Consider the following 57671-nt stretch of genomic DNA (forward strand, 5'->3'; position numbering starts at 1 on the left):
TCGCCGGCAGCGGTGAGTTGCATGCCCCGCGGACGCCGCTCGAACAGCGCCACGCCAACGCTCTCTTCCAGCAGGGCGATCTGCCGGCTCACCGCGCTGGGGGCGATGTGCAAACGCTCCCCTGCGGCGGCCAGGGAGCCGGCATCGATCACCGCCAGAAAATACCGATAGTCCATCTGCGTCTCCTTGCAGGCATCCAATTTTTAGAATCATGCCTTCAAAAAACAGCAATATACAGATGCCTTGGCCAACTCCACCATGGGCCCGTTCCCCTTGCCCGACCGGAGTTGCAATGACCAAGCAAGCTGCCCTGACTGGCGTGCGCCAGTACCTGGACGACGGCCACTTTGAACAGGACCTGCGGCGCCGGGTGGCGTTTCGCAGTGACAGCCAGGACCCGGCCCACGCCAGCGAGCTGCCGCGCTATTTGCTGGAAGAAATCCAGCCACTGCTGCAGCGCCTGGGCTTCGACTGCCAACTGCTGGCCAACCCCGAGGCCGGTGGGCCGTTCCTGATTGCCACGCGCCTGGAAGACCCGGCGCTGCACACGGTGCTCAGCTACGGCCACGGCGACGTGGTGCCGGGTTACGCCGAACAGTGGCGCGCCGGCCTGAATCCCTGGCAACTGACCCTGGAGGGCGAGCGCTGGTACGGCCGTGGCACCGCCGACAACAAGGGCCAGCACAGCATCAACCTGGCGGCCCTGGAGCAGGTGCTCAAGGCCCGCAACGGGCGCCTGGGTTTCAACCTCAAGCTGCTGTTCGAAATGGGCGAGGAAGCCGGTTCCCCGGGGCTGCGCCAACTGTGCCAGGAGCAGCGCGAACTGCTGCGGGCCGATGTGTTCATCGCCTCCGACGGCCCACGGCTGAATCAGGCGCGGCCGACGCTGTTCCTCGGCTCCCGGGGCTCGGCGCAGTTCCGCCTGGAGCTCAACACCCGGGACAAAGGCCTGCACTCGGGCAACTGGGGCGGGGTCATGAGCAACCCCGGCGTGGTGCTGGCCAACGCCCTGGCCAGCCTGGTGGACCAGCACGGCCGCATCCGCTGCCGCGAACTGCTGCCGGCGCACATTCCCGACAATGTGCGCGCCGCCATCGCCGACCTGGAGATTGATCGCGACTCCCTGGGCCGGCCCCTGGACGAAAACTGGGGCGAACCGGGGCTGACCCTGGGCGAGCGCCTGTTCGCCTGGAACACCCTGGAGATTCTCGCCTTCAGCACCGGCAACCCGCAAAAACCGGTGAACGCGATCCCACCCCGGGCCGTGGCCTTCTGCCAACTGCGCTTTGTTCTCGGCACCCCCTGGCAGCAGCTGGAAAGCCTGCTGCGGGCGCACCTGGACCGCGAAGGTTTCCACCAGGTCGAGATCATCATGGAGCGCTGCTCCCCGGCCACCCGCCTGGACCCGGACAACCCCTGGGTCCGGTTCGCCAAAACCTCGATTGCAGGCAGCAGTGCGCAGCGCCTGGCGCTGTTGCCGAACCTGGCGGGCACCCTGCCCAACGACATCTTTGCCGAAGTGCTGGGGCTGCCGACCCTGTGGATTCCCCACTCCTACCCCGGCTGCTCGCAGCACGCCCCGGACGAACACCTGCTGCTGCCGGTGATTCGTGAAGGCCTGGAGATCATGACGGCCCTGTTCTGGGACCTGGGGGACCTGCCCCGGGCCTGAGGCCATCGCTTACCCCGCTCGACTCTGGTCGAGCACCTGTCGCTCAAAATCCAACAATAAGCAGGAGCGTCTCGTATGACAGAGTTAGCCGCCACCTCGACCGCGATCCGGGTCGAACCCAAGGCCCTGTGGAAACCCATAGGCGCCGCCCTGATCGGCAACACCCTGGAGTGGTTCGACCTGTCGATCTACGCCTACTTCGCCCTGACCATCAGCCAGGTGTTCTTTCCCACGGCCGACCCGACCTTTTCCCTGCTGCTGGCCTTTGCCACCTTCGGCATCTCGTTCCTGATCCGCCCCCTGGGCGCGGCAGTGCTGGGCTCCTACGCCGACCGCCGGGGCCGCAAGAAGGCCCTGACCCTGTCGATCCTGATCATGCTGGCGGGCACCCTGCTGATCGCCATCATGCCCAGCTACGCCACCCTGGGCATCGCCGCGCCGATCGGCATTCTTGTGGCCCGGCTGCTGCAGGGCTTCTCCGCCGGTGGCGAGTTCGGCACCTCCACCGCCTTCATGCTCGAACACGCGCCGCCGCGCACCCGGCACTTTGTCGCCAGCCTGCAGTTCGCCAGCCAGGGTTTTGGCGTGGTCATCGCCTCGACCTTCGGCTACTTCCTGACCAAGCACCTCGATCCCCAGCAGATGCTCGACTGGGGCTGGCGCGTACCGTTCTTCTTCGGCCTGCTGCTGGGCCCGGTGGGCCTGTACATCCGCCGCACGGTGGACGAGTCGCCGGACTTCAAGGCCAGCGAACCAGGGGAGCGCCCATTGCGCGAAGTGCTGGTGACCCAGAAGACCCTGCTGTTGATCGCCATGGGCACCCTGGTGGTGTCCACCGCCTCGAACTACATGATCCAGTACATGCCGTCCTACGCTGCCACCAGCCTGAACATCGCCCAGTCCTCGGGCTTTCTGGCGACCCTCACCGGCGGCCTGATCCTGACCCTAGTCACGCCCATCGTCGGCTACCTGTCCGGCCATATCGGGCGCCTGAAAATCATGCTGGCAGCCGCGGTGGTCTACGCCGTGGCGATCCTGCCGGCGTTCTTCTGGCTCAACAGCCGCCCCAGCGCCAGCTCCCTGCTGTTGGTGGTGGCGATGATGGCCCTGATCAAGGCGGTGTACTTCGCCCCGTTGCCGTCGCTGATGGCGGACATCTTCCCGGTGCGCACCCGGGTCACCGGCATGTCCCTGAGCTACAACCTCGGCGTCACGATCTTCGGTGGTTTTGCCCCGGTGATCGCCACCGGACTGATTGCTCTGAGCGGCTCGCAACTGGCGCCGAGTTTCTACCTGATGCTGGCGGCAGCGTTGAGCGTCGCAGCCCTGTTGATGGCGCGCAAAAAACTTGGAATGACCTGAGAGAGGGCCAAGCCAAACTCCGTGTAGGAGCCGGCTTGCCGGCGAACAGGCCCTTGGGCTTTGCAGCGTCTGGGCGGACGCCTTCGCTGGCAAGCCAGCTCCTACAGCAGGCAGATAGTCCGCGCCGTTCCCCGTAGGAGCCGGCTTGCCGGCGAACAGGCCCTTGGGCCTTGCATCGTCTGGGCGGACGCCTTCGCTGGCAAGCCAGCTCCTACAGCAGGCAGATGGTCCGTGCAGATCCCTGTAGGAGCCGGCTTGCCGGCGAACAGGCCCTTGGGCCTTGCAGCGTCTGGGTGGGCGCCTTCGCTGGCAAGCCAGCTCCTACTGGACCGGCAAGAAATTCATCAGCAACAAGCTCTGCGCATAATTGAGCCCCACCCGACGGTAGCGCTCGTCGAGCATATGCGTCAGTAGATCCAGGCGCGCGACGATCTTGCCGAACTCCACGGCAAAACTCAGGTTGCTGCCCTCTTCGGAAATCTCGTTGGAGAACAGCAACAGTACGCCGTTGGCATCCTGGCGTTGGCTCAGCAGCCAGGTGGCCTTTTCGATGTTGCGCGCGGCGTTGCTGACAAATTGCGGGTCGATGCTGTCGGTCATGTAGAACTCGGTCCGCCCGCCATGGGCCGTCACCAGCATGCTGCCAATGGCATAGATAAAGGCCCCGACCCGATCGCCCTGGAACTCCGGGCTCAGGGAATAACTCAGGGCCGCCAGGTCGCGGCGATCCCCCAGGGCCGGTAGCGGCTGGCGCTGTTCAATGGCATTGCGGATCTGCCGCTGGGCCGTGGTGCCATCGGGATAGCCCGACTTGCGCCACTGGCTGGGGTTGCGCAGGTAGAGCTTGCTCATCAGCAGGTACAGGCTCTGCAGGTTGTCGCGCATGCCGATGGTGGCCATGCGGTCGACGCTGGTCTGGAAGAATTCGTCAGGCTTGCCTTCACGAAACTGTTTGGCGATGTCGCGCCCTTGCTGCTGGGTGCAGGCGCTGGCGCTGAGTATCAGCAGCCCTGCCAGCAGCAGGCGCTGAAAGCGGGTTTGCATCATGCAAGAAGAGGGAGCGTAGGCCATCGGCACCGGGTCAGGATTCACGGGCTGCGGCGGGGATCGGCGCGGCCAGGCCTGGTGATAGAACGCAAAACTGTAAAAAAGTGCGATGACCGCTGGCGGCCATCGCCAAATCGCTCGTTTACGAGCGTCGCAACTGACCGGGGGAAACAATGATCTTGACGTTGTGCTCCTTGTTGTTGACCAGCTCTTCGAAGCCCTGGCCAACGATCTCTTCCAGCTGAATGCGCCCAGTCACCAGGGGTGAGATATCCAGGCGGCCATCGGCGATAAAGGCGATCACATCGGCGAACTCACCGTTGTAGGCCAGGGCCCCCAGCACCTGTTTCTCGGTGGCCACCAGCTCGAAGAAGTTGAACTCGCTGGGCTCTTCGAAGATCCCCACCAGCACGCACTTGCCGGCCTTGCGGATCAGGTCGATGGCCAGCTTGGCGGTGTGCTTGTTGCCGATGCATTCAAAGCTGACATCGGCCCCCAGCCCGCCGGTCAGGCGCTTGACCTCGGCCAGGGCGTCGCACTCCTTGGGATCGAGCACGTGGGTCGCGCCGACTTCCAGGGCCTTGGCCTTGCGTGCGCCGGACATTTCCAGGGCGATCACCTGGGCCGCACCGGCGGCCTTGGCGCACATGATGGTGCACAGGCCGATGGTGCCGGCACCGACCACCACCACGTTCTGCCCCAGCAGGCTGCCGGCCTTTTTCACCGCGTGCATGCCCACCGCCAGCGGCTCGATCAGCGCTCCGGCCTCGGCGGGAAAGTTGGCCGGCAAGGCGTACAGCAGGTTGGCCGGGACGTTGACCAATTCGGCGAAGGCGCCGTTGTTCATCAGCCCGGTAAAGGCCAGGTTTTCACAGATGTTGTACAGGCCGTGGGTGCAGTAGTAGCAGGTGCCGCAGTGCTGGCAGGCGTCGGCGGCCACTGGCTGGCCGACGCTGAAACCCTGGACCCCTTCGCCCAGGGCGACTATCTCGCCGCAGAACTCGTGGCCGAGGATGCACTGGCCCTTGATCCCGGTCAGCGGGTGCGGTGCGTCCACCGGAATGAACACCGGCCCGGCCACGTACTCGTGCAGGTCAGAGCCGCAGATGCCGCACCAGTCGACGCGGATCTGCACCCAGCCGGCAGGCGGCGCGTCGGGCAGCGGTACGTCTTCGACGCGGATATCGTGGCGGCCGTGCCAGACCGCGGCACGCATGCTGGGAACCGGCTTGAGGGAAACACTCATCTTGGCTTCTCCTTATTCTTGTAGAGATGCGACGGCCCCCTGGCCGCCGCAGAACACCTCAGTGCTGCTGGATAAAGTCGAGGATCAGGCGGTTGACCTGCTCCGCCGCTTCCATCTGCAGCATGTGCCCCTGCCCCGGTAGCACCTCGATCTGCGCCTTGAGATCGGCGCTGTGGCTCACCGGGATGATCCGGTCATCGCTGCCCCAGATCACCAGCACCGGCTGCGGCCCGTCCTGCACCACCGGGCGCAGGTCGGCCTGCTGGCGGCCGTCGGCGAAGAGGTTGCTAGCAAGCTGCCCGAGGGCCGCCTGCACCCCTTCCAGGCGCTTGTACTTGAGCATGTCGTCGAGCATCTGCCGGTTCACCAGCTCGGCATTGCAGAACAGCTGCACCAGCTGCGGCTTGAGGGCATTGCGGTTGCTGGCCTCGACAAAGCCTTGCAGGTAGTCGCCGTTGATCTCGCGGCCCAGCCCGGCGCTGCCGATCAGGGTCAGGGAACGCACGCGGTCTGGCGCCAGCCGCGCGGTGTTGAGGGACACCGCGCCGCCCATGGAGTGGCCCACCAGATGGGCCACGGGAATCTCCAGGTGATCCAGCAGCGCCAGCAGCACTTCGCTCAACTCGTCCAGGTCACCCCGTTGCAGGGCCTTGGTCGACTCGCCGTGGCCCGGCAGGTCCAGGGCGATCACCCGGCGCCCGACGGCCAGGGCTTCGTGGTTGAACAGCCAGTTGTTGAGGTCACCGCCAAAGCCGTGCACCAGCAGCACTGGCGTGGCGCCTTCACCGCGCTCGAAATAACGGATCAGCCGGCCGCCGATTTCCACCTTCTGCGGCGCCGGGCCGCTGTCTTCGTCGGCGCTGTCGCCGGGCACGAAGCTGGCCTGGAACTGCTCGATCACCGCGTCGATCTCGGCGTCGCTGGCCTCGCCATCGACCACGATGCCCAGCAGCGCGCCCACCGCCAGGGTCTCGTCCTGACGGGCGATCTGCCGGCGCAGGATGCCGGAGAACGGCGCCTCGACGCTGCTGGAGATCTTGTCGGTCTCCACGTCCAGCACTTCATCGCCCTTGCTGATGCTCTGGCCTTCTTCCTTGAGCCAGGCATCGACCCGGCCCTCGGTCATCGACAGGCCCCACTTGGGCATGGTCAGGGTATGGATCTGGCTCATCAGCGGCTCCACTCGATCACGTTGAGCACGGCTTTCTCGATCTTCGCCGCGTCAGGGATGTACAGGTCTTCCAGGGCGTCGGAGAACGGCACTGGCGTATGGGGCGCGGTGACCATTTCGATCGGCGCCTTGAGGGCGGCGAAGGCTTTCTGCGCCACCAGCGCCGAGATGTCGGTGGCCATGGAGCAGCGCGGGTTGGCTTCGTCGATCACCACCAGGCGCCCGGTCTTCTCCACGCTTTCCAGGATGCTGTCTTCGTCCAGGGGGCTGGTGGTGCGCAGGTCGATCACCTCGCAGTCGATGCCGCGCGCGGACAGCGCGCGGGCCGCCTCCAGGGCGGTGTTCACCGTGCGCCCGTAGGACACCAGGGTCACGTCCTTGCCGTCGCGCAGGAAGTTGGCCTCGCCGAAGGGAATCACGTAGGACTCTTCCGGCACTTCGCCCTGCAGGCTGTAGAGCAGCTTGTGCTCGCAGAAGATCACCGGGTCGTTGTCGCGGATCGCCTGGATCAGCAGGCCCTTGGCGTCGTAGGGCGACGACGGGCAAACCACTTTCAGCCCGGGGATGTGGGTCCACAGCGAGGTGAGCATCTGCGAGTGCTGGGCCGCGGCGCGCAGGCCGGCGCCGACCATGGTGCGGATCACCAGCGGGGTCTGGGCCTTGCCGCCGAACATGTAGCGAAACTTCGCCGCCTGGTTGAGGATCTGGTCCAGGCAGCAGCCGGCGAAGTCGACGAACATCAGCTCGCACACCGGGCGCACGCCACGGGTGGCGGCGCCGACTGCGGCGCCGACGTAGCCGATCTCCGACAACGGGGTGTCCAGCACCCGCCCGGGGAATTGATGGTAGAGGCCCTTGGTCACCCCGAGCACGCCGCCCCAGGCGTCGTTGTCGCCGGGGGCGCCGGCACCGCCGGCCACGTCTTCCCCCATGATGAACACGCTGGGGTCGCGCCGCATTTCCTGGGCCAGGGCTTCGTTGATGGCCTGCTGGTAACTGATTTTTCTCGCCATGATGGTGGTCTCTTGTTGTTCTGTGGGGCGTTATGGGTAAGCGACGTACACATCGCTCAGCAGATCGGCCGGGCTCGGCTTGGGGTCCGACTTGGCCTTGCGCACCGCGTCCTCGATCAGCGCTTCCACCTCTGCATCGATCTGCTCCAGCTGGCTGGCCTGCAGCAGTCCGGAACGAGTGGTGCTCTGGCGAAACTGCATCAGGCAGTCGTTGTGCTCGCGGTAATGCTTGACCTCGTCGGGGGCGCGGTAGGTCTGGGCGTCGCCCTCGAAGTGGCCGTAGTAGCGGGTCAGCTTGACCTCGATCAGCGACGGCCCTTCCCCGGCCCGAGCCCGCTCCACGGCAGCGCAGGCGGCTTCGTGCACGGCGAAGAAATCAAATCCGTCCACCGTCACCCCGGGCATGCCGAAGCCGGCGGCGCGGTCGGCGATGTGATCGCAGGCCACCGACCAGTTGGACGCCGTGGCCTCGGCGTAGCCGTTGTTCTCGGCGATGAACAGGCACGGCAGGTTCCATACCGAGGCCATGTTCATGGCCTCGAACACCGCACCCTCGTTGGAGCCGCCGTCGCCGAAGAACACCACGGACACACCGTCAGTGCCTTGCAGCCGGGCGGCCAGGGCCGCGCCCACCACCAGCGGCGCACCGGCACCGACGATGCCATTGGCGCCGAGCATGCCCTTCTCGAAATCGGCGATGTGCATGGAGCCGCCCTTGCCCTGGCAGACCCCGGTCTTCTTGCCGTAGATCTCCGCCATCATCCCGTAGACGTCCACGCCCTTGGCGATGCAATGGCCGTGGCCACGGTGGTTGGAGGCGATGCAGTCATCGTCCCGCAGGTGGGCCATGACCCCGGCCGCCGAGGCTTCTTCGCCGGCGTAGAGGTGGACGAAACCGGGGATCTCGCCGGTGGCGAATTCCACGTGCAGGCGTTCTTCGAATGCGCGGATGGTACGCATCACCCGGTAGGCGTGGAGCAATTGGTCAGTGGTCAAGGGTGTCGACATTTTTATTCTCCAGGGTGTCTTGGGACTGAAGGTTCAAGGGGTGTTGCCGGTGCTCGCGATCGATGGCCAGCAGGCGCTGGCGCGCCGCGTGTGCCAGGACCGCGTTGACGTCGATGCTCAGCGGGCCGCCGGCATCCAGGGTGACCGTGGGCCGGTCGTGGGGGTTGAATTCGATCTCGCGCTCGCCATCCAGGGCCAGGGTGCCGGCGTTCAGGCACAGCGGTTGGGGCACCTCGGGTTGCAGGTAGCCGGCGTCCAGCACCCCGCAGCCCTGCAACAGGCCCGGGGCCAGGGGCACCAGCAGCGCTTCGGGGGACTGCGGGTCCAGGCGCATCCAGGCGCCGTGGGGCTCCTGGCGGGTCACCGGCAGCCACAGCCCGCAGAGCGCGGAAATGCCGATGGACTGGGGTTCGGCAAAGGTCACGAAGACCTGCGCCAGGTCGCTGGCGCGGCTGATGGCCCGGGCGCCGACGAAGGCCAGGGGCGACACCGCCACATCCACCAGGGCCACTTCGCACAGGCCCCGGGCCGGCTCGCGCACCAGCAGCCGCTTGTTGCGCCGCAGGGCGATCTCGGCGGGCACCCGGCCACTGGCGTAGAGCCCACCGGCGAGGCCGGCGCTGGTGGCTTCGCGCAGCTCCGGGAAAGCATTGTTGGTGCCGGTGGACAGGGTCAGCAGCGGTATATCACCGACCTCGGCGGCCACCGCCTTGTGGGTGCCGTCGCCGCCGAGCACGGCGATCAGCGCCACTCCGCGCTCGGCCATCCAACGTGCGGCCTGGCGGGTGTCCTCGACGCTCTGGCGCAGGGTCAGGTCGAGGAACTCCAGGGCCGGCCAGTGCTGCTCCCGGGCCTGGCGGCTGCGGCTGTTCTTGTGCACCGCGGCGGCGATCCCGGTCATGTCGGTGGGCATCAGCACCTGGGTGATGCCGGTGGCACCGAAGGCCGCCAGCAGGCGCTGGATCACCGAGACCTTGTCGGTGCTGGAGAACAGCCCGGCATTGGCGGTCAGGCGGCGCACATCACGACCCGACGCCGGGTTGGCAATGATGCCGACGGTGAGGGGGCGGCGGCTCATGGGCTCACCGCGGGCGGAGCACAGGCAGGAGAAAACATCGGGCACCTCGTTCTTATTCTTCGATGGGCCAGTCGGCGCGGGTTGCCAAGGGCTGGTTGCCAAGGGCTAGAGCAAGGCCGGTGCCAGTTGTCGAAAAACCTCTGAAGATGGCCGTTCCAGAGCGGCTGCTGCATCTTTTGCAGAGCGTTGAAGAAAGCGTTCCGTGAGACGTTGCATGTCAGGCTGCACAGGGCTCTGGCGAGACCTTGAGACGTTGCGTCTCACTGTCGTCCCGGCGGCGTTCGGTGCTTGTCGAGGGGCGCGGATCGGCGCTTAATGCGCCCACAACGATAAGAAGCTGCAACCGGAGGCCCCCATGCTTTCCGCACATTCAAGAGCCCACGTGGACTGTGTCAGCCGGGTGCTGAAGAACGCCGCGCACCTGCCCCAGGCCCCCGTCCCAAGCCTGATCCTCGACTCCTGGCGCCGCTCCATGGAGCAGCACCACCTGGACCCCGGCTCCCTGCAAGGGCCGCGCATCCTGTCCCAGGACCTGCTCAAGGAATGCCGCGAGCGCTCCGAGCTGTTCCTGCACATCGCCAGCGAAGAAGTGGCGCGCCTGCATGGCCGGGTGCGCGACGCCGACTACTGCGTGCTGCTCACCGATGCCCAGGGCCGGACCATCGACTACCGTGTGGAGTCGACCCTGCGTAACGACTGCCGCAAGGCCGGGCTGTACCTGGGCACCTGCTGGTCCGAGGGCGAGGAAGGCACCTGCGGCGTGGCCGCAGTGCTGACCGCGCGGGCCCCGGTGACGGTGCACAAGCGCGACCACTTCCGAGCGGCCTTCATCGGCCTGACCTGCTCCGCCGCCCCGGTGTTCGACCCCCAGGGTGAGTTGCTCGGGGTGCTCGATGTGTCGGCGGTGCGCTCCCCGGACGACCGCCGCTCCCAGCACCTGATCCGGCAGATGGTGGTGCAGAGCGCCCGGGAGATCGAACAGGCGTTCTTCATGAGCAGCGCCCAGGGCTGCTGGGTGCTGCGGGCCCACGGCAGCCCGGGGTATGTCGACAGCCAGCCCGACTACCTGCTGGCCTGGGACGACGACGGCGTGCTGCAAGCGCTGAACCCGGCGGCCCGGGACTACCTGCTGCGGCGCCATGGAACATTGCCCCAGCACATCGCCCAGGTGTTCGACCCGCAGCTGCTGCACCGCGCCAGCGACGAAAGCCTGTGCTCCTTGCACAGCCCCGCCGCGCCCCATGCCCTGCACGGTCGCCTGCGGGCACCGCGGCGGGCGCCCAGCCGAGCGCGCCTGACGCTGGCTGCCGCCCCCCTGGACCCGCGCGTGGAGCAAAGCCTGCGCCTGGCGGTGCGGGTCAAGGACCGCCACCTGCCGGTGCTGGTGCAAGGCGAGACCGGTTCCGGCAAGGAAGTCTTCGCCCGTCAGCTGCACCAGGCCAGCCAGCGCCGCGACCGGCCCTTCGTCGCACTGAACTGCGCGGCAATCCCGGAGAGCCTGATCGAGAGCGAGCTGTTCGGCTACGCCGCCGGCGCCTTTACCGGGGCCTCCAGCAAGGGCATGCAGGGCCTGCTGCAACAGGCCGACGGCGGCACCCTGTTCCTCGATGAAATCGGCGACATGCCCCTGGCCTTGCAGACCCGTCTGCTACGGGTGCTGGCCGAGGGCGAAGTGGCGCCGCTGGGGGCTGCGCAACGCAAGACCGTGGATATCCAGGTGATCTGCGCCACCCACCGCGACCTGCAAGCCCTGGTGGCTGAGGGCAGCTTTCGCGAGGACCTGTATTTTCGCCTCGGCGGCGCGTGCTTCCAGTTGCCGCCCCTGCGTGAACGCAGCGATCGCCTGGGGCTGATCCGGCAGATCGTCGAGGAAGAATCCAAGCGCTGTGGGGCCCCGGTGCAACTGGGCGATCGGGCGCTGGAGTGCCTGCTGGGTTATCGCTGGCCGGGCAACGTGCGCCAGCTGCGGCATGTCCTGCGCTATGCCTGCGCGGTGTGCGAAGGGCCGCTGATCCAGCTGCAGGATCTGCCCGAGCAGTTGCGCGGCAGCGATGGGCCTGAGGCCCAGCCGGTGCTCCAGGGCAGCACCAGCCCGGAACGCCAGGTGCTGCTGGATGCCTTGGTGCGCCATCGCTGGAAACCGCTGGCGGCGGCCAAGGCCCTGGGCATTTCCCGGGCGACCCTGTATCGGCGGGTGCAGCAGCACGGCATCCAGATGCCCGGCCGCAGCCCGGCCTGAGCCACACCCAGCGACCGTAGGAGCCGGCTTGCCGGCGAAGAGGCCCCTGGATTGTGCGGCGATCTTGCGGGCGCCTTCGCTGGCAAGCCAGCTCCTACAGCAGGCAGATAGACCGTGCAGCTCCCTGTAGGAGCCGGCTTGCCGGCGAAGGGGCCCCTGGATTGTGCGGTGATCTTGCGGGCGCCTTCGCTGGCAAGCCAGCTCCTACACAAGGCTGCGCGCCGTGGCGAGATCCGTAGGAACCGTGAGGTCGTGGGGTCAGGCTGGGCCGGGCTGGAAACGCGCGCGGTAGCGCCCGGGGCTTTCGCCGGTCCATTTCTTGAACGCGCGGTGGAAGGCGCTGGGCTCCTGGAAGCCGGTCAGTTCGGCAATCTCGCTGATGCTGGCCGCCGAGCGCCGCAGCAGCTCGACCGCCACGCCACGGCGCACTTCGTCCTTGATCTCCTGGTAGGAGCCGCCCTCGCGCTCCAGGCGCCGGCGCAAGGTGCTGGGGCTCATCTGCAACTCATTGGCGAAGGCTTCCAGGGTCGGCCACTGGCTGTAGTGGCTGGCCCGCAGGCGCTGGTGCACCTGGGTGATCAGGCCGTGCTGGTTGCGAAAACGGATCACCAGCCATTGCGGCGCGCTGCGCAGGAACACCTTGAGCGAGGCCAGGTCCTGGACCACCGGCAGGCGCAGCCAGCGGCTGGCAAATTCGATCTCGGTGCGCCCAGCGTTCCAGCTCAGGTTGCTGCCCCACAGCAGCGGGTCGTCGCTGAGGCTCAGGCGTGCATGGCGAAAGTCCGCGCGGTCGATGGGAATGCGTCGCCCGCCGAGCCAACACAGCAGGCTGATCACCAGCACCAGCAAGGTCTCTTCGCCATAACGGCGGCGCTCCGGGTCGGCGCTGTGGTTGTCCAGGCTGATCACCGCACGCTTGCCCCGCAGGCTGAGGCTGCCGCGAAAGTCCCGCAGGAACAGGTTGAAGTTGCCCAGGCACTGGCGCAGGGCCTTTTCCAGGTTGGGCTCCTGGATCAGCCCGCGGCAGATCAGGGCAAAGGCTCCCGGTGGCATGCCGTGGGCGTCGAGCTGGAAGAACTCGTCCTGCAGTTCGCGGATCTGTATCAGCCACAGCGCGGCGAAGGCACTGCCGGGCACTCGCGCCCGGGGCTGGTCGAGCAGCGCCGGGTCAATCCCCGCCTCCTCCAGCACCGCCGCCAGGCGCGCCGGCTGCTCGCGCAGGGCATGGGTCATCACCCGGACAAAGTAGACCGCGACCGAATCCGTTTCACGCATGTAGAGGCTGTGCTCCCGTAGCTGGACCTATGGCAAAAAACGCCAGCCCCCTTGACCGCTTTCGGCATAGGCCGGCCGCGGTGCGGGGCTCTAGACTCTCGCTGGATAATGCGCGGAGCAAGGCGTGCGCGCCATGCTCCGCGAAGGCCACGAACAAAGGAAGAGCTGAAGATGAATCTTGCAAACATCGGTGTGATCGGCGCCGGCACCATGGGCAACGGTATCGCCCAGGTCTGCGCCCAGGCGGGCTTGGAGGTGACCCTGCTGGACATCGCCCAGCTGGCCCTGGAAAAGGCCCTGGCCACCATCGGCAAGAACCTCGACCGCCTGATCGCCAAGGGCAGCCTGAACGAGGAGCAGAAGCTCGCCGCCCTGGGGCGGATCCGCATCAGCACCGACTACAGCGCACTCAAGGACGCCCAGTTGGTGATCGAAGCGGCCACCGAGAACCTCGACCTCAAGCTGCGGGTGCTGCAGCAGATTGCCGACCAGGTTGGCCCCGGGTGCGTGATTGCCTCCAACACCTCGTCGCTGTCGATCACTCAGTTGGCCGCCAGCGTCAGCGTTCCGCAGCGCTTCATCGGCCTGCATTTTTTCAACCCGGTGCCGGTGATGGGCCTGATCGAGGTGATCCGCGGCCTGCAGACCAGCGACGCGACCCACGCCCTGGCCATGGAGATGGCCCAGCGCCTGGGCAAGACCGCGATCACCGCCGGCAACCGCCCGGGTTTTGTGGTCAACCGCATCCTGGTGCCGATGATCAACGAGGCGATCCTGGTGTTCCAGGAGGGCCTGGCCAGCGCCGAGGACATCGACGCCGGCATGCGCCTGGGCTGCAACCAGCCGATCGGCCCCCTGGCCCTGGCCGACCTGATCGGCCTGGACACCCTGCTGGCGATCCTCGAGGCGTTCTACGACGGCTTCAACGACAGCAAGTACCGGCCAGCGCCGCTGCTCAAGGAAATGGTCGCCGCCGGCTACCTGGGGCGCAAGAGCCGACGGGGTTTCCATCTCTATGGCTGAGCGTTGCTCGCGCTTTGCCGAAAGCCGCGACAAGGCCCTGGAGCTGTTCGCCAGCAAGGGCTTCGGCCAGGTCGGCATGCGCGAGCTGGCGAGCCATCTGGGCTTGACCCCGGGCTCGCTGTACCACCACTACCCGAGCAAGCAGCACCTGCTGCTGGACCTGATCGAGGAGTTCTTCGACGAGCTGCACGGCACCCTCAAGCGCCTGCAGCGACGCAAGGCCCAGGGCAGTTGCCTGCCGGCGCTGATCCGGGCCCACCTCAAGCTGCACCGGGAGCTACCGCGGCACTTTCGCCTGGTGGAGCGCGACAGCGGCTGCCTGAATGCCGACCAGCAACAGCGCGTGCACCAGCTGCGCCAAGGCTACGAACAGCAGTTGCTGCAACTGCTGGGCACCCCGCCCGGCCTCAGTGCCAGCCTGCAGCAGGCCACCGCCCACGCCGTGGCCAACCTGCTGAACAATGCCCCCAGTTGGCTCAGTGAACAGGCCTTGAGTGATGGCGAACGCGAGACGTTGCTGGAGAACCTGTTGAGCGGCGCCATCGAACGCCTGATCGGCACCGCGCCGCCCCAGAGCGCGGTGGCCTGAGGCTCAACGCAGCTGCAGAGGGTCGACCAGGCCCGCGGCGATGGCCATGCCCACCAGTTGCGGCAGGTGCTCGGCCTGCATGCGCTTCATCACCCGGGAACGGTAGAGGTCGATGGTCTTGATGCTGACCCCGAGCTGCTGGGCAATCTCACGGTTGGCATAACCCTGCACCAGGGGCAATAGCACGTCCCTTTCCCGTGGGGTCAGGCTGGCCAGCCGCGCCGTCACCTGGGCCTGTCCGGCGCTCTGGCTCTGCTGCCGGCCGGCGCGACTCAGGGCCTGCTGCACGCTGTCCAGCAGCAGTTGCTCGTTGTAGGGCTTCTCGATGAAATCCTGGGCCCCGGCCTTGAACGCCCGCACCACGATGGGCACATCGGCGTGGCCGCTGACGAAGATCACCGGCAGTTGGATATCCCGCTGGCGCAACTCTTCCTGGACATTCAGCCCGCCCATGCCGGGCATCCGCACATCCAGCAGCACGCAGGCATCCAGGCGCGGATCGACCTGTTCAAGGAACTCGCGGCCACTGGTGAAAGGCATGGCCTTGAGGCCCACCGACTCCAGCAGCCAGACCGTGGAATCGAGCATGCCCGGGTCGTCGTCGACCACGTACACCAACTGCTGCGCCACACTCGTCATGCTCGGGTTCCTGTCTGTGAATGGGAGACTGAATCGGGATCAACCGGGGCGCTGGCCGGCAGTCGGCAGCACATCCTCAAGCCTTGCGCCTGAGGCTCGGCCTGCAGGTCGCCGCCGAAGCCCTCGACGATGCTGCGGCTCATGGACAGCCCCAGGCCCAGGCCGTTGGCCTTGCTGGTGTAGAACGGGGTGAACAACTGCGGCAACTGCTCCGCCGACACCCCGGGGCCCTGGTCGCTGACACTGATCCGCACCCCGCCTTCGCTGGCCGCCGCAGCGTCGAGGACGATCTGCGAAGGCTGCTGCGGGTGCACTTCGCGGTTGGCTTCGATGGCGTTGCGCAGCAGGTTCAGCAGCACCTGTTCCAGCAGTACCCGGTCGGCGTACACCGGCGACAGATTATCCGCGAGATGCAGCTGGATCGCCACCTGGCTGGCCTGGGCTTCCCAGGCACACAGGCGCACGGTCTCCCGGGCCACTTCGGCGATATCCAAGGCCTGGACCCGGCGCCCGCCCTTGCGCAGGAAGGCCCGCAGGCGCTTGATCACCTCGGCGGCGTGGGTCGCCTGCTCGGCGATCCGCTCCAGGCCCTGGGCGACCTTGCGGGCGGCCTCCGGCTGAGTGTCCAGGGCCTGCAAGTAGCGCAGGCTGGCGTTGGCGTAATTGACCACCGCCGCCAACGGCTGGTTGATCTCGTGGGCGATCCCGGAGGCCAGTTCCCCCAGGGTCACCAGCCGGGCGCTGTGGGCCAGTTCGTCCTGGTGATGGCGCTGCTGGGCCTCGCGCAATTCACGCTCGCTCTGGTCGTGGGCCACCAGGGAATAGAAGCGCTCGCCGCTGGCCGCACGATGGGCCAGGAGCATCAGCGACACCGGCACCGAGGCCGCGCCGTCCAGGGGTTGCAGGCGCGCCTCCAGGCTCCAGCGGCCGCTGCTTTCGGCGCGGTTCCAGCCCTCGTCCTGCAGGCTGTGCAGCACCTCTTCGGTGAGAAACGCCGCCAGTGGCGGCATCCCCTGCCCCACCTGCAGGCCCAGGGTGCGCCGGGCCGCCGGGTTGAGGTAGGTCACCGCCCCGCCGGGCTGGACGAACAGCACCGGGTCGGGGTTGGCTTCCACCACGTCCGCCAGCCGCCGCTTGTTTTCTTCGGCCTCGATCCGCGCGGTGATGTCCCGGGACACCGCCACCACCTCCACCACCATGCCGGTGTAGGTGTCGCGAATCGCCCGGCAGGCGGTCTCGAACCACAGGTAGTGGCCGTCGCGGTGGCGGATGCGGTAGGTCATGGTGTGGTAGCCGTCCTGCTCCAGGGCGTCCTGGGTGCGCTGCATCAGCCCGGCCAGGTTCCGCCGGTGGAACAGGCTGCGGGCCAGGCGCCCGCGCAGTTGTTCGGGCCAGTAGCCGAGCAGGGTCCAGGAAGCCGGCGAGGCATCGAGAAAGCTGCCGTCCGGGGTGTGCCGGGAAATCAGGTCGGTGGTGTTTTCGGTGATCAGCCGGTACAGGCGCCGGGCCTTGGCCGACTCGCGTTCGGCGAGGATTTGCCCGGTGGCCTCCTGGCAGCGGGCCAATACCCGTTGCCGCAGCGGGTCGGGGATGAAGGTCCAGAGCAGGATGCGTTCGCCCCATTGGGCCTCCACGTGCTCGATGGCCCGCTGCTGCTCCAGGCAAGCCCGCACCAGGGCCGGGTGATTGACCGGCAGCAGCGCCGCCGCCTCGCCTTCGGGCTGGCCTTCCAGCCATTGCCGCAGCGCCGGGTTCAGGTCCAGGGGCCGGGCCTCGGCGTCCAGCAGCAGGCTGGGCTGGGGGTCATGGCCGAGCCAGGGCGAGTCCGGCAAGCGGCCTTGGCGCTGCAGGCGCAGCCAGTGGCTCAAGTGGGTGGAGTCGGGCATGGTCGATCAATCTCGGGGCCGGAGTGGCGAATTCTTCTTATAGTACAACTACTATACAACTCAGGCAGTACTTCCATATCAATCGACAAACAGTATATAAAAGACCCCGGATAAGTCACCGAGCTTTCGCTGGGTGTGCTGCGTACCTGAGCGTAGGAGCTGGCTTGCCAGCGAAGGGGCCCGTGAGAGCGCCTTCGCCGGCAAGCCGGCTCCTACAGGCGCAGGTGTTCTTGAGAACACCTTCGCCGGCAAGCCGGCTCCTACAGGCGCAGGTGTTCTTGAGAGCGCCTTCGCCGGCAAGTCGGCTCCTACAGGCGCAGGTGTTCTTGAGAGCGCCTTCGCCGGCAAGCCGGCTCCTACCAGGCGCAGGTGTTCTTGAGAGTGCCTTCGCCGGCAAGCCGGCTCCTACAGGCGCAGGTGTTCTTGAGAGCGCCTGCGCCGGTAGGCCGGCTCCTGCAGTGGGGGCCCCAGGTACACAGCACACGCCACCCAAGCCTCGGCCAATAGAGCTAATAATCAGCCACCGGGTACCCGAACCATGTCCATCTACGAGCAAGGCCTGGCGCCGACTGCCGTCAACCATATCGCCCTCTCCCCCTTGAGCTTCATCGAGCGCACCGCCGCCGTTTACCCCGATTACCCAGCGGTGATCCACGGTTCGATCCGTCGCACCTGGGCCCAGACCTACAGCCGCTGCCGGCGCCTGGCTTCGGCCCTGGCCGGGCGCGGCATCGGCAAGAACGACACGGTGGCGGTGATGCTGCCGAACATCCCGGCGATGCTCGAAGCACACTTCGGCGTGCCGATGATCGGCGCCGTGCTCAATGCCCTCAACGTGCGCCTGGACGCCGAGGCCATCGCCTTCATGCTGGCCCACGGCGAAGCCAAGGTGCTGATCGCCGACCGCGAATTCCATGAGGTGATCCACGCCGCCGTGGCCATGCTCGACCACCCGCCGCTGGTGATCGATCTGGACGACCCCGAGTACGGCGAAGGCCAGCCGGTCAGCGACCTGGACTACGAGGCGTTCCTCGCCGAGGGCGACCCCGAGTTCGCCTGGCAGTGGCCCGCTGACGAGTGGCAGGCCATCGCCCTGAACTACACCTCGGGCACCACCGGCAACTCCAAGGGCGTGGTCTACCACCACCGCGGCGCCTACCTCAATGCCCTGGGCAACCAGATGACCTGGGCCATGGGCAACCACCCGGTGTACCTGTGGACCCTGCCGATGTTTCACTGCAACGGCTGGTGCTACCCCTGGACCGTGACCGCCCTGGCCGGGGTCCATGTGTTCCTGCGCCGGGTCGACCCGCAGAAGATCCTCACCCTGATCCGCGAGCACCAGGTCAGCCACCTGTGCGGCGCGCCGATCGTGCTCAATGCCCTGGTGAACATGCCGGAGTCGGCCAAGGCGGCCATCGACCACCCGGTCAACGCCATGGTGGCCGGGGCCGCGCCGCCGGCCAAGGTGATCGGCGCGGTGGAGCAAATGGGCATCCAGGTAACCCACGTCTACGGTCTGACCGAGGTCTACGGCCCGGTAACCCTGTGCGCCTGGCACGCCGCCTGGGATGAGTTGCCCCTGGAGCAGCGGGCGCAGATCAAGTCGCGCCAGGGGGTGCGCTACCCGACTCTGGAAGGGGTGATGGTGGCCGACCCGAAAACCCTCGAACCCACGCCCCGGGACGGCCAGACCATCGGCGAGATCTTCATGCGCGGCAACACCGTGATGAAGGGCTACCTGAAGAACCCCACGGCCACCGCCGAAGCCTTCGAGGGTGGCTGGTTCCACACCGGCGACCTGGGGGTGACTCACCCGGACGGCTACGTGGAGATCCGCGACCGGCTCAAGGACATCATCATTTCCGGCGGCGAGAACATCTCCACCATCGAACTCGAAGGCGTGCTCTATCGCCACCCGGCGGTGCTGGAAGCGGCGGTGGTGGCCCGGCCCGACGAAAAATGGGGCGAGACGCCCTGCGCCTTCATCACCCTCAAGGCCGACCATCAGGAGGTGCGCGAAGCCGAGATCATCGCCTTCTGTCGCGAACACCTGGCGGGCTTCAAGGTGCCGCGTACCGTGGTCTTCAGCCTGTTGCCCAAGACCTCCACCGGCAAGATCCAGAAGTTCGTCCTGCGCGACATGGCGAAAAACCTCTAGCCTGACTACACCTACCCAGCCCTTGTAGGAGCTGGCCGGGCGGCGCTCCGCTTGCCAGCGAAGGCGCCCTCACCAGCCCATCCCCCGTAGGAGCTGGCTTGCCAGCGAAAGCGCCCTCACCAGCGCCATCGCCCGTAGGGGCTGGCCTGCCATGCGGCGCCAGGCTCTCGGGCCCCTTCGCCGGCAAGCCGGCTCCTACAGGGGGGTGGGGTTTTCGTTATTGATTCATGCGGCCACGGCCGTTCAACCTCCCCTTTTGCCCGAGGTTCCTGCAATGCCCGAATTCAACGCTCCGCTGCGCGACATGCGCTTTGTCCTGCATGAAGTGTTCAACGCGCCCAAGCTCTGGGCCCGTCTGCCGGCCCTGGCCGACACCGTGGACGGCGACACCGCCGACGCCATTCTCGAAGAGGCGGCCAAGGTCACCGGCAACCTGATCGCCCCGCTCAACCGCAGCGGCGACGAGGAAGGCGCCACCTGGCACAACGGCCAGGTGACCACCCCGGCCGGTTTCAAGGAGGCCTACAGCACCTACATCCAGGGTGGCTGGGTCGGCCTGAGCGGCAACCCGGCCTACGGCGGCATGGGCATGCCGAAGATGCTCGCGGTGCAGTTCGAGGAAATGCTCTACGCCGCCAACTCCAGTTTCGCCCTGTATTCGGCCCTGAGTTCCGGGGCCTGCCTGGCCATCGACGCCCACGCCAGCGAAACGCTGAAGCAGCTGTACCTGCCGCCGATGTACGAAGGCCGCTGGGCCGGTTCCATGTGCCTCACCGAAGCCCATGCCGGCACCGACCTGGGGATCATCCGCACCCGCGCCGAGCCCCAGGCCGACGGCAGCTACCGCATCAGCGGCAGCAAGATCTTCATCACCGGCGGCGAGCAGGACCTGACCGAGAACATCATCCACCTGGTGCTGGCCAAGCTGCCGGACGCCCCCGCCGGCCCCAAGGGCATCTCGCTGTTCCTGGTGCCGAAGATCCATGTCGACGCCAACGGCGTGCTCGGCGCGGCCAATGCGGTGAGCTGCGGTTCCATCGAGCACAAGATGGGCATCAAGGCCTCGGCCACCTGCGTGCTGAACTTCGACGGCGCCAGCGGCTGGCTGATCGGCGAGGCCAACAAGGGCCTGGCGGCGATGTTCACCATGATGAACTACGAGCGCCTGTCCATCGGCATCCAGGGCATCGGCTGCGCCGAAAACTCCTACCAGAACGCCCGCACCTATGCCCGGGAACGGATCCAGAGCCGCTCCCCGGCAGGCCCGGTGGCCAAGGACCAGGTCGCCGACCCGATCATCGTCCACCCCGATGTGCGGCGCATGCTGCTGAGCATGAAGGCCATGACCGAAGGTGGCCGGGCGTTTGCCAGCTACGTCGGCCAGCAGCTGGACCTGGCCAAGTTCGCCGATCAGCCCCACGAGCGGCACAACGCCGAGGCCCTGGTGGCGCTGCTGACCCCGGTGGCCAAGGCCTTCTTCACCGACACCGGCCTGGACAGCTGCGTGCTCGGCCAGCAGGTCTTCGGCGGCCACGGCTACATCCGCGAATGGGGCCAGGAGCAGCTGGTGCGCGACGTGCGCATCGCCCAGATCTACGAAGGCACCAACGGCATCCAGGCCCTGGACTTGCTGGGGCGCAAGGTGGTGGGCAACGGCGGCGTGGCCCTGCGCCTGTTCACCGGCGAGATCCGCGACTACGCCTACCTGCCCGGCGCCGCCTACGCCGCCGAGCTGCTGGATGCGGTGCAGCGCCTGGAAGACCTCAGCGACTGGCTGCGCGAGCAGGCGGTGCACAACCCCTATGCGGTGGGCAGTGCCTGCGTCGAATACCTGCAGCTGTTCGGCTACGTGGCCTACGCCTACCTGTGGGCGCGCATGGCCCAGGTGGCCGAGCACAAGCGTTCCGAGGACCACGGCTTCTACGGCGCCAAGCTGGCCACCGCACGCTTCTACTTCAGCCGCCTGCTGCCGCGCATCCTCAGCCTGGAGCAGAGCATCCGCGCTGGCAGTTCGTCGTTGTTCGGCCTTGAGGCCGAGCAGTTCTGAGCCCCTGGGCCGGGCCGCCGGCGCCCTGCCCCAGGGCGCTAAAAAACCACCGCCCGCAGGTGCAAAACCCCGGGCGGCGCGGCATACTCCGCGCACCCGGACACCGCCCAAGGAAGAAACGTGTTGGCCCCCGCCCTGATCATCGCCAGCTCAGCCATCGTGCTGCTGCTCGGCAGCCTGCACCTGCTCTACACCTTCGCCAGCGACAAGTTCCAGCCCCGTGATCCGGCCCTGGCCGAACGCATGCGCCAGGTGTCGCCGGTGATCAGCCGCCAGACCAGCCTGTGGCGGGCCTGGGTCGGCTTCAATGCCAGCCACAGCCTGGGGGCCATGCTGTTTGGCCTGATCTACGGCTACCTGGCCTGGCTGCACCCGGCGCTGCTGCTGGAGGCCCGTGGCTTGCTGCTGATCGGCCTGGGGTTTCTCGCCAGCCTGTGGGTGCTGGCCATTCGTTACTGGTTTCGCATTCCCCTGGCGGGCATCAGCCTCGCGCTGGTGCTGTTCAGTGCCGGCACCCTGCTGCTTTTCAGCTGACTGACACCCATTGCGCAGCAGCCCTGGCCCTGCCCGACATCCATGAGTCCCACAGCCCCCGGCCATGGCCCGGGGCAAATCACCCACTTCGAGTTTGCCCATGTCCCGCCTGTACACCCTCTGGTCCCGGCTTTACTACCCGCTGTGCTGGATCGCCGTCGCCGCGCCCACGGCCACCATGATCCATTGCAACCTGAACCTGATCGTCCCCCGGGAAGTCGGCGGCACCCTGTTCGGCGGTTCCATGGGTTTTCTGATGTACCTGGGCGCCTGGGCTCTCAGCGTCCTGGGCCTGGTGCTGGCGCTGCTGACCCGGATGCCCGGCGCGCGCCTGGCCTGGATCGTCGCCGGGCTGGTGCAGTTGCTGCTGGGCCTGTGGTGGCGGATCAACTACCCGGATGATTTCGACGGCAACCTGATCTTCAGCATCCAGGCCCGGGAGCTGGACTATGTGATGGTCTTCGGCTTTGCCCTGGTCTACAGCGGCGTCTACCTGTTGCGCCAGCAGCGGCTCAAGCCGCGTCCACCCGCCACTGGCAATCTGCTGTTGCTGCGCACCCTGTGGGCCCTGGTGCTCGGGGCAGCCTTCATCCTGCCACCGCTGCAGGCCATCACCCGCAAGCCACTGCCCTATTGCGCCTTCGACCGGGCCGGCAATCAGTTGAGCCTATGCCTAGGCCCGGGCACCCGGGTGATTGTCGACTGAACGGCCCCCTGACTTCATTCCTCCTTTTCTCGACCTTGATGAGTGTGCCCATGTCTCGCCTGTTTACCCTGTGGTTGTGGCTGTACCGCCCCCTGTGCTGGATCGTCGTCGCCATCCCGCTGTCGGTGATGCTGGTGTGCGACGTGCAAATGATGCAACCGCGGGATGTCAGCGGCACGTTGTTCGGCGGCGCCATGGGTTTTCAGCTGTACCTGTTTGCCTGGGTGCTGTGCCTGATCGGCCTGGTCCTGGCCCTGCTGACTCGTATGCCCGGCGCGCGCATGGCCTGGCTGATGGCCGGGCTCGTGCCCTTGCTGCTGGGGGCCTGGTGGCGGCTCACCTACCCGGATGATGAAGATGGCAGCCGCTCCTTCAGCCCCCAGGACTGGGAACTGGACTACATGATGGGCATCGTGTGCCTGTTCGTTATCAGCGGCCTGTACTTCTACTGGCGCCGACGCCTCGTCTCACGGCCCGCCGCCACCAGCGCCGATGTGCTGTTTCTGCAAACCCTGTGGGCGCTGGTCCTGGCGGCGGCGTTCATCCTGCCACCGCTGAGCTTCATCAAGCAGCAATCCCTGCCCCGCTGCGCGTTCAACAAGGCCGGGGAGCAATTGACCGTGTGCCTGAGCGATGATCCGAACGAGCCGGTGATTGTCGACTGAGCCGCCGCTGGCAGCAGCCCGGACACAAAAAAGCCCCGAACCGATCGGGGCTTTTTTTTCTGCCGGGCGCTATCGATGCTGGGTGGCCGGTGACGCCCTGCGCACCGGCAAGGCGGCAGCAAAGGCCAGGGCTTCTTCCCGAGTGCCGAAAGTGGCGAGCCGGTCACCCGCTGTGCAGACCTTCCAGGGGCCGTGGTTGACGCTCAATACCTGATAACCGTTGATCTGCAGCTTGTTCAGCAGCGGCGTACTCATGGACACCTCCTTTTTTTTCAGCGTGCCTGGGGCTTGGCCGTTTTACCTTACACCCGCAGAACGGCCCGGCGACGGCCGCATGTCGGCGTGCCGCGGTCATTTCCTCAGGTTGGCCAGGGGATCGTAGGCCCGCGAGCGTTTGCGCCGGTGCTCGGGTTCAGGGCGGTCCAGGGGTGCCCTGGCCGGGCCTACCGGGTCTACCTGGGGGTCGGCCAGGTCTGGCGAATCGGGGTCGAAACCCGGGTCATGATGATTCGAGGCATGCTCGGACGAGCGCGGCCCCGTGGGATTCTTGGCAGTCATGGGCAGCTCCTGTGCCAGCCTGGAAAAGGCCGGATACAGGGGTTGGATCGCGATCCGTTGCGAGGGTGCCGGCAAGCGGACCAATGGCCAGCGGAAAATTGCATTGCGCTGCGCAGCGTCGCAGGATGACGCCCTGACCCACAACCGCTGAAAAGGAAGTGTTGATGACGATTCGTGCTGTGGTTTTCGATTTTGGTGGGGTGCTGTTCGACTGGAGCCCGCACCACCTGTACCGCCAACTGATCCCTGACGACGAGCGTCGCCAGTGGTTCCTCGACACCGTCTGCACCCAGGCCTGGAACACCCTGCAGGACGCTGGCCGGCCCCTGGCCGAAGCCACCCGCAGCCTGGTGGCCGAGCACCCCGAACATGCGCCGTTGATCGAGGCCTATTACGGGCGCTGGCCGGAGATGCTCAAGGGCCCGCTGGATGCGGGGGTGGCCCTGCTGGAGGAGCTGCACCAGGCACAGGTGCCGCTGTTCGGGTTGACCAACTGGTCTCAGGAAACCTTTCCCTATGCCTGGGAGCACTATCCGTTCCTGCAGCGGTTCCGCGACATCGTGGTGTCGGGGCAGGAGCGGCAGATCAAGCCGGATGCCGAGATCTACCACACCACCCTGGGGCGGATTCGCGCGCATTTGCCGGGGGTAGCGCCCGAGGAGCTGGTGTTCATCGATGACCATGCGCCGAATATCGTCGCGGCCAGAGCCCTGGGCTGGCGGGCGATTCATCATGTGGCGGCGAGTGAGACCCGGCGCCAGCTGCAGGAGCTGGGGCTGGTTTGAAAGGGGCGCCTCCCCCGTAGGAGCTGGCTTGCCAGCGAAGGCGCCCGTCCAGGCGCGGCATCACTTGCGCGCCTCTTCGCCGGCAAGCCGGCTCCTGCGCACAGCGCCTGAAGAAGCTTGCTCTTCAGGCCCCCTCCCCGCGGCGAAAAAATCCCCCCTCTATCGCCATCCGCAATCACCTCCCTCCTGCATATCGCCCTTTGGAATGTCCACAAAATCAACCTTTTACCTGCTGTGAATCCACCTGTCGGAAAGCCACAAAATCAATGTGCCATTACCCTGCCAATTCCATCCGCGCTGCTTAACTGCAAAAGCTGCCGAGTACCGCAGCACCCATCCACACCCACGGAAGGCACACGCCATGAGCAATGCATCTCAACATGTGATTCCACCCTACGGGGTGGCCATTCAATCGGCGATCTCCGAAGGCAAACTGCCGCAGATGAAAGCCCTGTTGGCCAAGCGCGGTCCGAAAGAGTCCGAACCCAAGGATCTGCACAGCGCCTACGAACAGCTAGCCAAGGAAGTCGCCCGCCTGGAACAGCACTAGTCGCTGTTTCCCCGTCATTGAATGGAGGCAAAGCATATGTCTGGTTCTATCCCCCAAGAAGGCCTGTTCCCCCTGAGCTACCGCATCGGTACCTCGCAACCCGGGGCTCAGACCCTGATCCTCAACCTGCTGGTGTACACCCCCGAGCACAGCGTGCGCGGCACGTCGTCCATCACTCAGGCGGTCAATCCGCCTCTGGACCTGCACAGCGATGTCTGGGGTCAGTACACCTACCTGACGGTCATGTCACCGAGCACCAGCAAGATCCTCATCACCGCCCAGGGCAATCAGGGCGGCCCCGGTTCCAACTCCGTCATCAACTTCAAGCTGCATCTGGTGGTCGGCGAGGACTGGAAGGAAGGCGTGGCCAACTACCAGTACTACAACGGGCACAGCTGGGTAACGGTCAATCAGGTCCCCGCCCATCTGCAGGAATCCGTGCAGTCGAGCACCCTCTCGGCCCCCCAGCATGGCCAGCACAACCGCCCGCTGCCACCGATCTCGGCGCTGTACGCGGCACCGATCCACGGCGCCATCGCCAGCGGCGACCTGGCGCAGATGAAGAGCCTGCACCGAGTGGCCACGCAGCAGCTGGAACAGTTGCCGCTGATCCGCACGGCGCTGGATGCGGCCAAGGCCGAGATCGGCAAGCACGAGCGGCGCTGACTGCGGCAGTCCCGCGAACCTGATGTCTTCTATCGAGATAAGGAGTTGCAGCATGACAATCGGACTGTTCCATACCCGCATCATCGTCGCCAACCCTGTGATCGGGGGGCCGGTGCTGACCCTCGATCTGCTGGTCAACACGCCGCAGAAGAAAGTCAGCGGCGTGGCCCGGGTGACTCAGAGCACCTCGCCACCGGTGCACTTTCTCGCAGATGTCTGGGGCGACTACTCCCAGGTCAAACTGGACCCCTCCAGTGAGGGCCATATCATCCTCAACCTGGCCGGCAACCCCAGCGGGCCCACCAGCCAGATCGCCGAGACTTTCCATCTGCAGGGCATTCTCGGCCTCGACTGGGCCAGCGGTTTCGCCAGTTATCGCTACCAGTACCAGGGCCATTGGCATGTGGTCCAGCATGCCGCCGTGAGCCAGGCGCCCGTGGATCAAGCGGCCAACGCCGAGCTGGCGCCCAAGGACAATCAGCGGCACCTGTATCCGCAGCCGCTGTATGCCGTGGCGCTGCAGCAGGCCCAGAGCAGCGGCGATCTGGCGCGGCTCAAGGCGCTGGTGGCCCAGGGCGAGCAGCAGCTGGCCAACAGTGACAACCTGAGCCAGGCGGTGCAGCAGTTGCAGGCGGAAATCAGCCGCCTGGAACGTCGCTGAGTAAAGGCACCCGGGGCCGGCCGACAACGGGCGGCCCCGGGTTGCGCTAAACCGATCGCGCCATTGCCGCACAAGGAAGGCGCGCCTATTTCGATGGGTTGGTGCCGCGTACCGCTGGGTACGCAAGGATCTTTCATGTCAGACAGTCTCCCCGCCCGCTTCCTCAGCGAAACCGACCTCAAGCGCTATGTACCGGTGCACGTGGTCTGGGAAATCACCCTCGCCTGCGACCTGAAATGCCTGCATTGCGGCTCGCGCGCGGGCCATCGGCGCCCCGGCGAGCTGAACACCCAGGAATGCCTGTCGGTGATCGACTCGATCGCCGCCCTGGGCACCCGGGAGGTGACCCTGATCGGTGGCGAAGCCTATTTGCGCAAGGACTGGACGCGGCTGATCCAGGCCATTCACGACCACGGCATGTACGTGGCGATCCAGACCGGCGGGCGCAACCTGACCCCGGCCAAGATGCAGGCCGCGGTGGACGCCGGGCTCAACGGCGTCGGCGTGTCCCTGGACGGCCTGGCGCCGCTGCATGACGCGGTGCGCAACGTGCCCGGCTCCTTCGACAAGGCCCTGGACACCCTGCGCCGGGCCAAGCAGGCCGGGCTCAAGGTCAGCGTCAACACGCAGATCGGCGCCGCCACCCTGCCCGACCTGCCGGCCCTGATGGAGCTGATCATCGACGCCGGCGCCAGTCACTGGCAGATCCAGTTGACGGTGGCCATGGGCAACGCCGTGGATCATCCCGAGCTGCTGTTGCAGCCCTACCAGCTGCTGGAGGTGATGCCGCTGCTGGCACGCCTGTACCGCGAAGGCAGCGAGCGCGGGCTGCTGATGAATGTGGGCAACAACATCGGCTACTACGGCCCCTACGAACACATGTGGCGCGGCTTCGGCGACGACCGCGTGCACTGGAGCGGTTGCGCCGCCGGGCAGACGGTGCTGGCCCTGGAGGCCGATGGCACAGTCAAGGGCTGCCCGTCCCTGGCCACCGTGGGCTTCTCCGGCGGCAACGTGCGCAGCATGAGCCTGCACGATATCTGGCACTACAGCGAAGGCATCCATTTCGGCCGCCTGCGCTCGGTGGACGACCTCTGGGGCTACTGCCGCAGCTGCTACTACAACGATGTCTGCCGCGGCGGCTGCACCTGGACCTCGCACTCGCTGCTGGGCAAGCCGGGCAACAACCCCTACTGCCACTACCGGACCCTGGAGTTGCAGAAGAAGGGCCTGCGCGAACGCATCGTCAAGCTTGAAGAAGCCGGCCCGGCATCCTTTTCCGTGGGGCGCTTCGACCTGATCACCGAACGCATCGACACCGGCGAAGCGGTGTCCAGCGTCAGCGACAGCGGCCAGGTGATCAAGCTGGCCTGGATCAACCAGGGCCAGGCCTCTCCCGAGGAGGGCCGGATCCCGCCGCGCCTGGCCCTGTGTCGCGGGTGCCTGCAGTACATCCATGCCCATGAGAGCACTTGCCCCCACTGCCACGCCGATGTCGCCGAGGCCGAGGCCCGGCACCAGGAAGACCGACTGCGCCAGCAGGCGCTGATCAATACCCTGCACCAGTTGCTCGGCCTGCCCCAGGAACAGCCGCGCCTGTAGCCCGGCCTTGTCCCCAGCCGCACCGGAGTCGGTGCGGCTGGTGCTAAGCCCTGTGCATGTCATGGAAAAAACGTCTAAAAAAACTTCCCGTGCACGGCCGATTGGGGCTTTGCTATGGAAGGTCTTCCGGCAGGCCCTGGCGCCCGTCGGTTCCTCCGGGGCATTGCCCTGACTGACGCCTGCGAGCGGGAGCAGCAGATGAAAATCAACCCCTACCTGGTCTTCAACGGCGACTGCCGGGCCGCCTTCACCTTCTATGCCCAATGCCTGAACGGCACCCTGGAAATGATGATGACCTTCGGCGAAAGCCCGGCTCGCGAGCATCTCTCGGCCGACTGTCACGAACGCATCATGCACACCCGACTGAGTGTCGGCGGCCAGCTGCTGATGGGCTCGGACACCACCCCCGAACTGCCCTACCAGGGCATCCACGGCTGCTCGATTTCCCTCAACATCGACAGCGCCAGCGAAGCCGAACGGGTGTTCGCCGCCCTGGCACACCAGGGCACCGTGCAGATGCCCCTGGAGGCGACCTTCTGGGCCGAGCGCTTCGGCATGCTGGTGGACCGTTTCGGCGTGCCGTGGATGGTCAACTGCGAGAAGAGCCAGTAACCCCACGACCGCTGCCCGGCGTTGCGCCGAGTCGGCCACAACCGGGAGCGGGTGTGCCAATGCACGGCGACGGGCGGAACCGCAGCGGTGCAATGGCCTCTGTGAGCAAGCCCTGGAAGATCGCGGCGGGCGTCGCGGCCTAGGCGTGCACATCGACCCCGATGCGCGCCTGCAGCCAATCCTGGTAGGCCGCGACACTGTCGGTGGCCTGGCTGCCGTTTTTTGCGCTGACGCTCTGTCCGTCCAGCCGTCCGATCGCCATCAGGTACTGCAGGCCCTTGAGCACATGGGCCGCGTCGCTCTTGTTCAGGCCCTGCACATCGGGCAGTGCGACGCTGTTGTTTTCCGTGTCGAAGCTTGCCCAGCTGGGGTTGGCCCGGTGGTAGGCGGTCATGTTGGCCAGGCTGCGCTCCGATTCGGCAAAGGTCGCGTCGAGCTGCGCCTGGATCTGCGGCGTGGCGTTGGCGACCTGGATCTTCGCCGAGGTCAGGGTGCCGCTCTCCAGAGACTGTCTGAGGGCCACACCGTAAGGCTGTGAAGAAAAAGTGCTTCCTATCATGTCGTTACTCCCTGGTTGGTCAGCTCGGCAGAGCAAAAGCCGGGCCAACAGGTTCCAGGCAGGCCGAGCAAGGCCCGGGAAGTACCGCGCGGGCAGCGTTGTGGCAGGCCCTTGCCGAGACTGGCAACGCCTTGCCTCTGGCGCCACAATGCCGCATTCGGGACAAGCACAAGCCTGCCGGACCTGGGGCTCTCCCCACCGTTTTCCAGCTCTGCCCAAGCAAGCGCAGATGACGCAGTGGGCAGATTTTGCGCAGTTCATCAAACGGCCACCAAAACCCTGTACTAGGATACGAGGCGACCCTTTGTCGATCCGCTTGAACAGGAGGTAAATCAACCACCCGCCAAACTCGTTGCTATAAGGCAACCTGCCTAGAAAAACTTCACATTCATGGATGAAATGATGAACTCACAAGTACTGTTTCCACACATTGGCAAGGTCATCGCCAGCACCGGTAGCCGCAGTTTTCCGCGCATGCTGCACGACCTGATACTCACCCAACTGGCTGTGGACGCCACCCATATCACCCAGTTGCGGGCCGACCCGGAGCACCCCGCCGCCCGAACCGAGCAGGCCGGCGTGCCGGCCCGGCACCCGTTGTACAGCGACCTCATCGACGTTGACGACCCGCTGCTGCAGGCCGGATTCCCCGAGCAGCCCCTGGAGTCCATCATCGTCGCGCCCCCTCAGCACCGCCGCGACCAGGACGCCCCGGCGCAGTTGCACCTGACCGGCCGCAAAGACTCGTACCACTACGTGCTTTCGGTGTATCGCAGCGGCCAGGCCGAACGCTTTTCCCAGCAGGAACGCCTGCTGCTCGAGGACATCTCGCCGCTGTTGCTGCCCATGGTGGAAAAACACATCAGCGCCCTGCAACCGCGCGGCACCTCGCCGGAGCAGGACAGCGCCGCCATCGAGGGCCTGGAAACCCTGCGCCAGCGCTTTGCCGAGCGCTTGGCACAAACCGGCTTGCGCCTGTCCAACCGTGAGATGGAGGTCTGTGTCGGGCTGCTGGCCGGACGCACCGCGCCGCAATTGGCCGAGCAGTTCCAGCTCAAGGTCAATACGGTGGAGAGCTACCTCAAGCGTGCGGCCATCAAGCTGGGCATCAGCGGCCGGCATTCCCTGCTGCGCTGGATGTACTCCCCCGAGGACACCCCGGTCGACAGCTCGCCGGCCTGATCCTGCGCCCGTTCCATCCCCAGCCCCGCCGGCCCTGAAAGCCGGCGGGGCCTTTTGCCCCGCCCAGCACCGGCTCACCCTCCACGGGCGATGCCCGGCACCAGCGACATGGCCAAGGACGCAAAGCGATCCGCGCCAAGCCGGTCCGCCCCCCGCGGCCAGGCTCTCAGTCCCGGGCCAGGGCCTCGATCGGGTCCAGCCGCGCGGCGTTGCGCGCCGGCACGAAGCCGAAGACGATGCCGATCAGGGTCGAACAGGCGAACGCGGTAATGATCGAGCCCATGGAAAACACCATCTCCCATTCCTTGATGAACAGGGTGAACAGGTAGCCGATGGCGAAGGACAAGGCGATGCCGATGGCCCCGCCGATCAGGCAGACCATCACCGCCTCCACCAGGAACTGCTGGCGGATGTCCGATTGCCGCGCGCCCACCGCCATGCGGATGCCGATCTCCCGGGTTCGCTCGGTGACCGACACCAGCATGATGTTCATCACCCCGATGCCGCCCACCACCAGGGAAATCACCGCGATCAACGACAGCAGCAGGGCCAGGGAACGGCTGGTGCGCTGCACCGTCTGCATGATGCTGTCGAGGTTGTTGGTGAAGAAGTCCTTGGTGCCGTGGCGCTGCTCCATCAGCTTTTTCACATGTTCTTCCACCACCTTGCTCGGCTGGCCGTCCTTGATCCGCACGCTGATGCTGTCCAGGTGGCGCTGGCCGAGCACCCGCCCGGCTGCGGTCTCGTAGGGCACCCAGACGTTGAGCAGGTTGCTGGCGGCGAACATGTTCTTGTTCTCCCGGGTCACGCCGATCACCGTGCACGGCAGGTTGCCCACCAGGATCACCTGGCCCAGGGGGTCCACGTCGGCGCCGAACAGGCGGTTGCGGGTGTTGTGGTCGATGACCACCACCTGGGCCTGGCGCCGGGCATCGTTCTCGCTGAAGGAAATGCCGCTCGCCAGCTTGATGTCGCGCACCTGGAAGTACAGGTGGCTGACGCCGTTGACCGTGGCGTTGAGGTCGATGTTGCCGTAGCGCAGCAACAGGCTGCGGCCGACCATCGGCGTGGCACTGTCGACGTAGTACAGCTGGTTCAGGGCCGCCACATCGGCGGGCATCAGGGTCTGGATCGCCGCCGCCCGGCTGTCGCCGAAGCTGGCCCCGGGAAAGATGTCGATGGTGTTGCTGCCGATGGCCTGGATGTCCTTGAGCACGTAGCGCTTGGCGCCCTCGCCGATGGCCACGATGGACACCACCGAGGTGATGCCGATGACGATCCCGAGCATGGTCAGCAAGGTGCGCATGCGGTGCGAGACCAGTGCCACCCAGGCCATCACGAAGGCTTCCTTGAACAGCCCCAGGCTGGCCACCAGGCGCCGCGCACCGGCCGGCCGCGCGGTCACCGGCGGCTCGCTCGGCGCCTCGTCGGCCGGACGCTGGTTGGCCTGGTCGCTGACGATCTCGCCGTCGCGCACCTCGATGATGCGCTGGGCGTTGGCCGCCACCTTGGGGTCGTGGGTGACGATGATCACTGTGTGCCCGGCGGCGTGCAGTTCCTGGAGGATGCGCATCACCTCCTTGCCGCTGCTGGTGTCCAGGGCCCCGGTGGGTTCGTCGGCGAGGATCACCTCGCCGCCGTTCATCAGCGCCCGGGCGATGCTCACCCGCTGCTGCTGGCCCCCCGACAGCTGGTTGGGCCGGTGGCTCAGGTGCCCGGACAGGCCCAGGCGTGCCAGCAGCTCCCGGGCCCGGCCATGGCGCCTGACTTGCGGGGTGCCGGCGTAGATCGCCGGCATCTCGACGTTGTGCATCGCGCTCAGGTGCGGCAACAGGTGGTAGCGCTGGAAGATGAAGCCGAAGTAGTCGCGGCGCAGCTCCGCCAGGGCCTGGTCATCGAGGTCGCGGGTTTCCCGGCCGTTGACCTTGTAGCTGCCGGCGGTGGCGTAGTCCAGGCAACCGAGGATGTTCATCAGGGTCGACTTGCCGGACCCCGAGGCCCCGGTGATCGCCACCATTTCCCCGGCCTGGATGCTCAGGTTGATGTTCTTCAGGGCCAGGAACTCTCGCTCCCCGGCAATGAAACTGCGGCTGATGCCAATGAGTTCCAACAGTGGCTGGGTCATGCTCAGGCCCCTGCCGTGCCGGGCACCGGATCACCGATCACCACCTTGTCACCCTCGGCCAGGCCGTCCTTGATCTGCACCTTGACGTTGTTGTTGATCCCGGTGCTGACGTTGCGCGCCTGGGCATGGCCCTTGGCGTCCAGCACCCGCACCGCGAAGCTGCCGTCGGCATTGCGCGGGCCCAGGGCGGCCACGGGCACCATCAGCACGTCCTTGGCGGTGTCGAGGACGATGCGCACCTGGGCGGTCATGGAGATGCGCAGCCGGTGGTCCGGGTTGGGCACATCGAACAAGGCGTTGTAGAACACCGCGGTGTTCTGCTTGGGGGTGCCGGTGGTCTGGGTCTCGAGAAAGTTCTGCGGCGCCGGTTCAGTGCCCCGCAGCTTGGCGTAGTAACGCTTCTCGGCCTCGCCGAGGATGGTGAAATACACCTGCTGGCCCGGGGCGATGTGGATCACGTCGGCTTCCGAGACCTGGGCCTTGACGGTCATGGTGTCCAGGTCCGCCAGCTTCAGCAGCACCGGCGCCAGCTGGTTGGCGATCACCGTCTGGCCTTCCTGGGTCACCACCCCCACCACGTCGCCGTCGATGGGCGCGATGATACGGGTGTAGGCCAGGTTGACCTTGGCCGTGTCGATCTGGATATGGGCACTCTTGATCTGCGCATCCAGGGACAGCAGGTTGGCCCGCTGCACCTCGTAGTTGGACTCGGCGGTCTCGTAATCCTGCTGGGAAATCGAGGCGTCCGACTGCAGGTCACGGTAACGCTCGTAGATCGCCTTGGTCTCCTTGAGCTGGGCCGCGGTGGCGCGGCGCTTGGCCTGCAGGTTCTCCTCGTCGACCTGGGCCTGGCGCAAGGTGTTCTGCAACACCAGCGGATCGATTTCCGCCAGCCACTGGCCCTTCTTCACCTTGTCGCCGACCTTGACCTTGAGGGACTTCAACTGCCCCGAGACCTGGGCCCCGACATCCACCTGCTTGATGCCCTCCAGCAGGCCGGAGGCCAGGACCGCGTTCTCGATATCCCCCCGCTCGACCTTGGCCGTCAGGTACTGCGGCGCCTGCGCCGGGGCCTGCACCGTATAGAAAATCAACCCGGCCACAACCACCAGCAACAGCCCCATACCGATTTTGCGAAACTTCGACTTTTCCATAGATGACCACAAGTGCGTTGAGGGTGGGCTCCACCGGCCAGCGGCAAGCCCCTTGCGAAACACCGTGCTGCCGTTGTGAGCGGTGTTCCAGATGAATGAAACGGCTGCCTCAGCCGGTGGCGGGCACCTCGCCCGCCACCGTCCCCGACACCCCGGGACTCATGACACGACCTCCCCCTGGGGCAGCGACAGACCGTCGTGCCACCAGGCCGCCAAGTGATAGACGTTGGGCGCCTTGAGCAGGCTGAAATGGTTGCCCGGGCCATACCAGACCTGCAGCTCCGTGGCCTGCCGGCGCCAACCGTGGATCATCCCCTGCTGCTCGCGGCGGTTGCCGGCAGCGTCCAGGCTCGGGTCGTCCGCCAGCACCAGGCGCACCTTGCCCCGGTAGCCATCCCGGGGCTGGTAGCGGGTGCGCAAGGCGGTGGCGAAGGTCCGCGCCGGGCCGTGCATGGCCCGAGGATCGGCACGCTGGGAGAGCAAGCCGACCCGCACCATGCCGGCGTGCAGCAGGTGCATCTGCAGGGCATCGTCCTGCGCCGCGAACTGCTCGGGGTCGATGCCCAGGCTCTGCCCTGCGGCCAGTTGCATCGACTCGATCAAGCGCTGCAGGGCCTGGGTGGTGGTGTAGGGCCGCCCCACCACCCCGTTGCCGCCGGGGGCTTCGCTGTCGATCAGGGTCAGGGACGCCACCTCGCGGCCGGCGGCCTGCAGCAGCCCGGCCATCTCGAACGCCACCCAGCCGCCGAAGGAATGACCGATCAGGTGCAAGGGCCCGGCCGGGTATTCCTCTTCCAGTGCCTGCAGGTAATGCCGGGCGGCGACCTCGACCTGGCCGTGGGGCACCCCGCCGTCCAGGCCCCGGGCCTGCAGCCCGAGGATCGGCCACTCGGCCCCCAGGGCCTCGGTCAGGCCGATGAAGCCGGTGATGCTGTCACCGGCCCCGGGCACGCAGAAGATCGGGGTCTGCCCGCTGCGCCCGGTCTGGATCCGCAGCAACGGCTGATGCCGCGGCGCACGCACCGCGCAGGCGCTGCGAGCGTGCTCCAGGGCCTGGCTCATGGCCTCGCCCAACGCCTGGATATGGGGCGCCTTCATCATGCTCAGGTGGTCCCCCGGCACGCTGATGCAGTGCAGGTTGTGCCCCGGCAGCACCTCGCCCCAGCCCAGGGTCGGGCTGCGCCGGGACAGCTCGGTAGGCCGCTGCGCGGCGCAGAACAGATGCACCGGCATCTCGAGCGGATGCAGGCAATAATGGGCCAGGGCATGCCCGTGGGCCACCTCGCGGTCCAGGTAATGCCAGAGCTGATCGGGGGCTGCGCTCGCCAGTTGCTCGAACAAAAGGCCCTGTTCACGGCAGCGTTGCAGCAGGCCGTGGAAGTCCAGGTGGTCGAGGTCCTGCTGCAGCTGTTCCAGGGCCGCCAGGCGCTCAACGCCGGCGGCGCCCTGGGCACTCCAGAACGCCTGGCACTGCAACAGCAGGTGCTGCTGGAGGGCATGCTCCCCGGACCAGCGCGCCTTGCCTTGGTCGGTCAGGCGTGGCACGTAGCTGTCGATCAGGCCAAGGAACTCCACCTGCTCATCCAGCCCCAGCAACTGCTGGGCGATCTCGTAGGCCAGCACGCCACCGAAGGACCAGCCGGCCAGGCGGTACGGCCCTTGTGGCTGCAGCTCGCGCATCACCTGGAGCAAGCGTGTGGCCAGGCATTCCAGGGTGCGCAACTGCGGCTGCCCAACCGCCACGCCCGGCAGACCGTAGATCGGGAAGTCGCCTGCCAGGTGCTGCCCCAGCGCCGGGAAATACACATCCAGGCCGGTGAATTCGTGCACCAGGAACAACGCCGGCCCAGCGCCGCCGCTGCGTACCGCAATCCATTGCTCCGGGCGTTCCGGCGCGGCCGCACGTTCACTCAACAGACGTGCCATGGCCGCCACACTGGGGTGCTGGAACAGCTCCGCCAGGGTCACGTCGAACCCGGTCTGTTGCAGCCGGTTGACCAGTTGGATCGCCAGCAGCGAATGCCCGCCCTGCTCGAAGAAATGAGTGTGGCGGCCCACCTCGGGCAGTTTCAGGACCTCGGCCCAGAGTGGCGCCAGGCTCTGTTCCAAAGGCGTTTGCGCAGCCTCGTCGGCCACGCTGACCTGGGCCTGCGCCGTCGGTGCCGGCAGGGCCTTGCGGTCCAGCTTGCCGTTGTTGGTCAGGGGCAAGGCGTCGAGGCGGACATAGGCCAGGGGCACCATGTACTCCGGCAAGCGCTCCTGCAGGTGCGTGCGCAAGTCCTCAAGGGCCGGCTCCGCCACCTGTTGCTGCAAGGTGTAGTAGGCCACCAGGCGCTTGTCCCCGGGGGTGTCTTCACGTACCTGCAGCACTCCGTCGCGCAGGCCAGGGAAGCTGGCCAGGTGCACTTCGATTTCCCCCGGTTCGATGCGAAAGCCGCGGATCTTCACTTGCTCGTCATTGCGTCCGATGCACTCCAGCAGGCCGTTCTCCAGCCAGCGGCCCAGATCGCCGGTGCGGTACATCAAGGCCGCGGGCTCGGGGCTGAAGGGGTCGGCGAGAAACTTCTCGGCGCTGAGTTCGGGACGGTTGAAGTAGCCCAGCGCCACGCCCTGGCCACCGATGTACAGCTCCCCCACCACACCGATGGGCACGGGCTGGCCCAGGGCGTCCAGAACGTACACCCGGGTGTTGGACAATGGCCGGCCGATGGGCACGCTGTCGGCATCGGCAGGCAGTTCGCCGGGCTCGTGGGTCACGGCGAAGGTGGTGGTTTCGGTTGGCCCGTAGCCATTGACCAGGCGCAGCTGCGGCGCCTCGGCCCGCATCCGCCGGAACGCCGTGGGGTCGGCCCGCTCGCCGCCGCACAGGAGCATCCGCAGGCCCTTGAAGGCCTGGGGAATCAACTGCACGTACTGGTTGAACAGGCTGGTGGTGAGGAACAGCAGCGTGGCCCCGGAGCTCGCCAGCAACTGGCCGAAGGCTGCCGGGTCGAGCAGGGTTGCTGGGTCCACCACCACAACCCGCCCGCCATTGAGCAGTGGCCCCCAGACGTCCATGGTGCTGGCGTCGAAGGCCGGGTTGGAGGCGAACGCCACCCGGTCCTCGGGGTTGAAGTCGGCATAGCCGTTGTTGATCACCAACCGGGTAATGGCCCGATGGGGCACCAGCACCCCCTTGGGCGTGCCGGTGGAGCCCGAGGTGTACATGAGGTAGGCCACCGTCTCGGACGACTGCACAAGGTTCGGGTTGTGACCGGGCAGGCGATCGAAGCGCAGCCGGTCCAGCTCGACCTGCGGCGTAGCGCTGGCCAGCGCCTCGCCACTGTGCCCCAGAATCATCGTCGCCTGACTGTCCTCGAGCAAAAAGCGCAGGCGCTCTGGCGGGGCCTTGATATCCAGGGGCACATAGGCCGCGGCGCACTTGCTGACGGCCAACTGGCTCACCAGCAGGTCCAGGCAGCGCGGCAACAGCAAGGCCACATGGTCCCCAGGTTGCACGCCCAGCCCCAGCAGGTGATGGGCCAACTGGTTGGCCCGGGCATTGAGCTGCAGGTAGCTCAATTGCTCTGCGCCATGGACCGCCGCCACGGCGTGCGGATGGGCCAGCACCTGCTCCTCGAAACGCTGGTGCAGGGTCTGCCGGCGCGGGTAGTCGCGCAGCGTCGCGTTGAAGCCCTCCAGCACCTGCCGGCGTTCGGCCGGCGGCAGTACCGCCACCGTACCAATGGCCTGTTGCGGGTCCTGCTCCAGGGCCTGCAGCAGGTTCTCCAGGGTGCACTGCAGGTAGTCGCACAGCCGCCGGGCATCGATCCCGGCCGCCACCGCCGTGAGCATGAAGCCGTCCCCCAGGTCGTCGATGCTCAGGGTCAGCGGGTAGTTGCTGCGCTCCTGGGCATTGAGCAGTTGCACGCCTTCCCAGGCACTGTCCGAGGCTCCCGCCGCCGCGGCTGCGCTGTGGCGGTAGTTGAGCAGGCTGCTGAACAGCGGCGTGCCCGGCTCCACTGCGCTGCAACGCTGCACCAGGGCCAGGGGCGCCTGTTCATGGCCGAGCAATTGCGCCAGGCGTTCATGGGTGGCCAGCAGCGCCTCGCGCACCGTTATCTCTCCCAGGTCCACCCGCAGCGGCAAGGTGTTGATGAACACCCCCAGGGCCCGTTCGGCGCCCTCGCCGCCCTGCATCCTTCCCAGCAGCACGGTGCCGAACACCACCCGCTGCTGCGCCGACAGGCTGCCCAGGACCCGAGCCCAGGCCAGGTGCATCAGGCTCGCAGCGCTGACCCCCAGCTGCCGCGCCTGCAACCGCAGGCGCCGGCCCAGCAGGCGGTCCACGGCCTGGCGTGCCTCGTTGACCACGGCCTGGGTGCCCTGCACTTCCTGCAGGCCCAGGGGCAGGGTCGGCTGGTCGATATCACCGAGCATTTCACGGAAGAACGCCGCATGTTCCTCCTCACCGATGCCCAGGCGAGCCTGGGCCACGTAGTTGCGATACGGCACCGCTTCGCCCAGCCGCGCCTGCTGGCCGAGCAGGAAGGCTTGCAGTTCGTGCTGCAGTACTTCCAGGGCCACGTGGTCCATCACCAAGTGATGGAACAGCAACAGCGCCACCACCCGCCGGTTGGCTGGGTCCTGGGCATACACCAGGCGCAGCAGCGGCGCCTGGGCGATGTCCAGGCGATAGCGACGGCTGTCGAAACGCGCCTGCAACTGCTCCAGCACCGCGCCCTGGCCAGGCTCCAGAACGATCTCCTCGCTACTCAGCGGCGCCTGGCGCCAGACCACTTGCAGCGGCTCTTCGAGCCCTTCCCAGAGCACCGCGCTGCGCAGGATGTCATTGCGCTCGATCACCCCCTGCAAGGCCCGGGCAAAGGTTTGCAGGCGCTCGACCCGGTCGAAGGCGAACTGCGCCTGCAGCACATAGGGATCGCCCTGGCCGGCAGCCAGGTGGTGATAGAGAATGCCGGCCTGCAATGGCGCCAGCGGGTAGATGTCCTGGACGTTGGCGGTGCCACCGGGAACCGTGGCCACCACTCGGTCGATGGCGGCCTGGTCCAGGGTCAGCAACGGCAGCAACTGCGGGGTGATGCGCGGACAATCGCGGTAGATCAGGTTGGCCGGCACCTGCACTTCCCGGCCCCGGCCCACGGCGGCGGCCAGGGCCGCCAGGGTCGGCTGGCCGAACAGCACCCGCACATCCGCCGACAGCCCGGCGCGGCGCATGCGCCCGATCAGGCTCACCGCCAGCAGCGAGTGGCCGCCTAGTTCGAAGAAGTGGTCGTGGCGCCCCACCCGCTCGACCTTGAGCAGCTCGGCCCAGAGCCGGGCCAGGAGGATCTCGGTGTCGCCGATGGGCGCCTGGTACTCGCGCACCTGAACCGCCTCCAGCCCCGGCGCCGGCAGTTCCTTGCGCGCCAGCTTGCCGTTGGGGCTCAGGGGCAACGCTTCCAGGTGCACGAACAGCGCCGGCACCATGTACTCCGGCAACTGCTCCAGCAACGCTCGACGCAACGGCTCCAGCGGCAACGCCGACTGCCCCTCGGCGGTGGTGTAGTAGGCCACCAGGCGCTGGTCGCCGGGCACGTCTTCGCGGGCCAGGACCACCGCTTCCTTGACCCCTGGCTGCTGGGTCAGGCGGGCCTGGATTTCCCCCAGCTCGATGCGCAGGCCACGGATCTTGACTTGATCATCGTTACGCCCCAGGTACTCGATATTGCCGTCCGCCAGGTAGCGGCCCAGGTCGCCGGTGCGGTACATCCGCGCCCCGGGTTCAGCACTGAACGGGTCATCGAGGAAGCGCTCGGCGCTGAGTTGCGGGCGATTCAGGTAGCCCCGCGCCACTTGCACCCCGCCGATGTACAGCTCGCCCACCACGCCCCGTGGCACCGGCTGGCGCTGCGGGTCCAGCAGGTACATCCGGGTGTTGGCGATCGGCTTGCCGATCGGCGTGTTGTCCGGGGTCTGCGCCAGCGGGCCGGCGCAATCCCAGGCGGTGACGTCCACCGCCGCCTCGGTGGGGCCGTACAGGTTGTGCAGCGCGGTGGCCGGCAACTGCTGTTTGAAGCGCCGCACCAGGCTGCCCGGCAGGGCCTCGCCGCTGCACATCACCTGGCGCAGGCCACTGCAGTCCTGGGTATCGCCATAGGCCAGGAACACGTCGAGCATCGAGGGCACGAAGTGCAAGGTAGTGATGCCCTGCTCGCGGATCAGTTGCCGCAGGTAGGCCGGGTCCTTGTGCCCCTCGGGGCGCGCCATCACCAGCCGTGCGCCAGTGAACAACGGCCAGAAGAACTCCCAGACCGACACGTCGAAACTGAACGGGGTCTTCTGCAACACCGCATCGTCCGCCGTCAGGCGGTACTGCTCCTGCATCCACAGCAGGCGGTTGACCACCGCCCGGTGCTCGTTCATCGCCCCCTTGGGCTGGCCGGTGGAACCGGAGGTGTAGATCACGTAAGCCAGGTGCCCCGGGGTCAACCCGCTCACCCGCGGGTTGACCCGTGGCTGGCGCTGCCACAGCGGCTGGTCGAGGTCCACCAGGGGCAGGTTCAACTCACCCAGCAATTCGCGGGTCGAGCCTTCGGCGAGCACCGCCAGGGGCGCGCTGTCCTGCAGCATGTAGGCGATGCGCTCACGGGGATAGCTCGGGTCGATCGGCACATAGGTGCCACCGGCCTTGAGGATCGCCAGCAGGCCGACCACCATGCCCAGCCCGCGCTCGACGCAGATCGCCACCCGCGCGTCCGGGCCCACGCCCAGTTGCAGCAGGTGCCCGGCCAGCTGGTTGGCCTGCTGGTTGAGCTCGCGGTAGCTCAGCGACTGCTCGCCGGCCTGCACCGCCAGGGCCTCGGGGCTGCGTTGCACCTGCGCCTCGAACAGCCCTTGCAGAGTCTGTTCCAGGGGGTAGTCGCGGGCCGTGGCGTTGAAGCCTTCCAGCAGTTGCTGGCGCTCCTGGGCATCAATCAGCGGCAGCGCTTCCAGCAACTGCTGGTCGTCCGCCACCATGGCCTGCAGCACCCGCTGCAGGTAACCGACATAACGCTGCATGGTCGCCTCGTCGAACAGCGCCGTGGCGTATTCCAGGGTGCCTTCGATGTGGTCCTGGACCTCCCCCAGGCTCAGGGACAGGTCGAACTTGGCGAAGTGGCTGGCCTCGTGGATGCCCTCCAGTTGCAGGTCCCCCAGCACAAGTTGCGGGCCGTCGCCGTTCTGCCAGGTCAGCAGGGTCTGGAACAGCGGGCTGTGGGACAGGCTGCGCAGCGGCCGAAGGATTTCCACCACCTGCTCGAACGGCAGGTGCTGATGGGCCTGGGCCTCCAGGGTGCGAGCCTTGACCTGGGCCAGCAAGGCCTCCACCCGGGGCGCGGCCCCCAGGTCCAGGCGCAGGGCCAGGGTGTTGACGAACAGGCCGATCAAGCCTTCGACCTCGGCGCGCATGCGGTTGGCCACCGGGGTGCCGATCACCACCTCGGCCTGCCCCGACAAGCGCCCGAGCAACAGCGCCCAGGCGCCCATCAGGGTCATGTACAAGGTCGTACCGTGGCGCTGGCTCAAGGCCCGCAGGCCGGCGGTCAGCTGGCTGTCCAGGCGCACCTCGACGCTGCTGCCGGCATAGTCCTGCTGGGCCGGCCGCGGCCGGTCGGTGGGCAACATGAGCAAGGCCGGGGCCCCGTCCAGGGCCTGACGCCAGTACTGCGCCTGCTGCTCCAGCACCGCGCCGCTGAGCCATTGCCGTTGCCAGTGGGCGAAATCGCTGTACTGCACCGCCAGCGGCGGCAACGGGTCGGGCAGGCCACGGCTGAAGGCGGCGTACAGCGCCACCAGCTCGCGGGTCAGCACGCCCATGGACCAGCCGTCGCTGACGATGTGGTGCAGGGTCAGCAACAGTACATGGTGCTCGTCCGCCAAGCGGATCAGGCGCCCGCGGATCAACGGCCCGCGTTCCAGGTCGAACGGCGCCGAGGCCTCGCCCTGGACCAGGGCCTGCAAGGCCTCCTGGGCCTGGGGATGGCCCCGCAGGTTTTCCACTTGCAGGTCCAGCCCGGCTTCCAGCGGCGCGATCAGCACCTCGGCTTCATCCGCGTACTGGGCGAAGCGACTGCGCAGGGTTTCGTGGCGCGCGACGATGCGCTCCAGGGCCCGCTGCAGCGCCTCACCGTCCAGTTGCCCGCGCAGGCGCAGGCCGATGGGAATGTTGTAGGCGGTGTTGGCGCCCTCCATCTGCGCCAGGAACCACAGCCGCTGCTGGGCGAAGGACAGCGGCAACGGCTGGTCCCGCGGGGCCGGCAACAAGTCCGGCAGGCTGCTGTGCGCGGATCGGGCCAGGGCCTCGGCCACCGCGCTCAGCTCGGCATTGGCGAACAGCTCGCCCAGGGCCAGCTCCCGGCCCAGGCGCTGGCGCACCTGGGACAGCATGCGCATGGCCAGCAGCGAGTGGCCGCCCAGCTCGAAGAAGTGATCGTGACGCCCGACCCGCGGCACCTGCAGCAACTCGCTCCAGATCTCGGCCAGGGCCTGCTCGCTGGCGCCCTGGGGCGCCACATAGTCCCGGGACAGCAGCGCATCCAGGGGCGGCAGTGGCAGCGCCCGGCGATCCAGCTTGCCGTTGGCGGTCAGGGGCAAGGCGTCCAGGCGCACATAGGCCGCCGGCACCATGTACTCGGGCAATTGCCCGAGCAGTTGCGCGCGCAGTTCACCCGGGGTCGGCGCCCGGTTGCCGGACGCGGTGAAATAGGCCACCAGGCGGGTCTGCCCCGGCTGGTCTTCCCGGGCCAGCAGCACCGCCTCCTGGATCCCCGGGAGCTGGTTGAGGCAGGTCTCGATCTCCCCCAGTTCGATGCGCACACCGCGGATCTTCACCTGGTCGTCGTTGCGCCCCAGGTACTCGATGCGCCCGTCGGCACGCCAGCGGGCCAGGTCGCCGGTGCGGTACATGCGCGCCGCAGGCTGGGAACTGAACGGGTCGTCAAGGAAGCGCTCGGCGGTCAGTTCAGGGCGATTGAGGTAACCCCGGGCCACCCCGGCACCGCCCACGTAAAGCTCGCCCGGCACACCGATGGGCACCGGCCGCTGCTGTTCATCCAGCAGGTAGATGCGCGCGTTGGCGATCGGCCGACCGATGTCCAGGCTGCCGCCGGCTTCGATCAGGCCGGAGGTGGCGACCACCGTGGCCTCGGTGGGGCCGTAGTTGTTGACCAGGGCATAACCCTGCTCGCGGCTGAACTGGCGCAGGCGGTCACCGCCCACCAGCAGGCTGCGCAGGCGCGGATGGCCGAGGTCCTGGCTGAAGGCGTATTCGGCCACCGGGGTCGGCAGGAAACTCACATCCAGCGGCTGGGCACGCCACCAGTGCAGCAGCTGGTCGATGTCCTGGTGGCCGATGCTGGCCGGCGCCAGGTGCAGGGTCGCGCCGCCGCAGAGGGCTGGCCAGAGTTCCCAGGCCATGGCGTCGAAGCCGAAGCCGGCGACGCTGGAGGTGTGCCGGCCCGGCCCCAGGTCGAACGCCTGGCAATGCCAGTCCAGCAGGTTTTCCAGGCTGTCGTGCTCCACCATCACGCCCTTGGGCTCGCCGGTGGAGCCGGAGGTGTAGATCACATAGGCCAGGTGGCGAGTGTTCAGCCCCGGCACCTGGGGATTGCTCAAAGGCTGCGAGCCCCAGTCCGGCCGGTCGAGGTCGAGCACCGGCAGTGCCGGGGCACCGACCAGGGCCCGGGTCGCGCCCTGCACCAGCAGCACCAGCGGCGCACTGTCCTGCAGCAGGTAGGCAATGCGCTCCTGCGGGTGGCTGGGGTCGATGGGTACATAGGCGCCGCCGGCCTTGAGAATCGCCAGCAGGCCGACCAGCATCTCCAGGCCGCGCTCGACACAGATCGCCACCCGCACGTCCGGGCCAACCCCGAGCTGGCGCAGGTGATGGGCCAGTTGATTGGCCCGGCCATTGAGCTCGGTGTAGCTCAGCTGCTGCTCGCCGGCCTGCACCGCGATGGCCTCGGGCTGCTCGGCAACCCAGGCTTGAAAACGCTGGTGCAGGGTCCGGCCCCGTGGGTAGTCGGCGCTGCTGGCGTTGAAATCCTCTAGCAATTGCCGGCGCCCGGCCTGTTCCAGCAACGGCACCTGGGCCAGGGCTTGCCGGTCGTCCGCCACCATCGCCCGCAGCACCTGCACCAGATAGCCGGCATAGCGCTGCACGGTCTCGGCATCGAACAGCGCCGTGGCGTAGTCCAGGGAACCGAGGATCTGCCCCTGACTCTCCCCCAGGCTCAGGGTCAGGTCGAACTTGGCCACCTGGCTGGCGCCGGCCACGCCTTCGAGCTTCAGCTCGCCCAGCACCAGGTCCTGGGCGAAGTTGTCGACCCAGGTCAGCACCGCCTGGAACAACGGGCTGTGGGACAGGCTGCGCTGGGGCCGGACGATTTCCACCACCTGCTCGAACGGCAGGTCCTGGTGGGCCTGGGCCGCCAGGCTACGGGCGCGGACCTGGGCCAGCAGTTCGGCCACGCTCTGTTCGCCGCTCACCTCCAGGCGCAGGGCCAGGGTGTTGACGAACAGGCCGATCAGGCCCTCGACCTCGGCGCGCATGCGGTTGGCCACCGGCGTGCCGATCACCAGGTCGCTCTGGGCCGACAGCCGCCCCAGCAGCAAGCCCCAGCCCGCCAGCAGGGTCATGTACAAGGTGCAGCCATGGCGCTGGCCCAGGGCCTTGAGCTGGGTGCTCAGTTGCGGATCGAGCAGGATCGGCACACTGCCCCCGCGATAATCCTGCTGCAACGGCCGCGGCCGGTCAGTGGGCAGCATCAGCAAGGTCGGGGCATCGGCCAGGGTCTGGCGCCAGTAGTCGCCCTGCTGTTGCAGCACCTCGCCGCTGAGCCAGCGCCGCTGCCACAGGGCAAAGTCGCTGTACTGCACCGGCAGCGGTGGCAGCGGGTCCGGCCGGCCCTGGCTGAAGGCCTCGTACAGGGCCACCAGTTCACGGGTCAGCACGCCCATGGACCAGCCGTCGGTGACGATGTGGTGCAGGGTCAGCAGCAGCACGTGGTGATCGTCCGCCAGGGCCAGCAGGCGCCCGCGGATCACCGGCCCCTGCTCCAGATCGAAAGGCATGGCAGCTTCCTGGCGCACCCGCTCGGCCAGGGTCAGGGGCGCTTCGCGCAGGTCCTCGAACACCAGCTCCAGGGCGGCGTCCACCGGGCCCACCAGCACCTGGGGTTGCTCGTCGAGGCAGACGAAGCGGCTGCGCAGGGTGGCGTGCCGGGCAACGATGGTCGACAGGGCCTGCTGCAGCGCCTGGCGATCCAGCTGGCCGCGCAGGCCCAGGCCCACGGGAATGTTGTAGGCGCTGGCGGCGCCGTCCATCTGTGCCAGGAACCACAGGCGCTGCTGGGCAAAGGACAGCGGCAGGTCCTGGTCCTGGGTCGCCGGGAAGATCTCCGGCAACTGGCTGCGCCCGGCGCGGTCGAGCACCGCGGCCACGGCGCTCAATTCGGCATTGGCGAACAGCTCGCCCAGGGCCAGCTCCAGCCCCAGGCGCTGGCGCACCTGGGACACCATGCGCATGGCCAGCAACGAGTGGCCGCCCAGCTCGAAGAAGTGGTCATGCCGGCCCACTCGCTGCAGGTGCAGGACTTCGGCCCAGATGGCCGCCAGGGCGATTTCCGTGGGGCCGGCAGGGGCCTGGTATTCACGGCTGAACAGCGCCGCCTGATCCGGCGCCGGCAAGGCCTTGCGGTCGAGCTTGCCGTTGGCGGTCAGGGGCAAGGCGTCGAGCTTCACGTAGGCCACCGGCACCATGTAGTCCGGCAGTTGCGCCAGCAGGTGGGCGCGCAATTCGCCGGGCAGCACTTGGCCGGCACTGTCCTGCACGGTGAAATAGGCCACCAGCCGCGGGTTGCCGGGCTGGTCTTCACGGGCCAGGAGTACTGCTTCCTGGACCCCCGGATACTGATTGAGGCGAGTCTCGATTTCCCCCAGTTCGATGCGCACGCCACGGATCTTCACCTGGTCGTCGTTGCGCCCCAGGTACTCGATGCGCCCGTCCGCCAGCCAGCGGGCCAGGTCGCCGGTGCGGTACATGCGCGCCGCAGGCTGGGGGCTGAACGGGTCGTCGAGAAAGCGTTCGGCGGTCAGCTCGGGCCGGTTGAGGTAACCCCGGGCCACCCCGGCGCCGCCCACATAGAGTTCACCGGCCACGCCAATCGGCACTGGCTGCTGGCGCTCGTCCAGCAGGTAGATGCGTGCGTTGTCCATCGGCCGGCCGATGTCCAGCCCCTGCCCGGCCTCGATCGGGCCGGAGGTGGCGACCACCGTGGCCTCGGTGGGGCCGTAGTTGTTGATCAGGGCAAACCCCGGGTCGTGGCTGAACTGGCGCAAGCGGTCGCCACCGATCAGCAGGCTGCGCAGGCTCGGGTGTCCGAGCGCCTGGCTGAAGGCGTACTCGGCCACCGGCGTCGGCAGGAAGCTCACGTCCAGGGGCTGGGCGCGCCACCAGGCGAGCAAGGCGTCCACGTCCTCGCTGCCGTCATGGGCCGGCGCCAGGTGCAGGGTGGCGCCCACGCACAGCGCCGGCCAGACTTCCCAGGCCATGGCATCGAAACCGAAACCGGCGAGGCTGGAGGTCTGGCTGCCGGGGCGCAGTTCGAAGACCCGGGCGTGCCAGTCCACCAGGTTGCACAGGCTCTGGTGCTCCACCATCACCCCCTTGGGCAGGCCGGTGGAGCCGGAGGTGTAGATCACGTAGGCCAGGTGCGCGGGGGTCAGCCCGGGCACCTGCAGGGGGGCACTGGCCGGGCCTTGCCACAGGCGCGAATCGAGTTCGATCAGCGGCACTGCCAGGGGGGGCAGGCGGCTCAGCAGCTCGGCCTGGGTCAGCACGGCCCGGGGCGCGCTGTCCTGCAGCAGGTAGTTCAGGCGCTCGGTGGGATGGGCCGGATCGATGGGCACGTAGCAGGCCCCGGCCTTGAGGATCGCCAGCAGGCCCACCAGGGTTTCCAGACTGCGCCGGGCGACGATTGCCACCCGGTCGTCGGGGCCGATCCCCAGCTCGTGCAACTGGCGGGCCAGCAGGTTGGCCTGGCGATCGAGTTCGCCATAACTCAGGCTCCGGCCCTGGCAACAGGCCGCCAGCGCGTCCGGGTTGCGCGCCGCCTGGGCCTCGATGCGCCCGTGGACGGTCTGGCCCTGGGGGTAGTCGACGGTGCTGCGGTTGAAGCCTTGCAGCACCAGCTCACGCTCGGCCGACGGCAGGATCGACAACTGGTCCAGGGCCCGTTGCGGGCTGTGCTCCAGCGCCTGGGCAAGGTTCTCCAGGGTGCACAGCAGGTAGCCGAGGATGCGTTGCGGGTCGACCTGGGTGCTGGCCAGCAAGGTCAGGCTGAAGCCTTCGCCGAGGTCGTCGACGCTCAGGGTCAGGGGGTAGTTGGTGCGCTCCTCGGAGTGCAGGGTGCTGATCCCGGCCCAGGCGGCCTGGGCCTCGGCGCTGGCACCCGCGGCGCTGTGGCGGTAGTTGAGCAAGGCGCTGAACAGCGGGGTCGGCGCGCTGACTCCGCTGCAACGCTGGGCCAGGGCCAGGGCCGCGTGTTCGTGGCGGAGCAAGGTGGTCAGGCGCCCGTGGGTGGCCTTGAGCGCGTCGCTCAGGCCCTGCCCGTCCAGGTCCTGGCGAAACGGCAAGGTGTTGATGAAAATCCCCAGGGCCCGCTCGGTGGCCTCGGCGCCTTGCAGGCGCCCCATCAGCACGGTGCCGAACACCACCTTGTGCTTGCCGGCCAGGGTCCCCAGCACCCGGCCCCAGGCCAGGTGGAACAGGCTCGCGGCACTGACCCCGGCCTGCCGCGCCTGGGTTCGCAGGCGCTGGCTCAACAGCGCCGACAGGGCCAGGCTGCGCTCTTCGATGGCACGGCCATCGCCTTGCACGTCCTGCAGGCCGAACGGCAGGGTCGGCTCGTCGATGTCCCCGAGCATCTGGCGGAAGAAGGCTTCGTGCTCCTCTTCGCTGATGCCCAGCCGGGCCTGGGCCACGTAGTTGCGAAACGGCAGGGCCGGCCCCAGGAGTTCGGCCTTGCCGCTGAGGAAGGCCTGCATCTCATGGCGCACCACATCCAGGGCGCTGTGGTCCAGGGCCATGTGATGGAACAGCAGGATGGCAACGATGCGCCCGCCGGCCTCGTCCCGGGCATGGACCAGGCGCAGCATCGGCGCCTGGCTGATGTCCAGGCGGTAGTGCCGGGCGTCGAAACGCCCGTGCAACTGGGCCAGGACATCACCGCCCGCAGGGTCGCTCTCGACCTCCTGCAGGGTCAGCCCAGCCTCGCGCCAGACCACCTGCATCGGTTGTTCCAGGCCATCCCAGAGCACCGCGGTGCGCAGGATGTCGTGACGCGCGATGACCCCGCGCAAGGCTTCGGCGAAGGCCTCGAGGCGCGCCAGGCTGGCGAAGGCGAACTGCGCCTGCATGACATAGGGATCACCCTGCACGGCACTCACGTGGTGATAGAGAATCCCCTCCTGCAACGGCGCCAGGGGGTAGATGTCCTGCACGTTGGCGACCCCGCCCGGCACCGTGGCGACGATGCGCTCGATGGCCTCCTGGTCGAGCTGGGCCAGGGGCAGCAGGTCCGGGGTGATGCGGGTGGTGTGAAGGCTGATGCCATTGGCCGGCACGGCCACCTGACCGGCCTTGGCCGGCCGGTACTGCCCGGCCCTGATCAGTTCGATCAGCTCCGGCTTGTACTCGCGCAGCCGCGCCAGCAAGGCCGGCTCGCTCAGGGCCTGCTTGTTGCCCTGGACCACCAGTTGGTCACCCTTGAGCACCAGCTGGACGTCCTTTTCCTTCAGTGTCGCCAACAGTTCGATCACGCTCACAGGACGATCTCCATTCGTTCGGTAATTGCCGCGTAGTCCGCCAGGGTCGGGTGTTCGAACAACGCCCTGACATCGGCTTCCAGGCCTTCATCACGCATCCGGCTGATCAGGCTGACCGCCAGCAGCGAGTGGCCGCCCAGCTCAAAGAAATGATCATCGCGCCCCACCCGCTCGACCTTGAGCAGTTCGGCCCAGAGCCGGGCCAGGAGGATCTCGGTGTCGCCGACGGGCGCCTGGTACTCGCGCACCTGAACCGCCTCCAGCCCCGGCGCCGGCAGCTCCTTGCGCGCCAGCTTGCCGTTGGGGCTCAGGGGCCAGGCCTGCAGGTGCACGAACTGCGCCGGCACCATGTAGTCCGGCAACTGCTGCAGCAACCGGGCCCGCAGCTGTTCCACCGGCAGTGGCCGGGCCGCCTCGGCGGTGGTGTAGTAGGCCACCAGGCGCTGGTCGCCGGGCACGTCTTCGCGGGCCAGGACCAGCGCTTCCTTGACCTCCTCCAGCTGGCTCAGGCGGGCCTGGATTTCCCCCAGCTCGATGCGCAGGCCGCGGATCTTCACCTGGTCGTCGTTGCGCCCCAGGTAGTCGAGGGTGCCGTCGGCCTGATAGCGGCCCAGGTCGCCGGTGCGGTACATCCGCGCCCCGGGTTCGGCGCTGAACGGGTCATCGAGGAAGCGCTCGGCGCTGAGTTGCGGGCGATTCAGGTAGCCCCGGGCCACCTGCACCCCGCCGATGTACAGCTCGCCCACCACCCCCAGGGGCACCGGCTGCAGCTGGGCATCCAGCAGGTACATCCGGGTGTTGGCGATCGGCTTGCCGATCGGCGTGTGGTCCGGGGTCTGCGCCAGCGGGCCGGCGCAGTCCCAGGCGGTGACGTCCACCGCCGCCTCGGTAGGACCGTACAGGTTGTACAGCCCGACCTCTGGCAACTGCGCCTTGAAGCGGCGCACCAGGCTGCCCGGCAGGGCCTCGCCGCTGCACATCACCTGGCGCAGGCCGAGGCTGTCCACACTGTCGCCATGGGCCAGGAACACGTCGAGCATCGACGGCACGAAGTGCAAGGTGCTGATGCCCTGCTCGCGGATCACCTGGCGCAGGTAGGCGGGGTCCTTGTGGCCGTGGGGACGGGCCATCACCAGGCGTGCCCCGGTGAACAGCGGCCAGAAGAATTCCCAGACCGACACGTCGAAGCTGAACGGGGTCTTCTGCAGCACCGCGTCGTCGGCGCCCAGACTGTATTGCTCCTGCATCCACAGCAGGCGGTTGACCACCGCCCGGTGCTCGTTCATCGCCCCCTTGGGCTGGCCGGTGGAACCGGAGGTGTAGATCACGTACGCCAGGTGGCTCGGGCTCAGGCCGCCAAGCTCCGGGTTGGCCACCGGCTGCCCGCGCCAGAGTGGCTGGTCGAGGTCCACCCGGGGCACGCTCAACTCACCCAGCAGTTCACGGGTCGAACCTTCGGCGAGCACCGCCAGGGGCGCACTGTCCTGCAGCATGTAGGCGATGCGCTCGGGCGGGTAAGCCGGGTCGATCGGCACATAGGCGCCACCGGCCTTGAGGATCGCCAGCAAGCCGATGACCATGCCCAGCCCGCGCTCGACGCAGATTGCCACCCGGGCGTCCGGGCCGACGCCCAGTTGCCGCAGGTGCCCGGCCAGTTGATTGGCCTGCTGATTGAGTTCGCGGTAGCTCAGCGACTGCTCGCCAGCCTGCACCGCCGGGGCGTCGGGGCTGCGCCGCACCTGGGCCTCGAACAGCCCGTGCAGGGTCTGTTCCAGGGGGTAGTCGCGGGCCGTGGCGTTGAAGCCTTCCAGCAGTTGCCGGCGTTCCTGCTGCGGCAGGATCGGCACCTGGCGCAGTGGCCGTTGCGGCGCCTGTTCGAGGTTGTCCACCAAGGCTGTCAGGGCCTGTTCCATATAGCCACAGATACGCTGCGCGCCGATCCGCGCCAGGGTCATCGCGGTGAGCCGAAAGCCTTGCCCGAGGTCATCGACGTTGAGGCTCAGGGGGTAGTTGGTGCGCTCCTCGCTGTGCAGGGTCTGGATGCCCTGCCAGGCCCGTTGCACCGCCTCGCTCGGGGCCGCGTCGGAACCATGGCGGTAGTTGAGCATGGCGCTGAACAGCGGCAACGGCGCGGCGACTGCGCTGCAACGCTGGGCCAGGGCCAGGGAGGCATGTTCATGCCCCAGCAAGGCGCTGAGCCGGGCGTGGGTGGCCTTGACCGCAGCGCGAGTGCCACGGTCGTCGAAATCGACCCGCAACGGCAGGGTGTTGATGAACATGCCCAGGGCCCGGTCGGCGCCCTGCCCGGCTTGCAGGCGCCCCAGCAACACGGTGCCGAACACCACGTGCTCCTGGCCCGAAGTGACACTCAGGACCCGGGCCCAGGCCAGGTGGAACAGGCTCGCGGCGCTGACCCCGAGCAACCGCGCCTGGGCGCGCAGGCGCGTGCTCAGCCCGGCCTCCAGGGACTGCTGGAACTCCTCGATGGCGTCACCGTCGCCCTGCACGTCCTGCAGGCCGAACGCCAGGGTCGGCTCGTCGATGTCGCCGAGCATGTCGCCAAAGAACGCCTCGTGCTCCTCGCGGCTGCCCCCCAGGCGCGCCTGGGCCACGTAGTTGCGGTAGGGGATCGCCTTGCCCACCGGTTCCTGCCCCAGCAGGCAGGCCTGGATTTCCTCGCGCACCACGTCCAGGGCGGTGTGGTCCAGGACCATGTGATGGAACAGCAGGATCGCCACGGTCCGCTGCCGGGCAGGGTCCTGGGCATGCACCAGGCGCATCAGCGGCGCACGGCTCAGGTCCAGTCGCGAATGCCGCGGATCGCAGCGCTGGAGCAACTGCTGCAGCGCATCGCCAGCGCTGACAGTGACCTCCTCCAGCTCGACCCGGGCCTGGCGCCAGACCACTTGCACCGGCTGTTTCAAGCCCTCCCAGAGCACCGCCGTGCGCAGGATGTCGTGGCGTTCGACAACCCGTTGCAGGGCTGCGGCGAAATCCTCCAGGCGCTGCCGGCTGTCGAACGCCAGCTGCGATTGCAGCAGGTAGGGGTCGCCTTGGCGTGCACTCAGGTGGTGGTAGAGAATGCCTTCCTGCAACGGCGCCAGGGGGTAGATGTCCTGCACGTTGCCGACCCCGCCGGGCACCGTGGCGACGATACGCTCGATGGCCGCCTGGTCCAGCTCGATCAATGGCAACAGCTGCGGGGTGATGCTCAGGCAATCGGCGGCGATGAGGTTGGCCGGCACCGGCACTTCGCGGCCGCTGCCCACGGCAGCCGCCAGGGCGGCCAGGGTCGGCTGGCTGAACAGCGCCCGCACATCGGTACTCAGGCCCATCTGGCGCATGCGCTCGATCAGGCTCACCGCCAGCAGCGAATGCCCGCCCAGTTCGAAGAAGTGATCGTGGCGGCCGACCCGCTCGACCTGCAGCAACTCGCTCCAGATCTGCGCCAGGGCAATTTCCACCTCGCCCTCGGGGGCCTGGTATTCCCGGCTCAGCCAGGCGCCCTGCTCCGGCTGTGGCAGGGCCTTGCGGTCGAGCTTGCCGTTGGCGGTCAGGGGCAAGGCATCCAGTTGCACATAGGCCACCGGCAGCATGGCGTCCGGCAAGCGGCCCAGCAGATGGTCGCGCAGGTCCTCGGGCGCCGGCCCCTGGCCGCGGGCGTGCAGGGTGAAATAGGCCAGCAGGCGCCCTTGCGCCACCAGCACCAGGGCCTCCTTGAGGGCCCCATGGGTCAGCAGCGCCGCCTCGATTTCCCCGGGCTCGATGCGCATGCCGCGAATCTTCACCTGATCATCGTTGCGCCCCAGGTACTCGATGCTGCCGTCCGCCAGGTAGCGGCCCAGGTCGCCGGTGCGGTACATGCGCGCCTCGGGCTCGGCGCGAAACGGGTCATTGAGGAAACGCTCGGCGCTCAGTTCGGGACGGTTGAGATAACCCCGGGCCACCCCGGCACCCGCCACGTACAGCTCGCCGCACACCCCCAGGGGCACCGGGCGCTGCGCCTCGTCCAGCAGGTAGACCCGGGCATTGGCCATGGGCCGGCCGATGTGCAGCACACCACCGGCGCTCATCCGTCCGGAGGTGGCGACCACCGTGGCTTCGGTGGGGCCGTAGTTGTTGATCACCGCGAACCCCGGGTCCCGGGGGAACTGGCGCAGGCGATCACCGCCCACCAGCAGGGTGCGCAGGCTCGGGTGCCCGAGCGCCTGGCTGAAGGCGTATTCGGCCACCGGGGTCGGCAGGAAGCTCACGTCCAGGGGCTGGGCCCGCCACCAGTCCAGCAGTGCGTCGAGGTCCTGGCTGCCGACCTCGCTCGGCGGCAGGTGCAAGGTCGCGCCGCTGCACAGGGCCGGCCAGACTTCCCAGGCCATGGCGTCAAACCCCAGGCCGGCAAGGCTGGAGACCTGGCTGCCGGGGCCCACGCCAAAACTTGCGCAGTGCCAGTGAATCAGATTCTCCAGGCTCTGGTGCTCCACCATCACGCCCTTGGGCAGCCCGGTGGAGCCGGAGGTGTAGATCACATAGGCCAGGTGCGCCGGGGTCAAACCGGCCACCTGCGGATTGTCCGGCCCGCTCATCTGCCAGTCGCAGCCGTCGAGATCGATCTGCACGCCCCCGTGGTTCCCCGGCAACTCGCAGGTAGCGCCCTGCACCAGCACCGCCCGGGGTGCGCTGTCCTGCAGCAGGTAGGCGATGCGCTCCAGTGGCTGGCCCGGGTCGATGGGCACGTAGCCGGCCCCGGCCTTGAGGATCGCCAGCATCCCCAGCAGCAGTTGCGGGCCACGCGGCAGGCACAGCGCCACGCGGTCGTCAGGGCGCACCCCGAGCGCCAGCAGCTGCCGGGCCAGTTGATTGGCCCGCCGGTTGAGCTCGCGATAACTCAGCTGCAACGGCCCCTGGACCACGGCCAGGGCCTCGGGCGCTTGCTGCACCCGGGCTTCGAACAGGCCATGCAAGGTTTGCCCGCGGGGGTAGTCGGCGCCCTGGGCATTGAAGCCCTCCAGCAGTTGCTCGCGCTCCGCCACCGGCAATACCGACAGCTGTGCCAGGGGCAGGTCCGGGTGCTGTTCCAGGGCATCGGCCAATTGTTCCAGGGTGCCGAGCATGTAGTCGCCCAGGCGCCGGGCGCCGATCGAGGCCAGGGCCAGCAGCGACAGGCCGAAGCCTTGGCCCAGGTCATCGACGCTCAGGCTCAGGGGGTAGTTGCTGCGCTCTTCGCCCCCCAGCAGCTGCACCCCCTGCCAGATATCCAGGCCCTCCCGGGCTCCGGCATCCGCGGCGCTGTGGCGGTAGTTGAGCAAGGCGCTGAACAGCGGCGCGCCGGCCGCCACGGCGCTGCAGCGCTGGGCCAGGGCCAGGGACGCGTGTTCGTGGCCGAGCAAGGCGCTGAGCCGGGCATGGGTGGCCTTGACCCCGGCCCGCACCCCGCCCTGCACATCCACCCGCACCGGCAGGGTGTTGATGAACACCCCCAGGGCACGGTCGGCACCCTCGCCGCCCTGCATGCGCCCCATGAGCACGGTGCCGAACACCACCTGCTGGCGGTTGGACACCTGGCCCAGCACCAGCCCCCAGGCCAGGTGCATCAGCGCCGCGGCGCTGACTCCCAGCTGCCGGGCCTGCTCGCGCAGGCGCCGGCTCAGCGGGTCCGGCAGGGGCACATGGGCCTCTTCGATGTCGCGGCCATCGCCCTGCACATCCGCCACGGCGAACGGCAGGGTCGGCTCGTCGATGTCACCGAGCATCTCGCGGAAGAAGGCCTCGTTCTCCGCCTGCCCGGCCCCCAGCAGCGCCTGAGCCACGTAGTTGCGGTAAGGCACCGGGGTGCCGAGGCGCTCGGGCTGGTCGAACAGCAGCGCGCGCATTTCCTCGCCCACCACCTCCATCGCGGTATGGTCCAGGGCCAGGTGGTGGAACAGCAGGATCGCCACCACCCGCTGCTGCGCCGGGTCCTGGGCGTAGACCATGCGGATCAGCGGCGCCTGGGCCAGGTCCAGGCGCCAATGCCGGGCGTCGAAGCGCTGGTGCAGTTGCTCCAGCAGATCGCCCTGCGCCGGGTCCAGGAACTGCTCCAGGACCTGCAGCCGAGCCTCGCGCCAGACCACTTGCAGCGGCTGCGGCAAGCCTTCCCAGAGCACCGCGGTGCGCAAGATATCATGGCGCTGGATCACCTGTTGCAAGGCCCCGGCAAAGCGTTGCAGGCGCTCCAGGCTGTCGAACGCCAGGCGTGACTGCAGCAGGTAGGGGTCGCCCTGTTCGGCGCTCAGGTGGTGGTAGACGATGCCCTCCTGCAGCGGCGCCAGGGGGTAGATGTCCTGCACATTGGCGACGCCGCCGGGCACGCTGGCGACCACCCGGTCGATGGCCGCCTGGTCCAGGGTCACCAGGGGCAGCAGGTCGGGGGTGATGCGCGGGCAATCGACGGTGATGCGGTTGCCCGGCACCTGCACCTCGCGGCCGCTGCCCACGGCGCCTGCCAGGGCCGCCAGGGTCGGCTGGCTGAACAGCACCCGCACATCGGCGTTGAGGCCGATCTGGCGCATGCGTTCGATCAGGCTCACCGCCAACAGCGAATGCCCGCCGAGTTCGAAGAAATGATCGTGGCGGCCGACCTGCTCGACCTTCAGCAGCTCGCTCCAGATCCGCGCCAGGGCCGTCTCCACTTCGCCCTCAGGGGCCACGAAGGCGCGACTGAGCAGGGCCGAAGGGTCCGGTGCCGGCAAGGCCTTGCGGTCGAGCTTGCCGTTGTTGGTCAGGGGCAGCGCGTCGAGGCGCACATAGGCCAGGGGCACCATGTAGTCCGGCAACTGCTGTTGCAGGTGCTCGCGCAAGGCTTCGCCGGTCGGCGCCGGGGTCCCGGCCGGCACCGTGTAATAGGCCACCAGGCGCTTGTCCCCCGGTTCATCCTCGCGGGCCAGGACCACGCCGTCCTTGACTCCGGGGCAGGCCGTCAGGCGGGCCTCGATTTCTCCCAGCTCGATGCGCAGGCCGCGGATCTTCACCTGGTCGTCGTTGCGCCCCAGGCATTCCAGCAGCCCGCTCTGCAGCCAGCGGCCAATGTCCCCAGTGCGATACAGCAAGGCACCGGGGCGCTCGCTGAAGGGGTCGCGAATGAACTTCTCGGCGTTCAGTTCGGGGCGGTTGAGATAGCCCAGGGCCACGCCGTCGCCACCGATGACGATCTCGCCCTGGGCGCCGATGGGCAGCAACTGCTGCCGGGCATCCAGGACATACACCCGGGTGTTGGAAATCGGCCGGCCAATGGGCACGTGCTCGGCGTCCGCGGGCAGGGAGTGGACGTCGTGGGTGGTGGCGTAGGTGGTGGTTTCGGTGGGGCCGTAGCAATGCACCAGACGCAGTTGCGGCGCCTCGGCCAGCAACCGGCGGAAGGCCGCCGGATCGGCCCGTTCACCACCGCAGAGGAGGATCCGCAAGCCCTTGAGGGCCTGGGGAATCAGCTGCACGTACTGGTTGAACAAGGCCGTGGTGACGAACAGCACGGTGGCCCCCGAGGCACTCAGCGCGTGGCCGAAGCGCGCCGGTTCGAGCAGGGTGTGGTGATCGATCACCACCACTCGCCCCCCGTTGAGCAAGGCGCCCCAGACGTCCATGGTGCTGGCATCGAAGGCTGGATTGGAGGCGAAGGCCACCCGGTCCTGGGGATTGAAATCGGCGTAGCCGTTGTTGATCACCAGCCGGCTCACGGCCCGGTGCGGCACCTGCACGCCCTTGGGCTGGCCGGTGGAGCCGGAGGTGTACATGACGTACACCGGGGTCTCGGCGGACTGGGCCAGGGCCGGGTTGTGCTCGGGCAACAGGTCCAGGCGCACGCGGTCCAGGTCGACGCGCCGCGCCGGGCACTCCAGTACCTGGTCGCTGCGGGTCAGCCAGGCCACGCTCTGGCTGTCGTGCACCATGAAGCCCTGGCGCTGGGCCGGGGCGTTGATGTCCAGGGGCACATAGGCCGCGGCGCACTTGCTGATGGCCAGCTGGCTCACCAGCAGGTCCTGGGAGCGCGGCAACAGGATCGCCACCGCGTCGCCGGGTTGCACCCCCAGTTCCAGCAGGTGGTGGGCCAACTGGTTGGCCCGGCGGTTGAGTTCGCCGTAGCTCAGTTGCCCATCGCCCTCCACCACTGCCACCCGCTGCGGATGGGCCAGGGCCAGGGCCTCGAACTGCTGGTGCAGGGTCTGCTCACGGGGGTAATCGCGGTCGGTGGCGTTGAAGGCCTGCAGCAGTTGCCGACGCTCGGCGTCCGGCAGCACCGGGATCTGCTCCAGAGCCTGGGTCGGTGCCTGTTCGAGGGCCTGGGCCAGGTGTTCCAGGGTGCACTCCAGGTAAGCGCAGACCCGCGCCCCCTCCACCTGCGCCACGGCTTGCACGGTGAGGCGCAAGCTTTCGGCGTCATCGTCGATGTTCAGGGCCAGCGGGTAGTTGCTGCGCTCCTCGGAATCGAGCACGCGAATGCCCTCCCAGGCCGCGGCTCCCTGGCCATTGGCAGCGGCGCTGTGGCGGTAGTTGAGCAAGCTGTTGAACAGCGGCAGCGACGCCGGCACAGCGCTGCAACGCTGGGCCAGGGCCAGGGACGCGTGCTCATGCCCAAGCAACTGCGAGAGCCGCGCATGGGTGCTGCGCAGCGCTGCTGCCACGCCCTGGGCACCAAGGCTGACCCGCAGCGGCAGGGTGTTGATGAACATGCCCAGGGCCCGATCGGCCCCGGCACCGCCGTGCAGGCGGCCCAGCAGCACGGTGCCGAACACCACCTCGTCACGACCGGACAATTGCCCGAGCACCCGGCCCCAGGCCAGGTGCATCAGGCTGGCGACGCTGACCCCGAGCCGCCGCGCCTGCACCCGCAGGCGCCGGCACAAGGCCGGTGGCAGGTGCCGCTGGGATTCGCGAATGCCACTGCCGTCGCGGTTGACGTCCTGCAGACCGAACGCCAGGGTCGGCTCGTCGATGTCCCCGAGCATCTCGCGAAAGAACCCCTGATGGTCCGCTTCGCTA

33 protein-coding genes and 1 pseudogene (2 of these 34 cut by a window edge) are annotated in these 57671 nt (G+C 67.6%); 17 read left to right on the top strand and 17 right to left on the bottom strand.

Annotated features, from left to right (window positions below; translation table 11 throughout):
• On the bottom strand, window positions 1-176 hold the 5' end (the start) of the coding sequence (locus U873_RS0120915) for a LysR family transcriptional regulator (RefSeq protein ID WP_025130098.1). The gene continues 778 nt to the left of window position 1, outside the view; the window shows 176 of its 954 coding nt (coding positions 1-176); it begins with the start codon at window positions 174-176; the stop codon falls past the left edge of the window.
• Between the two features lie 116 nt (window positions 177-292).
• On the opposite strand from U873_RS0120915, the gene U873_RS0120920 reads away from it, so the two are divergent.
• Both U873_RS0120920 and U873_RS0120925 read left to right on the top strand, forming a co-directional pair.
• Entirely contained in the window at window positions 293-1672 is a 1380-nt protein-coding gene (locus tag U873_RS0120920; protein ID WP_025130099.1) for a M20 family metallopeptidase, read from the top strand.
• A 75-nt stretch (window positions 1673-1747) separates the two neighbouring features.
• Complete coding sequence (locus U873_RS0120925; RefSeq protein WP_025130100.1) at window positions 1748-3034, top strand: MFS transporter; 1287 nt, start codon at window positions 1748-1750, stop codon at window positions 3032-3034.
• A gap of 321 nt (window positions 3035-3355) precedes the next feature.
• Here U873_RS0120925 and U873_RS0120930 read toward each other — a convergent pair whose 3' ends face one another.
• The 6 genes and pseudogenes from U873_RS0120930 to U873_RS0120955 form a co-directional block, all read right to left on the bottom strand.
• A complete protein-coding gene (locus tag U873_RS0120930; protein WP_029978543.1) occupies window positions 3356-4081 on the bottom strand; it encodes a hypothetical protein in 726 nt (241 codons plus the stop codon).
• A gap of 142 nt (window positions 4082-4223) precedes the next feature.
• A complete protein-coding gene (locus tag U873_RS0120935) occupies window positions 4224-5297 on the bottom strand; it encodes a 2,3-butanediol dehydrogenase (protein ID WP_256244682.1) in 1074 nt (357 codons plus the stop codon).
• An 88-nt stretch (window positions 5298-5385) separates the two neighbouring features.
• Complete coding sequence (locus tag U873_RS0120940) at window positions 5386-6498, bottom strand: acetoin dehydrogenase dihydrolipoyllysine-residue acetyltransferase subunit (protein WP_025130103.1); 1113 nt, start codon at window positions 6496-6498, stop codon at window positions 5386-5388.
• Window positions 6498-7511, bottom strand: coding sequence for an alpha-ketoacid dehydrogenase subunit beta (locus U873_RS0120945; RefSeq protein WP_025130104.1), 1014 nt, complete (start codon window positions 7509-7511; stop codon window positions 6498-6500). The genes U873_RS0120940 and U873_RS0120945 overlap by 1 nt, the downstream gene beginning before the upstream one ends.
• Before the next feature lie 30 nt (window positions 7512-7541).
• Window positions 7542-8519, bottom strand: a complete 978-nt coding sequence (locus tag U873_RS0120950; RefSeq protein ID WP_025130105.1) for a thiamine pyrophosphate-dependent dehydrogenase E1 component subunit alpha — start codon at window positions 8517-8519, stop codon at window positions 7542-7544.
• Window positions 8520-8521: 2 nt separating this feature from the next.
• A pseudogene (locus U873_RS0120955) lies at window positions 8522-9597 on the bottom strand (ATP-NAD kinase family protein).
• Between the two features lie 355 nt (window positions 9598-9952).
• On the opposite strand from U873_RS0120955, the gene U873_RS0120960 reads away from it, so the two are divergent.
• A complete protein-coding gene (locus tag U873_RS0120960; protein WP_025130107.1) occupies window positions 9953-11836 on the top strand; it encodes a sigma-54-dependent Fis family transcriptional regulator in 1884 nt (627 codons plus the stop codon).
• Between the two features lie 258 nt (window positions 11837-12094).
• Here the strand turns inward: U873_RS0120960 and U873_RS0120965 are convergent, their stop codons facing one another.
• Window positions 12095-13111, bottom strand: coding sequence for an AraC family transcriptional regulator (locus tag U873_RS0120965; RefSeq protein WP_025130108.1), 1017 nt, complete (start codon window positions 13109-13111; stop codon window positions 12095-12097).
• A gap of 171 nt (window positions 13112-13282) precedes the next feature.
• On the opposite strand from U873_RS0120965, the gene U873_RS0120970 reads away from it, so the two are divergent.
• Both U873_RS0120970 and U873_RS0120975 read left to right on the top strand, forming a co-directional pair.
• A complete protein-coding gene (locus tag U873_RS0120970) occupies window positions 13283-14134 on the top strand; it encodes a 3-hydroxybutyryl-CoA dehydrogenase (RefSeq protein ID WP_025130109.1) in 852 nt (283 codons plus the stop codon).
• On the top strand, window positions 14127-14723 hold the full coding sequence (locus tag U873_RS0120975) for a TetR/AcrR family transcriptional regulator (RefSeq protein WP_025130110.1): 597 nt from the start codon (window positions 14127-14129) through the stop codon (window positions 14721-14723). Before U873_RS0120970 ends, U873_RS0120975 begins: the two co-directional genes overlap by 8 nt.
• A gap of 3 nt (window positions 14724-14726) precedes the next feature.
• Here the strand turns inward: U873_RS0120975 and U873_RS0120980 are convergent, their stop codons facing one another.
• Both U873_RS0120980 and U873_RS0120985 read right to left on the bottom strand, forming a co-directional pair.
• Window positions 14727-15362 (bottom strand): response regulator transcription factor, encoded by a 636-nt coding sequence (locus U873_RS0120980; RefSeq protein WP_025130111.1) that lies wholly within the window; start codon window positions 15360-15362, stop codon window positions 14727-14729.
• On the bottom strand, window positions 15359-17248 hold the full coding sequence (locus U873_RS0120985) for a PAS domain S-box protein (protein ID WP_025130112.1): 1890 nt from the start codon (window positions 17246-17248) through the stop codon (window positions 15359-15361). The genes U873_RS0120980 and U873_RS0120985 overlap by 4 nt, the downstream gene beginning before the upstream one ends.
• Before the next feature lie 538 nt (window positions 17249-17786).
• Between U873_RS0120985 and U873_RS0120990 the strand changes: the two genes are divergently transcribed.
• From U873_RS0120990 to U873_RS0121010, 5 genes are all read left to right on the top strand, one after another.
• Window positions 17787-19409 (top strand): acyl-CoA synthetase, encoded by a 1623-nt coding sequence (locus U873_RS0120990; protein WP_025130113.1) that lies wholly within the window; start codon window positions 17787-17789, stop codon window positions 19407-19409.
• A gap of 274 nt (window positions 19410-19683) precedes the next feature.
• Window positions 19684-21456 (top strand): acyl-CoA dehydrogenase C-terminal domain-containing protein, encoded by a 1773-nt coding sequence (locus U873_RS0120995; protein ID WP_025130114.1) that lies wholly within the window; start codon window positions 19684-19686, stop codon window positions 21454-21456.
• A 120-nt stretch (window positions 21457-21576) separates the two neighbouring features.
• A complete protein-coding gene (locus U873_RS0121000; RefSeq protein ID WP_025130115.1) occupies window positions 21577-21990 on the top strand; it encodes a hypothetical protein in 414 nt (137 codons plus the stop codon).
• 100 nt (window positions 21991-22090) lie between these two features.
• Window positions 22091-22696 carry a hypothetical protein gene (locus U873_RS0121005; RefSeq protein ID WP_025130116.1) on the top strand — a complete coding sequence of 202 codons (606 nt, stop codon included), beginning with the start codon at window positions 22091-22093 and terminating at the stop codon, window positions 22694-22696.
• Between the two features lie 50 nt (window positions 22697-22746).
• Complete coding sequence (locus U873_RS0121010; RefSeq protein WP_025130117.1) at window positions 22747-23361, top strand: hypothetical protein; 615 nt, start codon at window positions 22747-22749, stop codon at window positions 23359-23361.
• Between the two features lie 69 nt (window positions 23362-23430).
• Here U873_RS0121010 and U873_RS0121015 read toward each other — a convergent pair whose 3' ends face one another.
• Window positions 23431-23616 (bottom strand): hypothetical protein, encoded by a 186-nt coding sequence (locus U873_RS0121015; protein ID WP_025130118.1) that lies wholly within the window; start codon window positions 23614-23616, stop codon window positions 23431-23433.
• Between the two features lie 96 nt (window positions 23617-23712).
• Window positions 23713-23919, bottom strand: a complete 207-nt coding sequence (locus tag U873_RS36985) for a DUF6021 family protein (protein WP_025130119.1) — start codon at window positions 23917-23919, stop codon at window positions 23713-23715.
• A 164-nt stretch (window positions 23920-24083) separates the two neighbouring features.
• Between U873_RS36985 and U873_RS0121030 the strand changes: the two genes are divergently transcribed.
• The 6 genes from U873_RS0121030 (at window position 24084) to U873_RS0121055 (ending at window position 28795) form a co-directional block, all read left to right on the top strand.
• Window positions 24084-24704 (top strand): HAD family phosphatase, encoded by a 621-nt coding sequence (locus U873_RS0121030; RefSeq protein WP_025130120.1) that lies wholly within the window; start codon window positions 24084-24086, stop codon window positions 24702-24704.
• A gap of 361 nt (window positions 24705-25065) precedes the next feature.
• Entirely contained in the window at window positions 25066-25254 is a 189-nt protein-coding gene (locus tag U873_RS0121035) for a DUF1843 domain-containing protein (protein WP_025130121.1), read from the top strand.
• Between the two features lie 36 nt (window positions 25255-25290).
• A complete protein-coding gene (locus U873_RS0121040; RefSeq protein ID WP_025130122.1) occupies window positions 25291-25920 on the top strand; it encodes a DUF1842 domain-containing protein in 630 nt (209 codons plus the stop codon).
• 52 nt (window positions 25921-25972) lie between these two features.
• Window positions 25973-26581 (top strand): DUF1842 domain-containing protein, encoded by a 609-nt coding sequence (locus U873_RS0121045; protein WP_025130123.1) that lies wholly within the window; start codon window positions 25973-25975, stop codon window positions 26579-26581.
• 135 nt (window positions 26582-26716) lie between these two features.
• A complete protein-coding gene (locus U873_RS0121050) occupies window positions 26717-28183 on the top strand; it encodes a GDL motif peptide-associated radical SAM/SPASM maturase (RefSeq protein ID WP_025130124.1) in 1467 nt (488 codons plus the stop codon).
• A gap of 198 nt (window positions 28184-28381) precedes the next feature.
• Entirely contained in the window at window positions 28382-28795 is a 414-nt protein-coding gene (locus U873_RS0121055; RefSeq protein WP_025130125.1) for a VOC family protein, read from the top strand.
• Between the two features lie 139 nt (window positions 28796-28934).
• On the opposite strand, the gene U873_RS0121060 is transcribed toward U873_RS0121055, so the two are convergent.
• Complete coding sequence (locus U873_RS0121060; RefSeq protein WP_025130126.1) at window positions 28935-29354, bottom strand: hypothetical protein; 420 nt, start codon at window positions 29352-29354, stop codon at window positions 28935-28937.
• Window positions 29355-29756: 402 nt separating this feature from the next.
• On the opposite strand from U873_RS0121060, the gene U873_RS0121065 reads away from it, so the two are divergent.
• The gene (locus U873_RS0121065; protein ID WP_025130127.1) at window positions 29757-30536 is read left to right on the top strand and encodes a helix-turn-helix transcriptional regulator; all 780 of its coding nucleotides are present in this window, start codon (window positions 29757-29759) and stop codon (window positions 30534-30536) included.
• 166 nt (window positions 30537-30702) lie between these two features.
• On the opposite strand, the gene U873_RS0121070 is transcribed toward U873_RS0121065, so the two are convergent.
• From U873_RS0121070 to U873_RS0121085, 4 genes are all read right to left on the bottom strand, one after another.
• Window positions 30703-32661 (bottom strand): MacB family efflux pump subunit, encoded by a 1959-nt coding sequence (locus U873_RS0121070; protein WP_025130128.1) that lies wholly within the window; start codon window positions 32659-32661, stop codon window positions 30703-30705.
• 2 nt (window positions 32662-32663) lie between these two features.
• On the bottom strand, window positions 32664-33815 hold the full coding sequence (gene macA, locus U873_RS0121075) for a macrolide transporter subunit MacA (protein ID WP_025130129.1): 1152 nt from the start codon (window positions 33813-33815) through the stop codon (window positions 32664-32666).
• Window positions 33816-33974: 159 nt separating this feature from the next.
• Window positions 33975-48662: a non-ribosomal peptide synthetase gene (locus tag U873_RS0121080; protein WP_025130130.1), complete on the bottom strand. Its 14688-nt coding sequence runs from the start codon at window positions 48660-48662 to the stop codon at window positions 33975-33977.
• A protein-coding gene (locus tag U873_RS0121085) for a non-ribosomal peptide synthetase (protein WP_025130131.1) crosses the window boundary here: on the bottom strand, window positions 48659-57671 show its 3' portion. The gene runs 4079 nt beyond the window's last position; only the last 9013 of its 13092 coding nucleotides appear in the window; its start codon lies beyond the right edge, outside the window; its stop codon occupies window positions 48659-48661. The genes U873_RS0121080 and U873_RS0121085 overlap by 4 nt, the downstream gene beginning before the upstream one ends.

Source organism: Pseudomonas sp. PH1b (genome assembly GCF_000633395.1).
GTDB lineage: Bacteria > Pseudomonadota > Gammaproteobacteria > Pseudomonadales > Pseudomonadaceae > Aquipseudomonas.

Coding starts and splice junctions, on each gene's coding strand:
- U873_RS0121015 (WP_025130118.1), bottom strand. CDS start 23,616: ATGAGTACGCCGCTGCTGAACAAGCTGCAGATCAACGGTTATCAGGTA.
- U873_RS0121050 (WP_025130124.1), top strand. CDS start 26,717: ATGTCAGACAGTCTCCCCGCCCGCTTCCTCAGCGAAACCGACCTCAAG.
- U873_RS0120920 (WP_025130099.1), top strand. CDS start 293: ATGACCAAGCAAGCTGCCCTGACTGGCGTGCGCCAGTACCTGGACGAC.
- U873_RS0121045 (WP_025130123.1), top strand. CDS start 25,973: ATGACAATCGGACTGTTCCATACCCGCATCATCGTCGCCAACCCTGTG.
- U873_RS0120930 (WP_029978543.1), bottom strand. CDS start 4,081: ATGATGCAAACCCGCTTTCAGCGCCTGCTGCTGGCAGGGCTGCTGATA.
- U873_RS0121055 (WP_025130125.1), top strand. CDS start 28,382: ATGAAAATCAACCCCTACCTGGTCTTCAACGGCGACTGCCGGGCCGCC.
- U873_RS0120925 (WP_025130100.1), top strand. CDS start 1,748: ATGACAGAGTTAGCCGCCACCTCGACCGCGATCCGGGTCGAACCCAAG.
- U873_RS0121005 (WP_025130116.1), top strand. CDS start 22,091: ATGTCCCGCCTGTACACCCTCTGGTCCCGGCTTTACTACCCGCTGTGC.
- U873_RS0121030 (WP_025130120.1), top strand. CDS start 24,084: ATGACGATTCGTGCTGTGGTTTTCGATTTTGGTGGGGTGCTGTTCGAC.
- U873_RS0121040 (WP_025130122.1), top strand. CDS start 25,291: ATGTCTGGTTCTATCCCCCAAGAAGGCCTGTTCCCCCTGAGCTACCGC.
- U873_RS0120965 (WP_025130108.1), bottom strand. CDS start 13,111: ATGCGTGAAACGGATTCGGTCGCGGTCTACTTTGTCCGGGTGATGACC.
- U873_RS0120980 (WP_025130111.1), bottom strand. CDS start 15,362: ATGACGAGTGTGGCGCAGCAGTTGGTGTACGTGGTCGACGACGACCCG.
- U873_RS36985 (WP_025130119.1), bottom strand. CDS start 23,919: ATGACTGCCAAGAATCCCACGGGGCCGCGCTCGTCCGAGCATGCCTCG.
- U873_RS0120950 (WP_025130105.1), bottom strand. CDS start 8,519: ATGTCGACACCCTTGACCACTGACCAATTGCTCCACGCCTACCGGGTG.
- U873_RS0120985 (WP_025130112.1), bottom strand. CDS start 17,248: ATGCCCGACTCCACCCACTTGAGCCACTGGCTGCGCCTGCAGCGCCAA.
- U873_RS0120975 (WP_025130110.1), top strand. CDS start 14,127: ATGGCTGAGCGTTGCTCGCGCTTTGCCGAAAGCCGCGACAAGGCCCTG.
- U873_RS0121035 (WP_025130121.1), top strand. CDS start 25,066: ATGAGCAATGCATCTCAACATGTGATTCCACCCTACGGGGTGGCCATT.
- U873_RS0120970 (WP_025130109.1), top strand. CDS start 13,283: ATGAATCTTGCAAACATCGGTGTGATCGGCGCCGGCACCATGGGCAAC.
- U873_RS0120945 (WP_025130104.1), bottom strand. CDS start 7,511: ATGGCGAGAAAAATCAGTTACCAGCAGGCCATCAACGAAGCCCTGGCC.
- U873_RS0120960 (WP_025130107.1), top strand. CDS start 9,953: ATGCTTTCCGCACATTCAAGAGCCCACGTGGACTGTGTCAGCCGGGTG.
- U873_RS0121060 (WP_025130126.1), bottom strand. CDS start 29,354: ATGATAGGAAGCACTTTTTCTTCACAGCCTTACGGTGTGGCCCTCAGA.
- U873_RS0120940 (WP_025130103.1), bottom strand. CDS start 6,498: ATGAGCCAGATCCATACCCTGACCATGCCCAAGTGGGGCCTGTCGATG.
- U873_RS0121065 (WP_025130127.1), top strand. CDS start 29,757: ATGAACTCACAAGTACTGTTTCCACACATTGGCAAGGTCATCGCCAGC.
- U873_RS0121010 (WP_025130117.1), top strand. CDS start 22,747: ATGTCTCGCCTGTTTACCCTGTGGTTGTGGCTGTACCGCCCCCTGTGC.
- U873_RS0120990 (WP_025130113.1), top strand. CDS start 17,787: ATGTCCATCTACGAGCAAGGCCTGGCGCCGACTGCCGTCAACCATATC.
- macA (WP_025130129.1), bottom strand. CDS start 33,815: ATGGAAAAGTCGAAGTTTCGCAAAATCGGTATGGGGCTGTTGCTGGTG.
- U873_RS0121070 (WP_025130128.1), bottom strand. CDS start 32,661: ATGACCCAGCCACTGTTGGAACTCATTGGCATCAGCCGCAGTTTCATT.
- U873_RS0120995 (WP_025130114.1), top strand. CDS start 19,684: ATGCCCGAATTCAACGCTCCGCTGCGCGACATGCGCTTTGTCCTGCAT.
- U873_RS0120935 (WP_256244682.1), bottom strand. CDS start 5,297: ATGCGTGCCGCGGTCTGGCACGGCCGCCACGATATCCGCGTCGAAGAC.